Source organism: Patulibacter ginsengiterrae (assembly GCF_056269115.1).
Genome location: NZ_JBWDOG010000020.1, coordinates 1 through 56951 on the forward strand (window position 1 = coordinate 1; position 56951 = coordinate 56951).

A 56951-nucleotide genomic window follows, 5' to 3' on the forward strand; every position below is an offset into this window, starting at 1 on the left:
CGCAGCCGGTAGTAGAGGCTGCCGCGCGCGAGGAACAGCCGAGCGGCGGTCGCCTGGGCGTCGCCGCCGGTGTCGAGGTAGGCCTCGAGCGCAGCACCGGCTTCGCCCCCTCCGACGTCGACGAGCTGCTGCCGACGATCGCCGATCAGATGCCCGGCAACGCCGTGCGGGCCGCACTCGGCCAGGCCCGGACGGTCGAGATCACCGGCGGAACGCTCGTGCTCGGGCTGCCGGCCGGCAAGGGCTCGTCGGTCCGCCAGCTCAACCGCGAGGACGCCCTCGCGGCGATCTCGGCTGGGCTGGAGGAGCTGCTCGGGGTCCGCTATGTCGTCCGCGCCGAGGAGCGCGCCGATGTCGAGACGCCCGAAGAGGCCCTGCTGCCCGAGGACGAGCTGATCCGCCGGGTCGTCCAGGAGTTCGAGGCCGAGGAACTGATCGACGGCTCGGCCGCCAGCGACAGCGTCGGCGCCGGCCCCACCACCCCCGCGAACGGAGACACCTGATGCGTCAGCCCAACATGCAGCAGATGATGAAGCAGGTCCAGAAGATGCAGGCCGACATGGCTGCAGAGCAGGAGAAGCTCAAGACCGAGGAGCTCGAGGTCACGGCCGGCGGTGGGATGGTCAAGGTCACGATCACCGGCGCGCTGGAGATCCGCTCGGTCACGATCGACCCCGAGGCGATCGACCCCGAGGACGCCGAGCTGCTGCAGGACACCATCACCGTGGCGGTCAACCAGGCGATCCGCGAGTCGCAGGAGATGGCCGAGAAGCGGCTGGGCGGCCTCACCGGCGGCATGGACCTCGGCGCGCTCGGCCTGGGCGGCATGGGGCTCTAGTGACCGAGGCGGCGCGCGTACCGGCCCCGTCCGCCGGCCCGGCCGGCGCGGGGCGCTAGGGCCGTGCAGCCCGCCCCGATCGAGCGGCTGGCGGCGGCGTTCGCCCGCCTGCCCGGCGTCGGCCCGCGCACCGCGCAACGGCTGACCTACCACGTGCTCGCGCGTCCCGACGAGGAGGCGCGAGCGCTGGCGACCGCCCTGATCGAGGTCAAGGAGCTGATCGGCGAGTGCCGGATCTGCTTCAACCTCGCCGAGGGCGACCGCTGCGTGATCTGCCAGGACCCGCGCCGCGACCCGACCCTGCTCTGCGTGGTCGAGGGACCGGCCGACATCCTCCCGATCGAGCGGACGCTCGAGTACCGCGGGCGCTACCACGTGCTCGGCGGGTCGCTCTCGCCGGTCGACGGGATCGGCCCGCGCGATCTCCACCTCGAGGCGCTCTACCGCCGCGTGACCGACGGCGATCCGGACGTCTCCGCCGACCTCGGCCCGGCTCCGGTCTTCGCGAGCGGGGGGAGCACCGCCGAAGCTCCCGCCAGCGGCTCGGGGTCCGGCTCGGTCCGCGAGGTCGTCGTCGCGACCAACCCGACGACCTCGGGCGAGGCCACGGCCCTGCACGTCGCCGCCGAGCTGCGCGAGCGGGCCCCGGACGTGGTCGTCTCCCGGCTGGCCTCCGGCCTGCCGGTCGGGGCCGACCTCGAGCACGCCGACGAGGTCACGCTCGGGCGGGCGTTCGCCGGGCGCCGCGTGATCTGACCTCGGTCGAACGTCCGCCGCGATCCGCAACGGCGTCGCGTTGCGTAAAGTCCGCCCCCGGATGTTCTCGCCCAGCGACACCGTCGTCATGAAGTTCGGTGGCACGTCGGTCGCCGACGCCGAGCGGATCAAGCGCGCCGCGCGCCGGATCGTGAAGAAGCGCGAGGCCGGCCAACGCGTCGTCGTCGTGCTCTCCGCCCGCGGCAAGGAGACCGACCGGCTGATCGCCGACGCGCTGGAGATCTCCGAGCGCCCCGCCCCGCGCGAGATGGACATGCTGCTGTCGACCGGCGAGCGCGTCTCCTGCGCCCTCGCCGCGATGGCGATCAACGACCTCGGCCACCAGGCGATCTCGCTGACCGGCTCGCAGGCGGGGATCGTCACCGACACGTCGCACACCAAGGCCCGGATCCTCGACGTCCGCGCCGACCGGATCCTCGAGGCGCTCGACCAGGACCGGATCGTGCTCGTCGCCGGCTTCCAGGGCGTCTCGACCGCGAAGGACGTCACGACCCTCGGTCGCGGCGGCTCGGACACCACCGCCGTCGCGCTCGCGGCCGCGGTCGGGGCCGACGTCTGCGAGATCTACACCGACGTGCCGGGGGTCTTCACCGCCGACCCGCGCGTCGAGCCGCACGCCCGCAAGATCGACGTCGTCTCGTTCGAGGAGATGCTCGAGATGTCGTCGTCCGGCGCCGGTGTCCTCCAGCTGCGGAGCGTCGAGTACGCCCGCACCCACGGGGTGCGGATCCACTGCCGTTCGAGCTTCGAGGACGCCGAGGGCACGTGGGTCGTGTCCGAGGCCGAGGCCAAGATCGCGGCGAGCAAGAGCCAGGAGCAGCGCGTGGAGAACCCCCTGATCACCGCCGTCACCCACTCGACGGTCGAGGCCCGGATCACGCTCGTCGGCGTGCCGGACCACCCCGGTGCGGCCGGCCAGATCGCGACGTCGCTGGCCGACGCCGGCGTCAACGTCGACATGATCATCCAGAACGAGCCGTCGGGAGACGATCCCGCCCGCCCCCGCCGCGCGGACATGTCGTTCACCGTCCCGCGTGAGGATCTGACTGCGGCGCAGGACGCGCTCGAGCCGCTGATGGCGGAACTCGGGATCGTGAGCATTCGGACCGAGCCCGAGATGGGCAAGGTCTCGATCGTCGGTGCGGGGATGAAGACCCATCCCGGCGTCGCTGCCAAGGTCTTCACCGTGCTCGGCGAGCACGAGATCAACATCCAGATGATCTCGACCTCGCCGATCAAGATCAGCTGCGTCGTGCCGGGGAACCAGGTTCCGACGGCCGTCCAGGCGCTGCACGCGGCCTTCGGCCTCTCCGGGGAGGACACCATCCGCCCCGAGGAGCCGTTCGGCGCCTTCTCCTGAGGGGGAGCGGCCGTCTCGCGACCGAGTCGGCCTGCTCCTGAGCGTCGGCGCCCGCGCGTCGCCGCCGGCCGTCACCACCGCCGGCGGCCGGGAGGGCTAGGGTCCCGGCAGTGGATCATGAGCTGAGCGACGAGGACCGGGACCGGCTCGACACCCTCCTGCGGGCGATCGAGGAGCTGGACCCGGACGGCGAGCTGCCCCCGGGCGAGACCCAGGAGACGCTCGACGCGACCGAGCGCAAGCTCGGCCGGCCGCTGCCCCCGCAGCTGCGCGAGTGGTACCGCGCCGTCGGCGGCGGTGCTCGTCTGGTCGGCGGCAACCTGACCTTCTTCCCGCTGGTCCGGCGTCCGGGGATCAAGACCACCGGGCCGCTGGTCGCGACCGCCCGCAACGCGCTCCGCTCGCGCGAGTGGTTCGTCCCGGAGGAGGTCGTGCCGTTCGCTGCCGACGGGGCCGGCGACGTCTTCGGCGTCTGGTTCCCGCGGGGCCGGGCCGGTCGTCCGCTGGTCGTGCTCAGCGGCGCCGGTGACGGCGACGAGGACGTGCCCTCGATGGCCGTGGTCGGGGAGGACCCGTACGCCTTCCTCGCCGGCTGGCTCTCCCACTACGTCTATCCGGACGACGAGGAGATCGCCGAGGAGGTCCAGGACACGCTCGGGCTGCCGGTCGACCTCCAGGGCGACCCGGAGGAGATCAGCCGCAGCGTCGGCCAGCACCTGACGGCGGTCCTGCAGTGGGCGAGCCCGAGCCTGCCGGAGCTCTCCTACGACCCGGATCGCGGCTGGCCGCTGAGCGTCAGCGACGTCCGCGAGCTGGCCGAGGGCGGCTGGTAGACGCCGTCACGTCGCCGATTCGTCCGGGCGGCGAGCGGGTCGAGGGGGTCCTCTCGTACCCTGGAGAGATGACCAGCGACGGGTACCGCATTGCCGTTGTCGGCGCCACCGGCCAGGTTGGCGGCGTCCTCCTCGACGAGCTGGGCGTGCCGAACGACGGCACCCGGGTCGGCGCGGCGGCCCCGACCAAGGACGGCGCCGGGCCCGCCGGGACGGCGCTGCCGGTCCGCGAGATCGTGCCCTTCGCGTCGGCGCGCTCGGCCGGTTCGACGCTGCGCGGGATGACGGTCCAGCCGCTGAACGACGAGACGATCCAGGGCTTCGACATCGCCGTCTTCTCGGCCGGCGGCGCGACCAGCCGCGAGTGGGCGCCGAAGTTCGCCGCCGCCGGGGCGGTCGTGGTCGACAACAGCTCGGCCTGGCGGATGCACGACGACGTACCGCTGGTGGTCAGCGAGGTCAACCCGGAGGCGCTCGACGGCCACCGCGGGATCGTCGCCAACCCGAACTGCTCGACGATGCAGCTGATGGTCGCGCTGCGCCCGCTCCAGCAGGAGGCCGGGATCGAGCGGCTGGTCGTCTCGACCTACCAGGCGGTCTCCGGCACCGGCAAGGCCGCGGTCGACGAGCTGCTGGAGGAGTCGCGCGCGGTGCTCGAGGGGACGGCCGTGCCGGACGCCCGCTCGTACGCCCACCAGATCGCCTTCAACGTGCTGCCGCACGCCGGCAACTTCGTCGACGACCACACCGACGAGGAGCGGAAGCTGATCAACGAGACGCGCAAGATCCTCGGCGACCCGTCGATCCGCGTCTCGGCGACCTGCACCCGCGTGCCCGTGATCAACGGCCACAGCGAGACGGCCAACGTCGAGACCCGCGAGCCGCTCTCGCCCGAGCGGGCCCGCGAGCTGCTCGAGGCGGCCCCCGGGGTGCTCGTGCGCGACGACCCCGCCAACGCGATCTACCCGATGGCGATCGACGCCGACGGTCGTCCGGAGGTCCTGGTCGGGCGGATCCGCCGCGATCCCGGTCACCCGCAGGCGCTCGACCTGTTCGTGGTCGGCGACAACCTCCGCAAGGGCGCCGCGACCAACACGATCCAGCTGGCCGTCGTGCTCCACGAGCGGGGCCTGGTCCGGCCGACCGAGGCCTCCGCGGTACCGCAGCTCGGCTGATCCGGGCGAAGCGTCCGCGCGCCGTCGACGCCGACTCCCGCCCCCGGTAGGGTGGCTGCGTGGCTCAACAGCAAGAGATCAGTCCCGAGGTCCTGGAGCGCCGTCGCGCCGCTCTGACGCAGGTGCGTCAGTGGGGCGATCCGGCGCTGCGGGCCGTCGCCCGCCCGGTCGACGAGATCGACGACGACCTGGTCGGGGAGGCCCGCCGGCTGATCACGATCATGGACGCCGCGCTCGGTGCCGGCCTCGCGGCGACGCAGGTCGGGATCATGCGGCGCTACTTCGTCTACCGCGAGGGCGGCGAGTCGCTGGGGGCTGCGACCGCCCTGATCAATCCGGTCGTCGAGTGGTCGTCCGACGAGCTCGAGACCGGCCCCGAGGGCTGCCTGTCGCTGGCCGAGGTCTGGGTCGACGTCGAGCGCCCGCGCGCGGTCCGCGTCCGCGGGCTGGACCTCAGCGGCCACGAGATCGTGATCGACGCCGAGGGGGCGCTGGCCCGTCGCCTCCAGCACGAGATCGACCACCTCGACGGGGTCCTGATGATCGACCGGACGAGCAAGGAGCAGCGCAAGGCGGCGCTGCGTGAGCTCCGCGAGGGCGCCCCGCGCGACGCTGCGCAGGGGACGCCGGCCGCGGTCTGAGCCAGGCGGTCCAGGAGCCCGCCGAGTCTTCGACGGGCTCCTAGGGCTCGAGCACGATCTTGCCGAGCGCACGCCGCTCGTCGAGCGTGCGCAGCGCGTCCGCGGCCTGGGCGAGCGGGAACCGCGAGCCGATCGGCGGGTCGATCGCACCGGCGTCGATCAGCTTGCCGATCTCGGCGCCGATCTCCGGCCCGAGGCTGGGGACGCCGAACAACCACTCGCCCCAGGCGGCGCCGATCACCTCGGTGTTGCTCAGCAGCAGCCGGTTGGCCTTGATCGTCGGGATCTCCCCGGCGGTGAAGCCGACCACCGCGATCCGGCCGGCGCGCCGCAGCGACTTGAGGCTGTCGGTGAAGCGGTCGCCGCCGACCGGGTCGACGACCAGGTGGACGCCGCCGCCCGAGAGCTCACGGGCCTGCTCGCGCCAGTTGCCGTCGGAGCGGACGACCTCGTCGGCGCCGGCGGCCCGCGCGACCCGCTCCTTCTCGTCGCTGGAGACGACCGCGATCGTCTTCGCGCCGAGGCCCTTGGCGACCTGGAGCGTGGCGGTGCCGACCCCGCCGGCGGCGCCGTGGACCAGCACCCACTCGCCGGCCACCAGCCGCCCACGGGTCACGAGCGCGAACCAGGCCGTGTGGTAGTTGAGGACCAGGGCGGCACCCTGGGCGTCGTCGAGCCGGTCGGGGATCGGGAAGGTCAGGGCGGGGGAGGCGACGGCGACCTCGGCCCAGCCCCCGAGCACGCAGAACGCGGCGACCCGCTGACCGGGCTCGAAGCCCGAGCCCGCGGGAGCGCTGCGGACGACCCCGCCGACCTCGCTGCCGGGAACGAACGGCAGCTCCGGCTTCATCTGGTACATCCCGCGGGTCTGCAGGAGCTCGGGGAACGAGACCCCGGCCGCCCCGACCTCGACCACGACGCCCTCGCCCCCGAGCAGGTTGTCGCCGGGCCCGGGCTCGGGCAGCTCGACGAGCTGCAGAGCGCTGTCCGGGCCGGTCAGCTCGGTGATCTGCTGGGCCTTCATCGGGTCTCCCTCGCGGTGGTGTCGGTGGCGGCGCGGCGGACCGACCCGGACGGGACCGGTACCGCGTGGTACCGGAAGCTACCGCACGGCTGCGGCCTCGGGTCAGTCCGGGGCCGGCTCGGTCATCGCGACCACGGCGAACTGGGCGCCCTGGGGATCGGCGAGGAACGCCATCCGCCCGGGAGGCCCGTCGAACGCGGCGAGCACGACGGAGCCGCCGTGCTCGGTCGCCCTCGCGACCACGTCGTCGGCGTCGTCGACGGCGAGGTACGGGCCCCAGTGCGGCGGGACCCCGTCCCACGTCTCGCCGGTCGCCATGATCCCGCCGTTGTCGTGCTCGCCGACCCGGATCACGCGGTAGCCCTGGGGGCCGAGGTCGGCGAACGTCCAGCCGAAGAGCTCCCCGTAGTAGCGCTCGGCGGCGGGGACGTCACCGGTCCGCAGCTCGTTCCAGGCCAGCGTGCCCGGCTCGTTGACCAGCTCCGCCCCGCGGTGGGCGAGCGGCTGCCAGAGGCCGAAGACGGCCCCCTGGGGATCGGCGATGATCGCCAGCCGGCCCTGGTCCATGACCGTCATCGCCGGCATCAGGACGGTTCCGCCGAGCTCGCCCGCGCGCGCGGCGGTCGTCTCGGCGTCCTCGACGCTGACGTAGCTGGTCCAGCTCGGCGGCGCACCCGCCTCGCGTGCCTGCTGCGGCATCGGACCGAGCCCGGCGACCGCCTTGCCGTCGGTCAGGGCGGTGAAGTAGCTGACGCCCTGGCCGGGGATCGGGGTCTCGCGGAAGCGCCAGCCGAGGACCGCGCCGTAGAACGCCTGGGACTGGTCGACGTCGAGGCTCTGCAGGTCGATCCAGCTGAAGGTGCCGGGTACGTAGCCGTTGCGCTCGGGCATGATGAGCTCCTTGTGCGGGGAGGCAGTGCCCCGTGAGCATCCCGCTCGGCTGGGATCCCAACCAGCCTGCGGTGCCCGCTCCCGCGACCGCCGGAAAGCCGGGCGGGTGGGGTGGGGGAACCCCCACCGCGGCTCGCCAGCCCGCCTCATGGTCGTGGCGTGCGAGGATCGCCAGGATCGTCGTATGAGCTCCCCCGACACCGTCGAGCTGCCCGAGCCGCCGTCGTCCTCCCTGACGACGCAGCTGCTGGGCCGCCTTCCCGCCTTCGCCAGCCGCGCCTGGAGGGACTTCGCCTTCCTGATCACCGGCTTCGTGAGCGGGACGGCGATCTTCTGCATCGCGGTCACGCTGGTCTCGCTCTCGCTCAGCCTGCTGATCCTGATCATCGGGATCCCGCTGGCGATCCTCACCAGCCAGGTCCTCCGCTGGTGCGCCGACGTCGAGCGGCTGCGGGCGCTGATCGTCGACCCCGAGAAGCCGGTCAAGGCCGCCTACCGCGAGCTGCCCAAGGGGATCCTGCCGACGGCCCGCACGATGCTGATGGACCCCCGCCGCTGGCAGGACGTCGTCTACCACGTGATCCAGTTCCCGATCGCGATCGCCGGCTTCTGCGTCGCGACGGTCTCGTGGTCGTTCGTGCTGGCGGGGCTGAGCTACCCGTTCTACTTCTGGGCGCTGCCCCAGGGGCCGGAGCACGATGGCACCAACCTCAACGGCTTCTACTTCGACACCTTCCCGAAGGCGATGCTGCTGTTCCTCGTCGGGCTGCTGGCGATCCCGATCGCCTACGGCGTCTGCCGGGCGACGGCGGCGGTCGCGCTGACCGCGATCCGGGTCCTGCTCGGCGACGACCTCGAGCGGCTGCAGGCCCGGGTCTCGCACCTCGAGACGACCCGCGCCGGCGCCGTCGACGCGCAGTCGTCGGAGCTGCGCCGGATCGAGCGTGACCTCCACGACGGGGCCCAGGCGCGAATGGTCGCGGTCGCGATGGACCTCGGGATGGCCGAGGAGCGGATGGAGAACGACCCGGAGGGCGCCCGCGAGCTGATCCAGGGCGCCCGCGGCGAGGCCCGCCGGGCGCTGGCCGAGATGCGCGACCTGGTCCGCGGGATCGCGCCCTCGGTGCTCGCCGACCGCGGCCTCGATGCGGCGCTCAGCTCGCTGATCGCCCGCTCCCCGGTCCCGGTCCTGCTCGACATCGAGCTCGAGCAGCGCCCGCCCTCGTCGGCGGAGACCGCCGCCTACTTCGTCGTCAGCGAGGCGCTGGTCAACGTCGCCAAGCATGCGACCGCCAGCAGCTGCGAGGTCACCGTCCGCGGCGACGCCAGCGAGCTGCGGGTCTGGATCGAGGATGACGGTGCGGGAGCTGCGAAGATCCTTCCCGGCGGTGGCCTGGCCGGACTCCACGACCGCGTCGCCGCCGTCGACGGCGCCCTGACGGTCACCAGTCCTCCGGGCGGTCCCACGATCATCGAGGCACGGATCCCTTGCGCGTCCTGATAGCCGAGGACCACGCGCTGTTGCGCGACGGTCTCACCCGCCTGCTGCGGGACCACGGCCACGAGGTGGTCGCCGCCGTCGACGCGCCGGACGAGATCGTCCGGCGCGGTCGCGCGTTGCGACCAGACCTGGCCCTGCTCGACGTGCGGCTGCCGCCGACGTTCACCGACGAGGGGATCCGCGCCGCGCTCGAGCTGCGGGCGGCGATCCCGGGCCAGGCGGTCCTGGTGCTCTCGCAGTACGTCGAGCGGACCTACGCCGGCGAGCTGCTGGCCGACGGCGGTGGTGGGATCGGCTACCTGCTGAAGGACCGGATCGCCGAGCCGACCGAGTTCGTCCGGGCCTGCGAGCGGGTCGCCGCTGGCGGCACCGCGCTCGACCCGGAGGTGGTCGCGCAGCTGCTGGCCCGCGGCCGCGACGACGGCGGCCCGATCGCCGGCCTGACCCCGCGCGAGCACGAGGTCCTCGGGCTGATGGCCGAGGGCCGCTCGAACCGCGGGATCGCGGCCGAGCTGGTCGTGACCGAGGGTGCGGTCGAGAAGCACGTGACCAGCATCCTCGGCAAGCTCGACCTGCCGGCGGCCCCGGGCGACCACCGGCGGGTGCTGGCGGTCCTGGCGATGCTGCGGTCCTCGGAGCAGTGACCCGGGGCAGCGGACGCGCGCCCGACCCGGCATCCTCCTAGCCAGTGCTGCGCTCGTCGTCCCGTCCCGCCGCCCGTCTCGCGCTCCTGTTGCTGGTGGCGCTGCTCGGTTGCGCCGCGGTCCTGGTCGGCCTGCGGGCCGGATCCGGGGCGACCGCGGCGACCACCCCGGCACCGGCCAAGCGGTTCGCCGACGGCAGCTGCCGGACGACGGCGATCCGCTTCGGGATCGTGCTCGCGCCCGGCGACCGCGCGGGCCGTGCGGCGGCCGACGTGCTGACCCGCGACATCGCCCGGCAGCTCGGCTGCCCGACGATCACCGTCCCGCGGGCGAGCCAGTCCGAGCTGGTGTCGGCGCTGGCGCTGCACCAGGTCGACCTCGCCCAGCTCGATCCGGCCGCGGTGACCCCGGCCGACCGCCTGATCGCCGCGGTCCCGCTGGGGGCCTACACGACCGGTCGCGAGACCCCGGCCCGGACCCGGCCCTCGCGGCTGTGGGTGCGCGCGGACGGCCCGCGGGCGCTTGGTGACCTGCGGGCCGACGCGATCGAGCTCGGCCCGGGCCTCACCGCCGCCGGCGACGTGCTGCCGCGGACGGCCCTGCTGCGGGCTGGGGTCGCGGTCGGTCGGGCGACCGCGAAGGGCGCCCCGACGCCGGTCCGGCGCGCGGCCGACGACGCCAGCGGCCTGCACGACCTCCGCCGGGGACGGGTCGACGCGACCGTCACCGTCGGCCCCGTCTCGCGCTCGGCCGCCCGCGGGCTGCGCCAGCTGTGGTCCTCGGAGCCGGTGCTCGCGGACCTGGTCGTGATCCGCCCGGGGATCCCCAACGCCGTCCGGCGGCTGATCGTCGCCGCCGTCCGCGACCTGCCGAGCGACGCCCTCGCGCCGCTGGCGGCCCGTCAGGGGATCACGAACCCGATGCCGCTGATGACGGTCCCGCTCGACCTCTACGCCCAGCTCGGCTGGCAGCAGGACGCCCTGATCGCGGCGGGCCTGCACCCCTAGCGCCACCCAAAGTCCCCGCCACGGCGGGGGAAGGTGGGGCGGCCGCCTCGGGAACCGACGACCGCCTCCGGCCCGGGGCCGCCACCCGAACCAGCGTCAGAACGACGAAGGGCCGGCGCGACGCGCCGACCCTTCGATCCTGTCGTCTCGCTCGCCCACGAGCCGGTGGGCGGCGAGCGGTGCTGCTGGGGCTAGGCGGCGACGGCGCCGACCACCGAGGTCGACCAGTCGATCACGGCCGTCGGCTTGACGACGTGCTTGTTGAGGCCGAGCTCCTTCGGATCCAGGCCGAGCGCCAGGCCGACCATCTGCGGCAGGTGCAGGACCGGCATCTGGAGGTCGCGGCCGATCGTCTTGTTGATCACCGGCTGCTGCATGTCCAGGTTCAGGTGGCAGAGCGGGCACGGCGTGACGAGGCAGTCGGCGTGCGCGTTCTTGGCGTCGCCGAGGTGCTGCCCGGCCATCCGCATCGACGTCTCCTTCTGCATCAGGGAGATCGGGAACCCGCAGCACTTCTGGGCGCCGGCGTACTCGACGACGGTGCCGCCGAGCGCCTCGATCACCTGCTCGAGGTACGTGTCGCGCGGGTGCGCGTCGTCGATCCCGATCCGGTCGGCGGGGCGGACGATGTAGCAGCCGTAGAACGGCCCGACCCGCAGATCGGTCAGCGGACGCTTGACCTTGCTGGCGAGCGCGTCGAGTCCGATCTCCTCGACCAGGACCCAGAGGAAGTTCTTGTTGACCAGGCCCTTGGCGTAGGCGAGGCCCTCCGGGGTCAGGTGCTTGTTGACCTCGTCGCGGTACTCGGCGCTGGCGTCGAGCCGCTCCTGGCACTCGCCCTGCGCGCCCTGGCAGGTCGAGCAGATGTTCATCATCAGGTCCGCGCCCTGCTCGATCTCCTGCTGCGCCAGCGCGAACGTGCGGGCGTTGAGGGTGTCGGCCAGCTCCTGGCTGTGCTCGGCGATCACGCCGGCACCGCAGCAGTTGGCGCGGTTGAGCTCGACCAGCTCGATGTCGAGGTGCGGGGCGACCTTCGCCATCGCACCGTGCAGCTCGGGGGTGAAGCCACGGCTGACGCAGCCGGGCCAGTAGGCGACCTTCATGCTCCGGCCTCCGTATCGGTGGTGGTCCTCTTGTCCGCGGCGGCCGCCGCGGCGACGTGCGCGTCGTGCGCCGCGATCTCGGCCGGGTCCTCGTCCGGCTGCGTGATGTAGAGGTTCAGCTCCAGCCGCTGGTCGCGTCCGGCGATCTCCCCGTAGATCCGCTTGATCTGCGCCTGGTCCGGGTTCTTGTGGTGGAAGAGCGCCGTCTTCGGGGTGACCTTGCGGCGCAGCAGCGCCTTCGTGATCACCGGCAGCGAGGCGAACATCTCCTTGGCCGCGGCCGGCGCGAGCTTGCCGCCGTAGGAGTCCGGGACCATGTTCGTCTCGTTGAGCGTCCCGTACTTCTTGACGCTGTTGACGATCGCCATCTCGTGCCGCTCGCCGTTGTTGCGGTCGTTGATGTGGAAGTCCTGCGAGGCGATCCGCCGCAGCCGCATGATCTGGCTCATCGGCGCGACGCCCTTCGGGCACGCGTCGATGCACTTGAAGCAGTGGGTGCAGGCGTAGAGGCCGTGCGGGTCCTCGGCCAGGTTGCTGAGGCGCTCGGCGTGGCGGCTGTCGCGCGGGTCACCGACGAAGCGGTACGCCTTGGCGAGCGCGGCGGGGCCGACGAAGAGCGGATCGATCTCCATCGAGAGGCAGTCGGAGACGCAGGCTCCGCACTGGATGCAGGCCATCGACTGCGTCACGTCGACCATCGACTCACGCGGGACGACGTGCTCCCGCTCGGGCAACGGCTCCTGGGGGAGCAGCCACGGGGTGACCCGCGCCTGCTTCTTCCAGTGGACCGCGTCCATGTCGACGATCAGGTCCTTGATCACCGGCATGTTGCCGAGCGGCTCGACCGTGATCTTGCCGTCCTTGGAGCGTTTCAGCGCCTCGGACAGATGTGTGTTGCAAGCGAGGCCGGGCTTGTCGTTGATCCGGGTCCCGCACGATCCGCAGATCGCCGCGCGACACGAGCAGCGGATGCCGATCGAGCCGTCCTGCTCGCCGCGGGCCTGGAGGATCCCGTCGAGCACGGAGCGGTGCGGCTCCAACTCGATCTGGAACTCCTCGAAGTAGGCGGCGTCGCCGGACTCCGGGTCGTAGCGCCGCAGCCGCAGCGTGAACTCCTGCGGGCCGGCCTCCATGTCGTTGCTCGGGGTGGTGTTCTCGATGGTCGACATCAGTACGTCCGCTCCATGGGCTCCCACTGGGTGAACGTGACCGGCGACTTGCCGATCTTGCCGGGCGCATCGGCCCCTTCACCGTCCTGGGAGACGGTCAGGTGGAAGAGCCAGTTCTCGTCGTCGCGGTCGGGGAAGTCCGTCCGCGAGTGCGCTCCGCGCGATTCCTTGCGTTCCAGCGCGGCCAGGGTGATCGCCTCGGAGCAGTCGAGCATGAAGCCGAGCTCCAGCGCGCCCAGCACGTCCTGGTTGAAGACCGTGCCCTGGTCGTCGATGTAGGCCGTCTTGGCCTCCTCCTGGAGCCGCTGGACGATCTCGTGACCGGTCGTCATGCCCTCCTGGTCGCGGAAGACGGCGCAGTAGCGGTTCATCGACGTGCCGAGCTCCTCCTTGATCTCGGATATCCGGCGGCCCGTGCGGGGGCGGTCGATGATCGACTTGATGTGCCGGATGTCGTCGCGCAACTGCGCATCGGAGACCTTCGGCATCGGCATCGAGCCGGCGACCAGCGCCGCGTGCTCGCCCGCGCGACGGCCGAAGATCAGCGTGTCGAGCAGCGAGTTGGCGCCGAGCCGGTTGCCGCCGTGGACCGAGACGCAGGCGACCTCGCCGGCCGCGTAGAGCCCGGGGACGTCGGTCTCGCCGTTGACGTCGGTCTTGACGCCGCCCATCGTGTAGTGCTGCCCGGGGCGGACCGGGATCGGCTCCTTGGTGATGTCGATCCCGGCGAAGTCGCGGCCGAGGTTGACGATCTCGCGCAGCGACTCCAGCACGCGGTTCTTCGGGACCACGGTCACGTCGAGCAGGACCGAGTCCTTCAGCGGGCCGGTGCCGCGGCCCTCGTTGATCTCCTTCTGCTCCGCGCGGGAGACGACGTCGCGCGAGGCCAGCTCCATCTTGTTCGGCGCGTCGACGCTCATGAAGCGCTCGCCGTTGGCGTTGAGCAGGTGCGCGCCCTCGCCGCGGGCCCCCTCGGTGATGAGGAAGCCGTTGGCCGTCATCGTCGTCGGGTGGTACTGGACCATCTCCATGTCCATCAGCCGTGCGCCCGCGCGGTAGGCCAGCGACATGCCGTCGCCGGTGCAGATCAGGCCGTTGGTCGTCGGCTTGAAGGCCTGGCCGACGCCCCCGGTGGCGAGGATCACGGACTTGGCGACGAAGGTCTGCATCTCGCCGGAGCGGATGTTGCGGGCGACGCAGCCGACGCAGCGGCCGGAGGCGTCCTTCAGCAGCGAGGTGTTGAACCACTCCTCGAAGCGATCGACCGTGCCGCTGTGCTTCATCAGCTGCTCGTAGAGCACGTGCAGGATCGCCTGCCCGGTGATGTCCGCGACGTAGGCCGTGCGCTTCATCGAGGCGCCGCCGAACGCACGGAGATCGAGGTGCCCGGTCTCGTTGCGGTGGAACGTGACGCCGATGTGCTCGAGATGGAGGATCTCGTTCGGCGCCTCCGAGCACATGATCTCGATCGCGTCCTGGTCGCCCAGGTAGTCCGACCCCTTGACGGTGTCGAAGGCGTGCGAGCGCCAGTCGTCGGCCGGGTTCATGGCCGCGTTGATGCCGCCGGCGGCGGCGACGGAATGCGACCGAACAGGGTGAACCTTGCTCAGGATCGCGACGGATGCGCCGGCATTGGCTGCGGCCAACGCAGCGCGTTGTCCAGCCAATCCGGCCCCGATGATGAGGACGTCGTGTGCAGGCATGGGCCTCCTTCGACCAACGACAGGGAACCGCGTCGGATCCTACAGGCGTCACACCGCTTTGGCCTGAACCCTAACCCCGACGCAAACGGTCGGAATCCGGTGGGGCGGGCGATCGATCGACGGCGCGGAATAGCGGAAGCGCCGCCGCTCATTTCCGCCGGTTCTGGACCCCTTCCCACGGGTGATGGGCAGGCGTGGCGCGGCGGGATCGCGGTGGGCGCTCCGGGCGCCGGCATCCGCGCGGTCCCGGCGTCGGATGGACGCGGAGCCGGGGCGCAGCGGTCGATGCCCTACACGCGCGGGAACCGTGAGCTGTCCTCCGACGGCCGGTAGGCGGCGGCCGGCCGCGGGGTTGCGGTCCGGTCTGCCTGCGAGCCCAGCCGCTCGTCCCGGCGGCGGGCAGGGGCGGCGTGCGGTGGGTGGCGGCACGGGTGTGCGGGAAAACATGTGGTCGGCCGTCGTGGGTTTCGTGTCGTTGCGGTCCAAGGTGGTTCGTGGTTGGCGGTTGATTGTTGGGGCTGTCGTTGTCGGCGCTGCCGAGGTGAAGGGGTGCTCGCAAGATAAAGGCGTGGCGGGGCGTGGGCGGTGCTCATGGTGGTCATGGTGTGGTGGGTGGTTGTCGCGCTCTTGGCGGGTTCGGCCCGGCCCCCGCCGCGGCGGACGTCGGAGGTCCCGGCTCGTGTTGGCCGTGGCCGCCGGCGATCGCCGCGACGGGCCCGAACGGACGGTCGGCTCGTCGCTCCCGGCAATGGGAGCCCTAATACGGTCAGTCGTCGCCCGGCACGGCTCGCTCAGCTGTGCTTCACCGGGGCTTTATGTGACAGAGCGCACATAGCCACGGCCGGGAGCAGATCCTCAATCGAGGAGAGGTCGTAAGATCACCCGGCCGTGGCGACCCGAGATTCAGAACGCAGACGCTCGTGGTTGGGGGAGGCGTGGGACTCGACCATCGGCAAGAAGGTGGTGGTCGCGGTCACCGGCGCGCTGCTCGTCGGCTACGTGATCCTGCACATGGTCGGCAACCTGGCCGCGCTCTCCGGGGCCGACTCGGGGACCGGAGGCGAGGCGCAGATCGACCGCTACGGCGAGGCGCTGCGCAGCTTCGGTGAGCCGCTGCTGCCCCACGAGTTCGCGCTCTGGGCGGTCCGCCTGCTGCTGCTCGGCGCGCTGCTGGTGCACATCACCGGCGTCTTCCAGCTGCGGGCCCGGAACCGCTCGGCGCGACCCGCCGGTCACCCGGCCAAGCGCGTCGGCCGCTCGCTGGCCGCGCGGACGATGATGCTCAGCGGCCCGCTGCTGCTCGTCTTCATCATCTTCCACATCCTGCAGTTCACGACGCTGACGATCGACGTCACGCCGCTGCAGCAGGGCGCCATCTACGCGAACCTCTACGAGGCGTTCCAGCGCTGGTACTTCGTGCTGTTCTACGTGCTCGCGGTCGCGGCGCTCGCCTTCCACCTGCGCCACGGGGTCTGGAGCGCGCTGCAGACGCTCGGGCTCGACCGCCCGTCCCGCAACCGGCCCCTGCGGCTGGTCGCGACGGGGATCGCGGTCGTCGTCGCCGTCGGCTTCGCGGTCGTGCCGCTGGCGTTCTGGACCGGCGTGCTGGACGCCCCGCCGAGCGGCCCCACCGCCGCACTCGTCACCACGGAGGTCACCCGCTGATGCTCGACGCACGGATTCCCGAGGGCCCGATCGAGGGCAAGTGGCGCGCCTGGCTGGACGCCCACAAGCTGGTCGGCCCGCGCAACCGGCCGAAGCACACGGTGATCGTCGTCGGGACCGGCCTCGCCGGCTCGGCGGCGGCGGCGAGCATCGCCGCCCAGGGCTTCAAGGTCAAGAGCTTCTGCTTCCAGGACACCCCGCGGCGGGCGCACTCGATCGCCGCGCAGGGCGGCATCAACGCGGCCAAGGACTACGCCAACGAGGGCGACGCCACCCGCCGCCTGTTCGTCGACACGATCAAGGGCGGCGACTTCCGCTCGCGTGAGGCGAACGTCTGGCGGCTCGCGGACGTGTCGCAGAACATCATCGACCAGGCCGTCGCCCAGGGCGTGCCCTTCAACCGCGAGTACGGTGGCCAGCTGGCGACCCGCTCGTTCGGCGGCGTGCTCGTCCAGCGGACGTTCTACTCCCGTGGGCAGACCGGCCAGCAGCTGATGCTCGGCGCCTACAGCGCCCTCCAGCACCAGGTCGCCGAGGGCGGGGTCACGGTCTACAACCGCCACGAGATGCTCGACGTGGTGATCGTCGACGGCGAGGCCCGCGGCATCATCGCCCGCAACCTGATCACCGGCGAGATCGAGCGGCACGCCGCCGACGTCGTGGTGCTTGCCTCGGGCGGCTACTCGAACGCCTTCTACCTGTCGACCAACGCGATGGGCAGCAACGTCACGGCCGCGTGGAAGGCGACGAAGAAGGGCGCCTTCTTCGCGAACCCCTGTTACACGCAGATCCACCCGACCTGCATCCCGCAGACCGGCGAGTACCAGTCGAAGCTCACGCTGATGAGCGAGTCGCTGCGCAACGACGGGCGGATCTGGGTCCCCCGCGATCCGGACGAGCAGCGTCCCCCGGCCGAGATCCCGGAGGAGGAGCGCTACTACTTCCTCGAGGAGCGCTACCCGGCCTTCGGCAACCTCGCCCCGCGCGACATCGCCTCGCGGGCGGCCAAGGTCGCCTGCGACCAGGGGCTCGGCGTCGGCGGCACCAAGCGCGGCGTCTACCTCGACTTCCGCGACGAGATCGCGGCGCAGGGCGAGGACGCGATCCGCGGCAAGTACCAGAACCTGTTCGAGATGTACCAGCGGATCACCGGCGACGATCCGTTCGTCACGCCGATGATGATCTACCCGGCGCCGCATTACACGATGGGCGGGCTCTGGGTCGACTACGAACTGCAGACGACGGTCCCCGGGCTGTTCGCGATCGGTGAGGCGAACTTCTCCGACCACGGCGCCAACCGACTCGGCGCCAGCGCGCTGATGCAGGCGCTGGCGGACGGCTACTTCATCGCCCCGCACACGGTCATGCACTACATGGCCTCGCGGCCGCGCCGGACGGTCGTCGACGAGCAGCACGAGGCGTTCAGCGAGGCCGAGCAGGACGTTCGCGCTCAGCTCGACCGGCTGATGTCGATCCAGGGCACCAAGGCGCCCCAGGCGATCCACCGCGAGCTCGGCAACGTGATGCTCGACAAGTGCGGGATGCTCCGGACCCGCGAGGGCCTGATCGAGGCGATCGCCGAGATCCAGGAGATCCGGCGCAGCTTCTGGACCGACCTGCGCGTCGACGGCACGCTCGACGAGTTCAACCCGAGCCTCGAGTACGCGGGCCGGCTGGCCGACTTCATCGAGCTGTCCGAGCTGATCTGCGAGGACGCGCTGCGGCGCGAGGAATCGTGCGGCGGACACTTCCGCGGCGAGCACGAGACCGAGGACGGCGAGGCGCTCCGCGACGACGACGACTTCGCCGTCGTGACCGCCTGGCAGTACCCCGAGGACGGCATCGACAACGGCAGCTTCACCCCGCACGACGAGCAGTTGACGTTCAACGAGGTCCAGCTCGCGACGAGGAGCTACAAGTGAACTTCCGACTCGAGATCTGGCGTCAGGACACCCGGGACCAGCCCGGCCGGTTCGAGACGCAGCACGTGACCGACATCGACCCCGGGGCTTCGTTCCTCGAGATGCTGGACACGCTCAACGAGGACCTGATCTCCAACGGGGACCGCTCGTTCGCCTTCGACAGCGACTGTCGCGAGGGGATCTGCGGGATGTGCTCGCTGGTCATCAACGGCACGCCGCACGGCCCCAACCGGGTCACGACCTGTCAGACGTACATGCGCGACTTCGAGGACGGCGCGACGCTCTACGTCGAGCCGTTCCGCAACAACGCGTTCCCGGTCGTCCGCGACCTCGCCACCGACCGCTCGTCGCTCGACCGGATCATCCAGGGCGGTGGGTTCGTCTCGGTCACGACCGGCCCGCAGCCCGAGCCGAACGCGATGCCGGTCAACCCCGAGGTCCAGAACGAGGCGATGGACGCCGCGATCTGCATCGGCTGCGGTGCCTGCGTGGCGGCCTGCCCGAACGGGGCGGCGATGCTCTTCACCGGGGCCAAGGTCACCCACCTCAACCTCCTGCCCCAGGGGCAGCCGGAGCGCGGCGAGCGGACGCTGGGGATGGTCGAGGCGATGGACGCCGAGGGCTTCGGCGGCTGCACCAACTTCGGCGAGTGCGCGCGGGTCTGCCCGCAGGACATCGCGATCGACGTGATCGGGATGCTCAACCGCGAGTACCGCAACGCGCTGCGCAAGCGCAAGGACCCGCACGCGCCCAAGATGGTCGCGCAGTAGCGAGACGTCGCCGGCCTGCGGGTCGGCACCCGTCCCCGGGTCGGCGCCGGTGGCGCCGGCCCGGCGGGGCGGGATCGGAGCGGGTCGGCGAGCCCGGCCTAGGCCGGGCCGTCCGGTCTATGCCGGGGCGCCCGGCGTGCCCGGGAGCGCCTTGGCCAGGGCGTCGCGGACCTGGGCGAAGGTGACGAGGCCGCGCATCACGCCGCTCTCGTCGATCACCGGCAGCGCGCCCAGGCGGCGCAGGGGCTCGCTGGCCAGGAGGTCGTCGAGCGCGGCGTCGGGCGACACCCGCGGGGGCTCGCCGGACTCCAGGAGCTCGCGGGCACGGATCTCGGGACGGCCGGAGGCGAGCTCGGTGCGGACCCGCTCGGCGGTCACGATGCCGAGGTAGCGGCCGTGCTCGTCGAGCATCGCCGCCCACGGCACGCCGAACGGCGCGAACGTCTCGTGCTCGGCGTCGAGCACGGTCACGTCGGCGGGCAACCAGGCGGGCTGCTGATCCATGATCTCGCTGGCGATGACCTCGTGGAGCTGCTCGCTGATCTCGCTGGTGACGACGGCGGCCCGGGCGGCCCCCGCGATGAACCAGGCGAGGATCAGGAACCAGATCCCGTTGAAGGTGCCGCCCTGCAGCAGCAGGAAGACGCCGGCGGCGGCGAGCAGGATCGCGAACCCGCGACCGAGCTGACCGGCGGCGACGGTCGCGCTGCGGCGGTTGCCGGTCACGCGCCAGGCGATCGCCCGGGCGAGGCGGCCGCCGTCGAGCGGGAACGCCGGGACCATGTTGAAGACGAACAGGACGCCGTTGATCAGCGTCAGCCAGGCGACCAGCGCGACCGGTGCGGTGGTGTCGAGCGACGACAGCTTGACCGCGTCGACGAACTCGCTCCAACTGCTCATCAGGACGCCGGTGGCGGCGCCGATCAGGCAGATGATCAGCGTGACGAGCGGCCCCGCGGCCGCGACGACGAACTCCTCGCGCGGGGTCCGGGAGTCCCGGCTGAGGCGGGCCACGCCGCCGAGCAGCCAGAGGTCGATGCCCTCGGTCTGGATCCCGAAGCGGCGGGCGGCGAGCGCGTGCCCGAGCTCGTGCGCAACCAGCGAGACGAAGAAGAGGAACGTGGCGGCCACCGCGACGGCGTAGGCGGTGGTCGAGGTCGCGCTCGGGAGCGCGTCCTGGAACCGGCCGCCGAGCAGCCCGATCATGAGGAGCAACGCGATGAACCAGCCCGGGTTGGCCCCGATCCTGATGCCAAAGACGTGCGCGAGCTTCACGGAGCGCGGTGAGGGCATGCTGCTTCCTATCGTCGCAGGTCACCCGCACGGGCGGGACAGGGACGCCCCAGGCTGCCGTTCAGGCGGAAAGCGCGATCGTGAGCGTCCGCAGTCGGTCCGCCGCGCCGGCCGGCAGGTCGAGCACGAAGGCGAGATCCTCGATCGAGGAGAAGAGGCCGACGCCCTCACGGGTGGCGACGATCCGCTCGGCGGTCTCGGCATCGATCCCGGGCAGCGTGCGGAGGATCGCGATCGGCGCGTGGTTGACGTCGACGAGGTGCCCGTGGGATGCCCCGGGCAGGTCCGGCCGACCGACGCCGCGCTGGATCGCCGCGGCCGGATCGGCCAGCGCCTGCCGCCGGGCCTGCTCCCGGTGGAGCTGGCGGATGTCGATCGTGGTCGAGGAGGACTCCGTCTCGCGGAGCGCGGCGACCCGGATCCGGTAGCTGTCGCGGCAGGCGAACGGGAACGCGATCGCCGGCAGCCAGCCGGCGAGGACCAGGCCGACCCCGATGTCGGACACGACGCTCTCCTCGGGGAAGGTCGCCGCGAGCACGAAGCCGACGAACCAGATCAGCGAGAGGGCGGCGCCGATGATGGTCCACCACCGGTGACGCGCGCGAATGCCCGCGGCCATCGGGACCCACACGCAGAACCCCATCGGGACCACGCTCAGCCACATCCACGCGGTGGGGACCGGGGGCACGCTGGTGGGGGCTGCGGGGGGTGGCCAGGCCGGGGACGGCATGCTCGCATCGTACGAGTCCCGGCCGGTCGCGGTGGCAGGCGGCCGAGCGAACGTCCGAGGGATAGCATCGGCGTCGCACCAGCGAAGCTGACCCGGCGGCGCCTCGGCTCCGACTGCACCACTTCGCTCCCGTACGCCAGCAGGAGAACTCGATGACCCAGTCGCCCGTCAACGTCACCGTCACCGGCGCCGCCGGCCAGATCGGCTACGCGTTGCTGTTCCGCATCGCCAGTGGCCACCTGCTCGGTCCCGACGTGCCGGTGAAGCTCCGCCTGCTCGAGATCACCCCCGCGGTCAAGGCCGCCGAGGGCACCGCGATGGAGCTGGACGACTGCGCCTTCCCGCTGCTGCGCGGGATCGAGGTCACCGACGACGCCAAGCTGGCGTTCGACGGGGCCAACGTCGCACTGCTGGTCGGCGCCCGTCCGCGCGCCAAGGGCATGGAGCGGGGCGATCTGCTGGAGGCCAACGGCGGGATCTTCAAGCCGCAGGGCGAGGCGATCAACGCCGGTGCCGCGGACGACATCCGCGTGCTGGTCGTGGGCAACCCCGCCAACACCAACGCCCTGATCGCCCAGGCCCACGCGCCGGACGTTCCGGCCGAGCGGTTCACGGCGATGACCCGCCTCGACCACAACCGCGCGATCTCGCAGCTGGCCAACAAGCTCCAGGTGCCGGTCACCGAGATCAAGAAGATGACGATCTGGGGCAACCACTCGGCGACCCAGTACCCGGACCTCTTCCACGCCGAGGTCAACGGCGAGATCGCGGCCGGTGCCGTCGACGACGACGTCTGGCTCCGCGACAGCTTCATCCCGACCGTCGCCAAGCGCGGCGCGGCGATCATCGAGGCACGCGGTGCCTCGTCGGCCGCCTCCGCGGCCAACGCGGCGATCGACCACATCCACACCTGGGTCAACGGCACGCCCGAGGGCGACTGGACCTCGATGGCGATCCCGTCGGACGGCTCCTACGGCGTCCCCGAGGGCCTGATCTCCTCGTTCCCCGTGGTCTGCAAGGACGGCAAGTACGAGATCGTCCAGGGTCTCTCGATCGACGAGTTCTCCCGCGAGCGGATCGACGCCTCGGTCGCCGAGCTCAGCGAGGAGCGCGACGCGGTTCGGGGCCTCGGCCTCATCTAGGCGGTCACGCCTGAGGTGGCCGTGGACGCGGCGCATCTCGGGCCGGTTGGCGCTCGGCAGGACTGGCGTCCAGCTCTCGGGGTGGGCGGGCCGGTCTCACGACCTGCTTGGTCCACGACCACCTCAGACGCAACCGCGGCGGTTGGTCTGAGGCGGTCACGTCTGAGGCGGCCTTATGCCGTCGCATCTCGGCCCGCGTGGGCCTCGGCAGGCCTGGCGGCCAGCTCTCGGGGCGGGCGGGCCGGTCTCCCGACCTGCTTGGTCCACGACCACCTCAGACGCAACCGCGGCAGTTGGTCTGAGGCGGCCGTATGCCGTCGCATCTCGGTTCGCGTGGGCCTCGGCAGGCCTAGCGGCCAGCTCTCGGGCCCACGCGAGCCGACCTGCTCGGCCTACGACCACCTCAGACGCAACCGCGGCGGTCTCGGTTACGGCGGACCCCGGTTGGCGTCGAACGAGGCCGTCGTGGAGTCGTTTCGCGTCGGTTTGCGGACGTGGGATCATCTTGCGTCGCTATGCGGGGCAAGATGACCCCGCCTCGCGTGATCGACGCGAAACGACCCCAGCTCGTTTCCCCGCCCGCCCGCCCGTGCGCCGGGCGTGGGCGGCGCCTCTCAGCAGGACGCCGGAGCGCAGCGGGCTCGTTCCGTCGACCGCCCGTTCTTCCTGGGGGCATGCAGCCGCACGCATCAGCGATGCGATCGACCCCCTGCCAGGAGGAACCCCGTCCCGCGAATGGTGGGTCTACGACTACCTCGGTCGGGCGCAACGGCGGACCAACCGAACGCCGTGTGTTCGGTTGGTCCGGGGGTACCTGGCCCCGGGGTACGCGGGGGAGAACGACGAAGGGCCGGCGACTCGCCGGCCCTTCGTCGTACTGCGGGGGGGTGCTGCGAGGAGTGGCGGCCCGGGACGGGACACGGGCCATCCACTCACCGAGGACGCTGGCTCAGGCCGCGTCCTTCGGGTACCAGGCGCGGTCACGCTTCTCGACCAGGCCCTGCTCCTCGAGGCCGGGGAGGATCCGGTACGCGTAGTTGGGGTGCACGCCGATCCGGCGGGCGACCTCGGCGGCGCCGAGACCCGGCTCCTGACGGAGGAGGGCGAGAGCCTGGCGGGAGCGCTCACCGCTGCCGCGCGGGCGACCAGCGCTGCGGCCGGAGCGGCCGGGCGTGGCGTTGCTGCGGGTCGAGGAGCGGTCGACGCCGTCGAGGGCGTCGAGCGCGCGGCGCAGACGATCGTGCTCGGCGATCAGCGGGGCGAGCTCGTCCAGACGGGTCTGGATCTCGTCGCGCTTTTCGGTGAGGAAGTCTGACACGTGGTGCCTTCGGGTTGCGATTTGGGGGATCGGCCCGGTGAAGCCATGATCGAGCACGGCTTACCGGTACCTGTACCTACGACGAGCGCACCCTAACACAAACCCGGGAACCATCGGGGTGAAACGCTACCCCTGTCCGCACGGCTACTGAGAGACGAACAGGTCTTTCAGTCGCTCGAGAGATGCGTGCGCCTCGCGGTCGGGAACTCCACCCATCAACGCCTTCGAAGCCACGCGCCCCAGCGGCCCCATCGGGGCTTGGAACTCGTTGGTGTATTGAAAGCGCGTACCGCCGTCGATCGCCTCCAGCCGGTACTCGATCAGGGCTTTGGCGCGGGCGGGGCCGCGCCCTGTCCAGCGAGCGGAGTACGGGGGATCGAGGGCGTCGAGGACCCAGGAAACCGGTACTGGGGCGCCGCGGATCGAGTATTGCTGACGCATCTTGAACCCTACGCGGGGTGGGCCGTCATCGGCGGACATCAGGTGACGATGGATCGTGACCCAGCGCTCGAGCTGATAGGGATCCATGACGACCGTCCACACCTCGTCCGGGGAGGCGGGTAGGTCGACGCTGGCCGCGACGGCGCTCATAGCAACACCCTACCTTGGGGTGTCAGGAACGGCGGTTCGCACAGTCGCACCAGATCAGCGGGCGCGCAGCGGCTCGCTGCGCTCCCACTCCAACAGCGCGTGATCGACCGCACGGTCGAAGCCGTGGGGGCGAACGTGGAGCAGCGTCGTCCAGCGGTCGTCGCGGGCCAGCAGGTCGCCGGTGAGTCCGCCCATGAGGGGCAGGACCAACTCGGCCTCCTCGCCGGCGAGGACCGAGGCGACGCGCCCGAAGATCGGGGTCGAGCTGAGCGGCAGGTGGATCGAGGGGCGCGGCAGCATCATCAGGTCGCGGATCCGTTCGAGGATCTCGCCGTAGCTGAGGACGTCCGGGCCGGCGACGTCGAGGGACAGTCGCGGGTGCGCAGAGACGTCGGTGGTTGCCGCGGAGCGCAGGGCGGCGGCCAGGTCACGCTGGTCGATCGGCTGCGTGCGGAAGCGCCGCCACGGGGGCAGGGCCAGGACCGGCAGACGCTCGACCAGCCGGACGAGGAACCGGAACGACCGCGACTCGGGGCCGATCGCGATCGACGCGCGCAGGGCGATCGCCTCCGGGGCGGCGGAGAGCAGGGTCTGCTCGACCGCGAGTCGGCTGCGCAGGTGCGGGGACGGCGCTCGCTCGGGATCGACCATCACGCCGAGGTAGACGATCCGGCGGACCCCGGCTGCGGTGGCCGCCGCCGCGAACCGCTCGGCCGAGCGCTGTTCGCGGGCCTCGAACGAGTCGCCGGCGGGAGCGGGCTCCATCGAGTGCACCAGGTAGTAGGCGACGTCGACGCCAGCGAGGGCCTCGTCGAGCCCCGCGCCGGTGGTCATGTCGCCGCGGACGATCGGCACGTCGTGTCGGACGCGAGCGGGATCGCGCGCGAACGCGCGCACCGCGTGGCCGTCCTCGAGCAGCGGCGGCACGAGCGTTGACCCGGCGAAGCCCGAGGCCCCGGTGACGAGGATCTGCATCTCCGCGGATGATGACGGAGTCCGCGCGTACGACACGATCGAGCGTGCGACGTCGAGGCGTTCGGCGGGCTCGGTGCCGGTGTCGCGGAGCTCGATGCGTGGTTCGATGTCGAGAAGCTCCGACCGGCTCCGCTCACCAGGTGAAGGGCCACGACGGGCGCGGCCCACACGACCCCAGGAGATCACCATGCCGAAGTTCCTGCTCCTCAAGCACTACCGCGGCGGCCCGGAGCCGCACCACCCCTTCCCGCCGATGGACCAGTGGGCCCCCGAGGACGTGGAGGCGCACATCGCCTTCCAGGGGCACGTGATCGAGCTGCTCAAGGAGAACGGCGAGTACGTCGGCGCGGAAGCGCTGACGCCGGCCCGCACCTGGGTCCGCTACGGCGGCCCGGACGCCGCGCCGGTCACGACCGATGGTCCGCTGCCCGAGACCAGCGATCTCGTGGCGGGCTGGTTCATGATCGACGTCGAGTCGCACGAGCGCGCGCTCGAGGTCGCGGCCTACGCCTCCTCCGAGCCCGGCCCGGGCGGAGCGCCCCTGTACGAGTGGATCGACGTCCGGGAGATCATGTCCGGGGCGCCCACGGGCGACTGACCCGGCGTGGTCGACGAGTCGACAGGGCGGGGGGCTTGGCGCCCGCCCGACCCCTCGCCCGACCCCGCGCCCCCGCCCGAGCCCGCGCTGCGCGGGTTCGAGCGGGACCTCATCCCGCGAGTGCTCGCGGGCCTGGTCCGGCGGGGCGAGGACTTCGACGCCGCCGAGGACGCGCTGCAGGAGGCCCTGCTCGAGGCCCTGCGGGTCTGGCCCGAGCACCCGCCCCGTGACCCGCGCGCGTGGCTGACGACGGTCGCGACCCGGCGGCTCATCGACGCTCGCCGCAGCGAGGCCGCGCGTCAGCGTCGCGAGGAGGTGACGTACGCCGAGCCGCGGGCGGACGGGGCCGGTGGGCCGGGCGGGGCGGGCGGGCCGGTCTCCGTCGAGGAGGGCGACGACAGCCTCTTCCTGCTCTTCTGCTGCTGCCACCCCGACCTCGCGCCCGCCTCCCAGGTGGCGCTGACCCTGCGCGCCGTCGGCGGTCTCACCACCCGCGAGATCGCCGACGCGTTCTACGTGCCGGAGGCGACGATGGCGCAGCGGATCAGCCGCGCCAAGCGCACGCTTGCCGGCCCGCCCGCCCGCCGACTGGACCAGCCCGGCGACCTCGCCGTCGTGCTGCGCGTGCTCTACCTGATCTACGCGGCCGGCCACGCTGGCCGGGTGGACCTGGCCGCCGAGGCGATCCGGCTCGCCCGCCAGCTCACCCTCGCCACCGAGGAGCCGGAGGCGCGCGGGCTGCTCGCGCTGATGCTCCTCAACCACGCCCGGCGGGCGGCGCGCTTCGACGGCGAGGGCCGGATCGTCACGCTCGACCGGCAGGATCGCCGCTGCTGGGACACGCGCGAGATCGCCGAGGGCGTGCGCGTCCTGCAGTCGGCGCTGGCGATGCAGACCGAGCAGCGGCGGCCCGGCCGCTACCAGGTCGAAGCGGCGATCGCGGCTCTGCACGACGACGCGGCACACGCCGAGGAGACCGACTGGCCGCAGATCCTGGCCTGGTACGACGACCTCGTCGCCCTCGCCGACGACCCGGTGCGGGAGGACCCGGCCGCGGTGCTCGGCCGCGCCGTGGCGGTCGGCCACGTGCTCGGCGCCGCCGCCGGGTTGCGCGAGACCGACCGGCTGCGCGAGGTGCTCGGCGAGCGGCACCGGTGGCACGCCGTCCGCGGCCACCTGCACGAGCTCGGCGGGGACCTGCCTGCCGCCGCCGCGGCGTACGCGGACGCCGCCCGGCGGGCCACGGACGTCGCCGAGCGCGACCACCTGGTCCGTCGGGCCGCCCGGGCGCGAGCCGCCGGCCATGAGCGACGCTGGAGCTGAGGCCGTCGAGGCGCAGAACGGGGCTTCTGGCAAGGGCTGCAGGCAACCGTGCGACTTCTGCGCGATTTGCGGAGTTCCTGCGTTGCCGTGTGAACGAAAAGTGACCAAGTAGCGGGAACAAGCTTCACGGGCACCCCTCGGTTGTGGTTCTATGGCCACATGCCGTGACCCCGCGTCGCGGCGCCGCACTCCTCGGCGTTTCGTCGGTCCTGACTCCAGGACCGGAGGCGCCTCGCATTGCTACCCACGGACTCCCGTTTCGGGCGTCCGCGGCTTCCCCTGCAACACCACCGTCCCGGATCTCTCGTACGTGACTCCTGCCCCACACGCTCGCTCCCGTCCCCGAACCGCTGCCGTCGCCCCGACCTGCGGCGGCTGCTTCTTCCGGCAGCACATGCTCTGTGCCCTGGACCGCGACGATCCGTGTGCGACGTACCGGCCAGACCGCGAGGAGGGCCTGCAGCCCCCGCGCCAGATGGCGATCTCGTTCCGGCCGGAGCGTGTCACGGGGACGCCCTTCGCGTTCCCTACGGCTGAAGAGCAGGCGCGACGCTACGCCGCCTAGGCGGTTGGTCTGAGGCGGCCGTGGACGCTTCGCATCTCGGGCCGGCTGACGCTCGGCAGGCCTGACGGCCAGCTCTCGCATCATCCGGCCCGACCTGCTTGGTCCACGACCACCTCAGACGCAACCGCCGCAGTCTTCCTGCTTCCGCGAGCACCTGAGGCTCCGTGAGCACCTGAGGTGCCGAGGTGCGGCTAGGGTCTGCTTTCCTACGCTCGGTCGCATCGTGCTCGTTGCGCTGTCCCTCGGCTGGCCAGCCAGCTAACATTCGCTCCGCCACCGTCGGCACCCTGCCGACGGCCGCGACCCCGCCGCGGGCTACGGGCGTCCCTCTCGGGCACCGTGGGGCAGCATCGAGCACAGGAGTTCCACCATGGGCACCACAGAAGCGCTGGTCTTCGACGCGATCCGCACGCCTCGCGGCAAGGGCAAGAGCAACGGGTCGTTGCACGGCACCAAGCCCGTCGACCTCGTCGTCGGCCTGATCCACGAGACGCTCGGCCGCCACGGCCAGCTCGACCCCAACACGATCGACGACGTCGTCCTCGGCTGCGTCTCCCCGGTCGGTGACCAGGGCGCCGACATCGCCAAGACCGCGGCGATCAAGGCCGGCCTGCCGGACACCGTTGCGGGCGTCCAGCTCAACCGCTTCTGCGCCTCCGGGCTCGAGGCCGTCAACATCGCCGCCCAGAAGGTCGCGTCCGGCTGGGAGGACCTCGTCCTCGCCGGCGGCGTCGAGTCGATGTCGCGCGTGCCGATGGGCTCCGACGGCGGCGCCTGGGCGATGGACCCGGAGACGAACTACAACACCTCGTTCGTCCCGCAGGGCATCGGCGCCGACCTGATCGCGACGATCGAGGACTTCACGCGCGAGGACGTCGACGCCTTCGCCGCCGAGTCGCAGCGTCGCGCCGCGGCCGCCGAGGACGCGGGCTACTTCAAGAACTCCGTCGTCGCGGTCAAGGACCTCAACGACCAGGTCGTCCTCGACCGTGACGAGTTCATCCGCCGCGGCACGACCGTCGAGACCCTCGGTGGCCTCAAGCCGTCGTTCGCGATGATGGGCGACATGGGCGGCTTCGACGCCGTCGCGCTCCAGAAGTACCACTGGATCGAGAAGATCGACCACGTCCACACGCCGGGCAACTCCTCCGGCATCGTCGACGGCGCGTCGCTGGTCGCGATCGGCAGCGAGAAGGCCGGTGAGCGCAACGGCCTCAAGCCGCGTGCCCGGATCCTCGCGACCGCCGTCTCCGGGGCCGATCCGACGATCATGCTGACCGGCCCCGCGCCGGCGTCGAAGAAGGCGCTGGAGAAGGCCGGCCTGAAGGCCTCCGACCTCGACCTGGTCGAGATCAACGAGGCGTTCGCCGCCGTCGCCCTGCGCCTGATCCGCGATCTCGACATCGATCCGGAGATCACCAACGTCAACGGCGGCGCGATCGCGATGGGTCACCCGCTCGGCGCGACCGGCGGCATGATCCTCGGCACGATCATCGACGAGCTCGAGCGTCGCAACAAGCGCTACGGCCTCTGCACCCTCTGCATCGGTGGCGGCATGGGCATCGCCACGATCGTCGAGCGCGTCTAGCGCTCCGGTCCGACTCAGACGACTTCGAAGAGCAAGAGAACGCCATGACCGAGAGCACCACCATCCGCTGGGAACAGGACGGCGACGGGATCGTCAACCTGATCCTCGACGATCCGAACCAGTCCGCCAACACCATGAACGCCGCCTACAAGGCGTCCATGACGGCGACCGTCGACCGCCTCGAGGCTGAGCGGGACAGCATCAAGGGCGTCGTCATCACCTCGGCGAAGAAGACCTTCTTCGCCGGCGGCGACCTCAACGACCTCAAGAAGGCGCGTCCGGAGGACGCCGAGGCCGTCGCGACCAACCTGCGTGAGATCAAGGGCGACCTGCGCCGGCTCGAGAAGCTCGGCAAGCCGGTCGTCGCCGCGATCAACGGCGCCGCCCTCGGCGGTGGCCTCGAGATCGCGCTGGCCACGCACCACCGGATCGTCGTCGACGACCCGAAGATCCAGCTCGGCCTGCCCGAGGTCTCGCTCGGCCTGCTGCCGGGCGGCGGCGGCGTCACCCGCATCACGCGGATGCTCGGCATCGCCAACGGCCTGATGCAGGTCCTGCTCCAGGGCCAGCGGTTGCGCCCGGGCAAGGCGCTGGAGATCGGCGTCATCAGCGAGCTCGTCGCGACGCCGGAAGACCTCCTGCCCGCGGCCAAGAAGTGGATCGCCGAGAACCCCGAGGCCGTTCAGCCCTGGGACGTCAAGGGCTACAAGATCCCCGGTGGCACCCCGAGCAACCCGAAGCTGGCGGCGAACCTGCCGGCGTTCCCCTCGAATCTGCGCAAGCAGATCAAGGGCACCAACATGCCGGCGCCGGTCAACATCATGTCGGCCGCCGTCGAGGGCGCCCAGGTCGACTTCGACACCGCGATCGAGATCGAGGGCCGCTACTTCGTGGACCTCGTGACCGGCCAGGTCTCGAAGAACATGATCCAGGCGTTCTTCTTCGACCTCCAGACCGTGGGCGGCGCCCGCGGCCGGGCGAAGGACCGTGAGACCTGGAAGGCGACCAAGGCCGTCGTGCTCGGCGCCGGGATGATGGGCGCCGCGATCGCCTACGTCTGCGCCAAGGCCGGCATCGAGGTCGTCCTCAAGGACGTCTCGCAGGAAGCCGCCGACCGCGGCAAGGGCTACTCGAAGGCGCTGGTCGACAAGGCGATCGCCAAGGGCCGCTCGACCCAGGAGAAGGGCGACGCGCTGCTGGCGCTGATCACCCCGACCGCCGACGCCAAGGACGCCCAGGACGCCGACCTCGTGATCGAGGCCGTGTTCGAGGATCCGAAGGTCAAGGCCCAGGTCTTCGCCGAGATCGAGCCGTTCCTGAAGCCCGACGCGCTGCTGGGCTCCAACACCTCGACGCTGCCGATCACCGGCCTCGCCGAGGGCGTCTCGCGGCCGAAGGACTTCATCGGCCTGCACTTCTTCAGCCCGGTCGACAAGATGCCGCTGCTGGAGATCATCAAGGGCGCCGAGACGTCCGACGACAGCGTGTCGCGGGCGCTCGATCTGGCCAAGCAGATCAAGAAGACGCCGATCGTCGTCAACGACAGCCGTGGCTTCTACACCAGCCGCGTGATCGGGACGTTCATCAACGAGGGCCTCGCGTTCCTGCTCGAGGGCATCCCGGCCGCGACGATCGAGCAGGCCAGCTCGCAGGCCGGCTACCCGGCGCCGGTGCTGCAGCTCTCGGACGAGCTGAACCTCAACCTCATGCGGAAGATCCGCGACGCGTCGAAGAACGCGATCGAGGCCGAGGGCGGCACCTGGGTCGGGCACCCGGCGGAGCAGGTCGTCGACCGGATGCTCGAGGAGTTCGACCGCGGCGGCAAGCTGGCGGGCAAGGGCTTCTACGACTACGCGGACGGCAAGCGGACGGGCCTCTGGAAGGGCCTGAAGGACGCCTTCCCGCCGGTCGCGGATCCGAGCAAGATCTCGCTGGTCGACCTCGAGGAGCGGATGCTCTTCGCCGAGGCGCTCGAGACGGTCAAGTGCGCCGACGAGGGCGTGCTCGAGACGGCCTCCGACGCCAACATCGGCTCGATCTTCGGGATCGGGTTCCCCGCCTGGACCGGCGGTTCGCTGCAGTACATCAACGGCTACGTCGACCCGCGCGACCCCGCGAAGAAGACGACCGGCCCGGCCGGGTTCGTCGCCCGGGCGCGTGAGCTGGCCGAGGCCTACGGCGAGCGGTTCACCCCGCCGGCGTCGCTGGTCGAGAAGGCCGAGCGCGGCGAGACCTACACGGACGACCTCGCGGTCGCCGCCACGGCCTAGTCCCGAGGACAGCGGAGGGGGCGGACGGTCCGCCCCCTCCGCGGGGTCCACGCGCACCAGAGGCGGAACGGCCATTTCGCCGGCCTCCGTTCTGGAGCAGCGGCCCCTAGACTGTGCCGATCGTGCTGAAGGGACCCGTGTGCGGATAAGGATCCTGGGGAAGTCGCCCGCGTGGCAGGACGTCGACGGCGCCTGTAGCGGCTACCTGATCGAGGAAGGCGACTACCGACTGCTGCTGGACTGCGGCAACGGCGTCTTCGGCAAGCTTCGCGCGCAGATCGACTACGTCGATCTCGACGCGTGCCTGATCTCGCACTGCCACGCGGACCACACGCTCGATCTCGTTCCCTACAGCTACGCGCTGTTCTTCGCCCCGCGCCAGCAGCCGGTGCCGGTGCCGCCGTGGCCGGGCACCGAGACCCCGGCCCGCCCGCAGCTGCACCTGCCGCCCGGCGGCCTCGAGGTGATGCGGACGATCATGACCGCCTGGGGGATGCCGGACCTCGTCGAGCGGGCCTTCCGCGCCGGCGAGTACGCCCCCGAAGCGACCCTCGAGCTGGGGCCGCTGCGGATCCGCTTCCAGCCGGTCCCGCACTTCGTGCCGGCCTATGCGGTCGAGATCGTCTCGACGGTGACCGGCCAGCGGTTCGTCTACGGCGCGGACACCGCGCCGAGCGACGAGCTGGTCGAGTTCGCCCGCGGCGCCAACCTGCTCTTCATCGAGGCGACCCTGCCGCGGCCCGAGCGCTCGGGGCCACGCGGCCACCTGACCGCCGAGGAGGCCGGCGACCACGCCCGCCGGGCCGGTGTCGACCGCGCGGTGCTGACCCACATCTCCGACGAGGAGGACCGCGAGGTGGCCCTCCAACGGGCGACCGAGGCGGCGGGTGGGGTACCGATCGAGATCGCCCGGGCGGACGCGGTCTACCACCTCTAGTCGGCGGTTGGTCTGAGGCGGCCGTATGCCGTCGCATCTCGCCACCTGGTTCGCTCGGCAGGACTGGCGTCCAGCTCTCGCTTCCCGGTGGCGACCTGCTCGGCCTACGACCACCTCAGACGCAACCGCGCGGCTTCGCGGTTCGCGTGCACCGACCTGCTTGGTCCACGAACACCTCGAACGCATCGACGGGTGGTCAGCCCACGCTGACCGGCGCAGGGCTGCGGGCGGGCAGTCTCGCCGGACCTGCTCCTCAGACGCAAACCGCGCGTCGTCGTCGTACCTGGCCGGCATGTGCCGATCGCATCGTCGATGGGGTCCGCACATCTCGCGCCGCGGGGAATCCGTCTTGGGCGGGGGATCCGTCCTGCCGCTCTCGGCTGCCGAGGCCCGGCGGCGCGGGCTGCGCCGGCCGGTCGTTCCCGGCGCGGCTGGCGCGCGAAGGCTCACCGACGTCACGTCGCGTGTCCGATGTCATCGCCTCCCACCACCACACACGCGCTCGGTGGTGTGACCATCAGGACATCGGCGGGGCCAGCAGGGGTAGATTCCGTGCATGCGGTCACGCGAGGGCGACCTGTTCGCGAACTTCGAGCGGATGCGGCGCGAGATGGACGAGCTGTTCGGCGGCGTCCTCGATCGCAGCCTCGGTGGACGTCTGCATCGGGTCGGCTTCGAGCCGGCGGTCGACGTCTTCTACGAGACCCCCGACGGCGGCCCGGCACGGGCGGTCGTCCACGCGGACCTGGCCGGGATCGACATCGGGCGGGTCGGGATCGAGATCCGCGGCCGCGAGCTGGTGCTCGCCGGCAGCCGGGCGGCCGGCGAGGCCGAGGGCCGCGCCTACCAGCAGGTGGAGATCGGCACCGGCCCGTTCCGGCGGGTCGTCCAGCTCGGCGCCGAGGTCGTCGCCGACGAGGCGCGGGCCACCTACCGCGACGGGATCCTGCGCGTGGAGCTACCGCTGGAGCAGCCGAAGCCAGCGCGCCGGAACGTACCGATCGAGGTCAGCGACGACGGGGAGCGGTCGTGATCGAGATCATCGCCGATACAGGGGAAGCCCAGGAGGTCGAGGTCACGGGCTCGGGGGCGCCGAACGTCAGCGGCCCGCTGCCGGTGCTGCCGCTGCGCGACGTGGTGCCGGTCCCCGACACCATGATCCCGCTCGCGATCGGCCAGGAGCGGTCGGTCAAGCTCGTCGACGACGTGCTCGCCGGGGCGCGGCGGCTGGTGATGGTCGCCTCGCGCGATCCCGAGGTCGAGGCGCCGACGCCGGAGCAGGTCCACCTGGTCGGCGTGGTCGGCCAGGTCGTGCGGATGCTGAAGGTCCCCGACGGCACGCTCCGGCTGCTCGTCCAGGGCACCCACCGGGTCCGGATCGTCGACTTCGAGCAGACCGAGCCGTACCTCGTCGCCAACGTCGAGGAGGCCCCGGACATCATCGAGGGCGACGGTGGCGAGGGCGTCAGCAGCGCCGAGCTGACCGCGCTCCAGCGCAGCGTCCAGGAGACGTTCTCCAAGATCGTCGAGGCGGTTCCGTACCTGCCGGAGGAGCTGCAGCTGGCGGTCGCCAACATCGACGACCCGATCGCGCTCAGCCACCTGATCACCGGCTCGCTGCGGCTGCGGACGGAGGAGAAGCAGGCGCTGCTGGAGGAGCTCGACGTCAAGGCCCGGCTGCGGCAGCTGATGGCGATCCTCGCCCGTGAGCTCGAGGTCATCTCGATCGGGTCGGAGATCCAGTCGCAGGTCCAGTCGGAGCTCGACAAGGGCCAGCGGGAGTACGTCCTCCGCCAGCAGCTGAAGGCGATCCAGGAGGAGCTGGGGGAGAGCGATCCGCTCGAGGCCGAGCTCAACGACCTCCGCGAGCAGGTGTCCGCGCTCGATCTTCCGGAGACCGTCGCGACCCAGACCGACCGCGAGCTGCGGCGGCTCGAGTCGATCCCGCAGGCCTCGGCCGAGCACGGGATCATCCGCACCTACCTCGAGTGGATCGTCTCGCTGCCGTGGAACGAGCGGACCCACGACGACCTCGACCTCGTCCACGCGCGGTCGATCCTCGACGAGGACCACCACGGCCTCGACAAGGTCAAGGACCGGATCCTCGAGTTCCTCGCCGTCCGCCAGCTGAAGCCGGACGCCCGCGGCTCGATCCTCTGCTTCGTCGGCCCGCCGGGCGTCGGCAAGACCTCGCTCGGCCGCTCGATCGCCCGCGCGATGGGCCGCAACTTCGAGCGGATCTCGGCCGGCGGCGTCCGCGACGAGGCGGAGATCCGCGGGCACCGCCGGACCTACATCGGCGCGATGCCGGGGACGATCATCCGCTCGCTGCGCGACGCCGGGTCGAACAACCCGCTGTTGATGATCGACGAGATCGACAAGATGGGCTCCGACTACCGCGGCGACCCGTCGAGCGCGATGCTCGAGGTCCTCGACCCGGAGCAGAACAGCAGCTTCCGCGACCACTATCTCGACGTGCCGTTCGACCTCTCGCGGGTCATGTTCATCACGACGGCCAACACCCTCGACACCGTGCCCGGACCGCTGCGCGACCGGATGGAGGTCATCCAGCTGGCCGGCTACACGGCCCAGGAGAAGCTGGAGATCGCCAAGCGCTACCTGGTGCCGCGGCAGCTCGACCGCCACGGTCTGCGGCGCTCGTGGATCCGGTTCGGCGATCCGGCGCTGCGGAAGCTGATCGACGACTACACGCGCGAGGCCGGCGTCCGCAACCTCGAGCGCGAGATCGGCCGCGTGATCCGCAAGATCGCCCGCGAGATCGTCGAGGGCGAGCAGCAGCCGGAGACGAGCGCCAACGGCCGCCCGAAGCGGATCACGATCTCGAGCGAACGGGTCGGGGAGCTGCTCGGCCGCGGCCCCTGGGACGGCTCCTACCAGGAGCTGCGCAAGCGGACCCGTCGGCCGGGCGTCGCGACCGGGCTCGCCTGGACGCCCGTCGGCGGTGACGTGCTGTTCGTCGAGGCGGCGGCGATGGAGGCGTCCGGCAAGACGCCGACGCTGACCACGACCGGCCAGCTCGGCGACGTGATGACCGAATCCGTTCGTGCGGCGCTGACCTGGGTCCGCGGGCACCTCGACGTCGTGGCCCCGGACCTGCCCAGCGGGTGGTTCGCCGAGCACGACATCCACGTCCACGTGCCGGCCGGCGCGACGCCGAAGGACGGGCCCTCGGCCGGGATCACGATCGCGACCGCGCTGGCCTCGCTGCTGTCGGGCCGCGAGGTCCGCGACGACGTCGCGATGACGGGCGAGATCACCCTGACCGGCGACGTCCTGCCGATCGGCGGCCTCAAGGAGAAGGCGCTGGCGGCGCAGCGCTACGGCGTCACCACCGTGATCGCCCCGCGGGAGAACGAGCGCGACGTCGACGAGATCCCCGAGCCGCTCCGATCGCGGATGCATTTCGTCTGGGTCGACCGGGTAGAAGAGGTCCTGGCCGAGGCATTGGCGCCTTCACACTCCCGGAGTGGCGGTTCCACGCCCACGGGACGATAGGCTCGTACCGAGATCGGCCTCACGACCCCGAGACGGAGGACCATGGCGTTCACGACGCAGTCCAAGAAGCAGTTGCGCAAGCAGACGAAGCGCGCCAAGAAGCAGGCGAAGAAGGCGGGCGAGCAGATCGCCGCCCGCGAAGACGCCGTCCGCAACCTGTTCGACAACGAGGAGCTGCACGACGACCTGCGGCAGCTCGCGGAGGCCGCGAAGACGGCCTACGCGCGCGTCGCCGGGACCGGCCCGCAGGCCCTGTTGCAGGACAAGAAGGTGCACAGCGAGCTGCGCAACGCCTCCGGCGCGTTGCTCGACGCGAAGAAGTCGCTGTCCAAGCCGGCCAAGAAGAAGAAGAAGGGCGGGTTCTTCCGACTGCTGGTGCTCGGGACGATCGGCTCGGCCGTTGCCGTCGCGACCGTCCCGGCGCTGCGCGGCAAGGCGCTCGACCTCGTCTTCGGCCCCGAGGAGGAGCTCGACTACTCGGTTGGCACCCCGGCGCCCAGCGGTGCGGGTACCCAGAGCGCGAACGGCTCGGCCGCGTCGGCTGCCGCCGCCGCCTCCACCGCCAGCAACAACTGACGTTGACGCGACCCGGGGCGCGCCGTCAGCGGCGCGCCCCGGACCGCGGCACGGCAGTGGCCGGCTGGCCAGCCAGCCAGGTATCCTGAGCTGGTGGGTACGAACGACTCCGGTCGCCAGCTGGCGACCGACAAGGCGCTGCGGATCGTCGACGCCATGCGCTCCAGCGTGGCCCGGCGCGGAGTCGCCGGCTCGACCTTCGACCACGTCGCGCGAGAGGCAGGCGTCTCCCGCGGGCTCTTGCACTACTACTTCGGTTCGAAGGAGAAGCTGCTCGTCGAGGTCGCCCGTCGCGACTCGGAGGTGCGCTTCGCCGCGATGGCCGCGCATCTCGACCGCGCCACCAACTCGGAGCAGCTGGTGGCCCAGTGGGTCCGCTCGCTCCAGGCGACGGTTCGGCACGAGCCCGAGTTCGTGGTGATGCTGCTCGAGCTCTACACGCTCGCCCAGCGCAACCCCGAGATCGCCATCGAGCTGGCGAGCGTGATGCAGGGGATGACCGAGGCGATCGCCGCGCGAATGCGCCAGCTCGAGGCCGAGGGCGTGATCGAGCTGGTGGCCGGGGCCGAGACGATCGCCGACGTCTTCCTCGGGCTCGGGTACGGGATGTCGCTACGGCTGCTCGCCGATCCCTCGCGCGACCTCGACGGCGCGATCGAGGTCGCGGCGCTCGCCGCCAGCGGCCTGCTGCGCGACGTCGACCGCTCGGCCGCCAGCGGCTGACCGGGCTCCGGGTCAGGCCAGCGGACGCCGGACCACGCCCAGCGCCATCGGCGAGACCGGGACCGGGGCCCAGCGGGGAGCGGTCCGCAGGTCGCGGTGGCGGACCGGCTCGAAGCCCGCCCGCAGGATCGCGGGAACCGTCGCGCGGTGCGTGTGGCAGCCGCCGAACGCGCGCGGCCAGAAGGTCGCGTCGACGGTCCGCTGGAGGCCGCCGAGCCAGCCATCGGTGGCGACGTGCTCGTAGTAGCGCAGCTCACCACCGGGCCGGAGCGCGGCGAAGGCCGCGGCCAGCGACGCATCGACGTCGTGCACCGAGCAGAGCACCAGCGAGCAGACGACAGCGTCGAAGGCGGGGCCGTCGTTCGGCGGCAGCGCTTCGAACGTCCCGTCGAGCACGGTCACCCGCGGAGCGTGGGCGGGATCGCCGGCGAGGGCCGCCGCGGCGGCCACAGCCTCGGTGCGCAGCAGCGGGTCGGGCTCGACGGCAACGACCTCGGAGACCGTCGCCGGGTAGTGGGGGAAGTTCGACCCGGTCCCGGCGCCGACCTCCAGCACGCGCCCCTCGAGCCCTTCGAGCAGCTCCCGGCGGGCCCGGCCGACGTCGGCCGGCTCGTGCCGCATCATCCACGACCAGATGCGGGAGAAGTGGGGATGGTCGACCGTGCTCATCTGTCGACCCTACCGCCGGTCCGGCTACCGCCGGTCCGGCCCGCGGAGGGCCCGCGGGTGCGGGTGAGCCTCAATCAGCCTTGGGGGAGACCCAGGGCTGGGCCAGCCGCCCGGCGAACAGGGCCGGAAGCTCGTCGATCGCGACCCGGACCTGCTCGAGCGAGTCGCGGTCGCGGACGGTGACCGTCTGGTCCTCGAGCGACTGGTGGTCGACGGTCACGCACCACGGGGTGCCGATCTCGTCCTGACGGCGGTAGCGCTTGCCGATCGCACCGCTCTCGTCGTACTCGGTCTGGCCGACCCGGCGGAGGCTGTCGCGGATCTGCTTGGCGAGCTCCGGCTGGCCGTCCTTCTTGACCAGCGGGAAGACGGCGATCTTGACCGGGGCCAGGCGCGGGTGCAGGCGCAGGACGGTGCGGATGTCGTCGGCGCTGCCCTCGACGTGCTCCTCGTCGTAGGCGTCGACGAGGAAGGCGAGGGTCGCGCGGCCGACGCCGGCGGCCGGCTCGATCACGTGCGGGACGTAGCGCTCCTTGGTCGCCTCGTCGTAGACCTCGATCTTGGTCTTCGCGCCCTTGGCGTGGGCGGAGAGGTCGAAGTCGCCCCGGTCGGCGACGCCCTCCAGCTCCGACCAGCCGATCGGGAACAGGTACTCGACGTCGGCGGTGCGCGAGCTGTAGTGGCTCAGCTCATCCTCGTCGTGCGGCCGCAGGCGCAAGTGCGACTCGCGCACGCCGAGCTCGGTGTACCAGCCGAAGCGGGTCGCCTTCCAGTGCTCGTACCACTCGGTCGACTCGGCCGGCGGGACGAAGAACTCCATCTCCATCTGCTCGAACTCGAGCGTGCGGAAGATGAAGTTGCCGGGGGTGATCTCGTTCCGGAACGACTTGCCGATCTGGGCGATGCCGAACGGCGGCTTCTTGCGCGAGATCGCGAGGACCTGCTTGAAGTCGACGAAGATGCCCTGGGCGGTCTCGGGCCGCAGGTAGACCGTCGAGCTGGTGTCCTCGACGGTGCCGATCTGGGTCTTGAACATCAGGTTGAACTCGCGCGGCTCGGAGAGCTCGCCGCCGCAGTTCGGGCAGATGACCGCGGTGGGGTCCTCGCCGGCCTCGACCGCGGCCTCCTGGAGGTGGTCGAGGCGGAAGCGCTTCTTGCACTTGCCCATGCACTGGACCAGCGGATCGCTGAAGCCGTCGAGGTGCCCCGAGGACTGCCAGACGCTTGGATGCTGGATGATCGCCGAGTCCAGGGCGACGATGTCGTCGCGGTCCTGGAGCATCGCCTTCCACCACTCGGCCTTGACGTTCTGGACGAGCAGGACGCCGTAGTGTCCGTAGTCGTAGGTGTTGGCGATGCCGCCGTAGATCTCCGAAGCGGGGAACACGAATCCGCGCCGCTTGCAGAGGGCGACGATCTTGTCCATGGTCACGACGTCGGAGGCCATAGGTCGGAGCGTACGCAATCGCCCCGCTCCACCTCGGTCAGGTCGACGATCGTTCCGGTTGGTATGGCAGCGCGACGATCGCCGCCGCGCGTTCGGTCGCTGCTGCCGACGCGGGGCCAGCGGCTTCCGCACATCGGGGGTCGGATCCGGCCCTGCTCGCGCAGGATCGCCTCGACGACGGTGGGCTCGGCGACGAGTGGATGCACGAGGGGGCGGCGAGGAGGCGAGCCGACCTGCCCTAGCTCGGTCGGAGTTTCTGATTCCGGGGCCAGCGGGTCGTCCACTCGTGTCGACGGCCAATGCAACCGTCGGTAGGGTTCGGCCATGCCCGGACGCCGTTCGTCCCACCCCGCGCCTCCGCCGCGGCTCGACCCGCGGGGGAGGGTGGAACGCCGCGCGCTCGCCGCGCTGGGCGCGACCGGAGGCCCGGAGAGCCGGGTCCGGGTCGGACGCCGGATCCGCCGCGAGGACCAGATCCTCGATGCGCCCACGCAGGCGATGCTCGAGCTGCGCAGGCGGATGCACTACCCGGCCTGGCACGAGCAGGCGGTGCCGCAGGCGCGCGAGACGCTGCGGCACGAGGCGCTGGTGGCCGCGGGGCGGACGATCCCCGTCGCCTCGGTCGAGGACTTCGAGGTCGACGGCGCGGTCGGTCCGCTGCCTGCCCGCCTCTACCGGCCCGGGGGCGTCGCGAATCCGGCCCTGACCTGGCAGCCGACGGCCGCCGCGCTGCCGATGCTGATCTTCTTCCACGGCGGCGGCTTCGTCCTCGGTGACCGCGACTCGCACGACGCGCTCTGCCGGATGCTCTGCCGCAGCGCCGGGATCCTGGTCCTGTCGGTCGAGTACCGCCTCGCGCCCGAGCACCCGTGGCCGGCCGCGCCGGACGACGCCGACGCCGCCTGGCGGTGGGCTGCGGCCAACGCTGCCGCACTCGGTGCGGATCCGGAGCGGCTGGCGGTCGGCGGCGACAGCGCCGGCGGCAACCTCTCGGCGATCGTCGCCCAGACCGCTGCCCGCGAGGAGGCCGACGGCGGCCCGTCGCTGGCGATGCAGCTGCTGCTCTACCCGGCGACCGACTGGTCGACGGAATACGCCTCGCGCACGAGCTTCGGGAGCGGCTTCTACCTCGAGAAGGCCTCGATGGACTGGTGCGAGCGTCACTACCTCGGGGATCCGAACCGCCCGGACATGCCGGATCCTGCCGACCCGCGGGTCTCGCCGCTGCGGGCCGACGATCTCTCCGGGCTCGCGCCGGCGCTGCTAGTGACCGCCGGCTTCGATCCGCTCCGCGACGAGGGTGAGGCCTACGCCGCTGCCCTGGCGGCCGCTGGGACCCCGGTCCTGGCCCGGCGGATGCCCGACCTGATCCACGGCTTCGCCAACACGCTCGGCGTCGGGCGCCGGCCGCGGGCGGCGATGCTCGAGATCACCGCCTTGATGCGGGGGATGCTGGAGATCGCCCCGGCGACCCGGGCTGCGGCCCGCGGTGCGGCCGGCGGCGCGACGAAGGCGGCTCGGCCCGTGGAGGCGGCGCCCGTCGCAGCGCCGGAGGTGGCGGCCGCCGCCGACTGACCCGGACCGGTCCCGCGCAGGACGGGCCTGGATCCGACGCCGTCGGCAGGGCGGGCGGCCGCGGTCGTTCGAGGGCCCGCGGCGTCATCGGCCGGGCCCTCCGCCGGCCGCCTCCGGCGTCCCGTTGGCACTCATCGTGTGAGAGTGCCAACAGTGGGGGGTCTGTCTGGCGACGAGCGTCCTATACTGGACAGGCCATGCCCCTCTACGAGTACCGCCGCCCCGACGGAACGACCTTCGACGTTCTGCAGAAGTTCGCCGACGATGCGCTCACGCACGACCCCGACAGCGGCGTGCCGGTCCAGCGCGTCCTGAGTGCGCCGGCGATCCACTTCAAGGGCAAGGGCTTCCACAACACCGACTACGGGACCAAGAAGCGCCCGGTCGGCGGCGCGGCCTCGGGCTCGAGCGAGAGCAACGGCGGCTCGTCCGGAAGCGGTTCGGGGGACTCGTCCTCCTCGTCGTCGTCGGACTCCGCGGCTTCGTCGTCCTCGTCGTCGTCCGACAGCGGCTCGTCGTCCTCGAGCTCGTCCGACGGCGGCAGCAAGAAGCCTGCGGCCAGCACCGGCAGCAGCGACTGACGCCCGACCGGCGGTCCCGGCGAACGTGCCGATCTACGAGTACCGACGGCCGGACGGGAGCACCTTCGAGGTGCTCCAGAAGTTCGCCGACGAGCCGCTGACCGTCGACCCCGAGTCCGGTGAGCCGGTCCGGCGCGTGCTGCACGCGCCGGCGATCCACTTCAAGGGCAGCGGCTTCTACACCAACGACGTCGGCACCGCGAGGGGCAACCGCGAGCTCGAGCGGGCGGCCGAGGCCGGCGCCGACGCGCACGACGACAAGATGCGCCAGCAGCGCGAGGCGCGGGCGAAGGCCGTCGCCGCGCCGCCGAAGCGGCCGAAGCCGCCGCGGGCGTCCTAGCGGGCCGCAGAGGCCCGCGGGCGACCGCTACTCGTCGACGGGCCGCCGAGGTCCGCGAGCGACCGCTACTTGTCGAACTTCCGGCGGGCCCGCGCGATCTCGCTGGGGGAGATGACCAGGCCCTGACCGCCGTCGGCCGCCTGGCCGTAGCCCGAGGGCTTGAGGACCGCCGAGGACCCGCCGCCGGGCAGGAACTGGCTGATCGCCACGCCGAGCAGCGAGAAGCCGGACATGTCGGTCTGGACCGCCTGCGGGGCCTTCCAGGCGATCAACGGCATCCGCAGGAATCCGACCGGGGACAGCACCCGGCTCTTCATGCCGCTGAGGATCTGCTGCTGGCGCTGGGCGCGGTTGAGGTCGTTCTGGCCGGCGTCGCAGCTGTTCTTGCGGACGCGGGCGAGGGCGAGCGCCGCCGTCCCGTTGAGCCGGTAGGTCTCGCCCTTCTTCAGCCGGAAGGAGGTGCCGCCGGTGTGCTTGGCCTTGCCGACCGTGACGCCGGCGCGGGGCTTCGCGGCGCCGCCGCTGACGTCCGAGGTCAGGCAGGTCTTGGCCTTGTAGTTGATCCCGCCCATCGCGTCGACGAGCTCCGGGAAGTTCTCGAAGTCGATCGTGACGACGTGGTTGACCTCGATCCCGGTCAGCGACTCGACGGCGTTGACCGCGCCGCGGGCCCCGTCGAAGGCGTAGGCGGCATTGATCTTCTGGAGGCCGTGCCCGGGGAGCGAGACCAGGGTGTCGCGCGGGATCGAGAGCTTCGCGTTGGAGAAGCCGCCGGTCCGGAGCAACATGATCGTGTCGGTCCGCGAGGCGCCGCTGCTGCCCTCGGCGCCGGGCTCCTTCGAGCCCGGCGGGCGCGCGTCGGTGCCGAGCACGAGCACGTTGGTCGGCGTGAACGGGGCGCCGCCGCCACCGAGCACGGCGTCGACGGATCCGGTCTGCTGGTGGATCGTCGCCGAGACGACGAACAGCACCAGCGAGAGGGCGACCCAGCCGACGACGAAGGTCAGGCCGTAGCGGAGCAGCCGCTTCGGCAGGCTCCGCTGGGAGCGTCGACGGCGGCGCCGCTCGCGGCGGTCGCCGGGCGGCGGCTCGCCGTGGTCGGGCGCGTCCTGCCCGGCGCCGGCCGCGCGGCCACGACCGATCCGGCGCTGGGCGCGATAGACCGTGTAAGGCGGATCGCCCTGTCGGCCGCTGCCCGACGGGGTGTCGTCCCGCTCCGGTCCGCTCCGGGCGTCGTCGTCCCGCGCCGCGCGCCGGGGCGCGCGACGGCCTCCGCCATAGACGGTGTAGGGCGCGTCGTCGTCCGGGGACGAGCCGGACGGCGCGTCGTCGTCGGGGCCTTGCATCAACGGGATATGGTGGCGCGCGTGCCGGCGCGCTGCGTCATCGGGGTCGATCTGGGCGGAACCAAGCTGCTTGCTGGGCTCGTCGACGAGCGGCTGCACGTGCTCCGCCGGGCCTTTCGCCTGGCCCCTCGATCGGACGATCCGGAGGACCTGCTGCGGCTGGTCGTCGACGAGGTTCGCGAGCTCGTCGCCAGCAACGAAGCGGCCGGGCGCCCGATCACCGGGGTCGGCGTCGGGATCCCCTCGCTGATCGATCGGGCCCGCGGCGTGGCGGTCTCGACGGTCCACCAGCCGCTCGACGGCGTGCCGGTTCGGGACCTGTTGCAGGATCGCCTGCAGCTCCCGGTCACGCTCGACAACGACGCCAACTGCGCGATGCTCGCCGAGTGGCGGGGAGGGGCGGCCCAGGGCTGCTCGGACGCCGTGCTGCTGACGATCGGCACCGGCATCGGGAGCGGTGTCGTGGCCGCGGGGCAGCTGCTGCGGGGTGCGACCGGCGCGGCCACCGAGCTCGGCCACATGGTCGTCGACTTCGACGGTCCGACCTGCCAGGGCGCGTGCACCAACCGCGGCTGCCTCGAGGCGCTGGCCTCCGGGACGGCACTCGGTCGCGAGGGCGAGCGGCTCGCGGCCGACCACCCGGAATCGGCGCTGGCGCGGTTGCGGGCGGAGGGGCGGCCGATCAGCGGTCAGGCGGTGGTGGAAGCGGCCCGCGACGGCGACCGGACTGCCGGAGCGGCGGTCGAACGGGTCGGGACCCTGCTGGGCGTCGGGATCGCCAACGCGATGAACATCTTCAATCCCGAGGTCGTCCTGATCGGTGGCGGGGCCTCGGCGGCGGGCGAGCTGCTGCTCGCGCCGGCACGAGCGGAGGCGCGACGGCGGGCGCGGCCACCGTCGAACCTGGCGCGGGTCGAGATCGCCCGCTTCGGGGCCGAGTCCGGGATGGTCGGCGGCGCGGTGCTGGCCCTCGAGGAGCTGGAGCAGGCCGGCACCCGCTGATGGCTCTCGGGCTGCGACGGTACACGGCATGAGCGAGACGGCGACCGAGGTTCCCGGGCGGCTGGTGGTCTGTGCGACCCCGATCGGGAACATGGACGACATCACCGCCCGGGTGCTCGACGCGCTGCGCAGCGCGGACGTCGTCGCCTGCGAGGACACCCGCCACACCCGGGGCCTGCTCGACCGCCACGGCATCCGCACCCATACGGTCAGCCTCCACGAGCACAACGAGCTGGCCCGGTCGGCGGAGCTGCTCGACCGGATCCGCGCCGGCGAGCGGATCGCGCTCGTCTCCGACGCTGGGATGCCGGTGGTCAGCGATCCCGGGGGACGACTCGTCGCCGCCGCCCGCGACGCCGGTCTCCCGGTCGAGGCGCTGCCCGGCCCGAGCGCGCCGGTGACCGCGATCGCGACCGCGGGGATCCCGGCCGACCGCTGGCGGTTCGTCGGCTTCCTGCCGCGTCGCGCCGACGATCTGGTCGCGCTGCTGCGCGACCCCGACGTGACCGTGGCCTTCGAATCGCCGAAGCGGCTGGTGGCCGCGCTGCGCGCGATCGCGGCCGAGGACCCGGACCGGATCGTGGCCGTCTGTCGCGAGTTGACCAAGCTCCACGAGGAGGTCGTGCGAGGCCCGGTGGCCGAGGTCGCCGAGCAGTTCGCGGCGAGCCAGGTCCGCGGGGAGGTGACCCTGGTCGTGGCCGGGGTGGTCGAGCAGGTCGTCGCCGACGTCGGCCTCCGACGGGCGGTCGACGCGGCCCGGCGCCTGGTCGACGACGGTGCCCGCGCCCGGACGGCGTCACGGGTCGTCGCCGAGCTGACCGGGGTCGGGGCCAACGACGTCTACCGGGCGCTCCACACCGAGCAGGAGTGACCGCCGGCCCGTCCCGATCGCGGTGACGGCGGTCGGGCGATGGCACCGGCTCGCCCGGCGACCGTGGGCGAGCACAGACCGCTGCGCCCGGTCGCTTGGCCCCGGGGCGCGATCGTCCGGCCCAGGCTCAGGCGTGCGCCGGCTCGGGGCCGGACTCGGCCGCGAGCGCCTCGCCCGCCGGGCGCCGCGGCACCCGAAGGACGAAGACGGCGATCACGAGGCCGACGACTGCGAACAGTGCCGCGACGCCGAACGCGTTGGTCATCCCCTCGGTCAGGGCGTGCAGCGCCTGGTCGTGGGCGGAGCCTCCGGCGACCGGATCGGTGCTCGCGGCGCGGCGTCCGCTGGCGAAGACGTTGACCAGGATCGCCACGCCGAGCGCTCCGCCGGTCTGCTGCATCGTCTGGAGGACGCCGGAGGCCGCGCCCGAGTCCTGGGGCGCGACCGAGCTGAGGATCATCACGGTCAGCGGCATGAAGCACATCCCGCCGCCGATCCCGAACAGCGTCATCGGGCCGAGCAGGCCGCCGAGGTAGCTGGAGTCCGGGGTCAGCTGGGTCAGCCAGAGCAGCCCGGAGGTCACGAACAGGAGCCCGATGATCAGCGGGGTCCGCGGCCCCGTCCGCGGCAGCACCCGCGGCATGATCCGCGAGAGCGTGAAGATCCCCAGGGTCAGCGGCAGGAACGCGATCCCGGCGACGAGCGGGGTCAGGCCGAGCACGTCCTGCAGGTACTGGCTGAGGAAGAAGAACATCGAGAACATCGCGCCGGCCAGCAGCAGCATGGTCAGGATCGCCCCGGCTCGATTGCGCGAGGCCAGCAGTCGCAGCGGCAGGATCGGCTGCGAGGCGCGGGTCTCCTGGAGGATGAACAGCGCGATCAGCGCGACCGCGGCGGTGAAGCTGACGACCGCGGTGCTGTCGCCCCAGCTGGTCGACGCCACGCGGATGAACCCGTAGACCAGGATCCCGATCCCGAGCGTGCCGGTGATCGCCCCGCCGAGGTCGAAGCGGCCGCGGTGGCGCTCGGACTCGGCGATGAAGCGCGGGGCGAGCAGGACCAGCGCGATCCCGAACGGCACGTTGATGAACATGACCCAGCGCCAGGAGACGGTGTCGGTGAGGATGCCGCCGAGGATCAGGCCGATCGAGGCGCCGACGGCCGAGACCGAGGCGAACACGCCGAGGGCGCGGTTGCGGGCGGGGCCCTCCGCGAAGGTGGTGGTCAGCAGCGAGAGCGCGCTCGGGGCGGCGAAGGCGGCTCCGGCGCCCTGGACCGCCCGGGCGGCCAGCAGCCACCAGCTGGTCGTGGCCAGGCCCCCGACGAGCGACGCGAGCGTGAAGACGCTGAGGCCGACGATCAGGACCCGACGGCGGCCGATGATGTCGCCGGCGCGGCCGCCGAGCAGGAGCAGCCCGCCGAAGGCGAGCGTGTAGGCGTTGACGACCCACGACAGGTCGGTGGCGGAGAAGCCGAGGTCACGCTGGATGTTGGGCAGCGCGATGTTGACCACGCTGGCGTCGAGAACGACCATCAGCTGGCAGATGACGATCACCGCGAGGGCGACCCCGAGGTGACGCGGAGGGCTGGGGGCGGCGGACTGGGCGCCGCCGGATGTCGGTACGGAACGGGTCGACATGACAGATTCGGGCTCCGTGGTGGAGAATGGGGTGGCCGCGGGACCAGCCGCGACCGACGAACAGCTATAAGTGGAGGGTGCCTCCGCTTACTCGGCGCAGAAGCTTACGGAGGGATCCTCCGTTTTGCAACCCAACGTTCGACGCCGTACGTCCTGACGCCCATGACCGCCACCAGCTCCGCCGACGAACGCCCGCTCCGCGCCGACGCGCAGCGCAACCGCGACCGGCTGCTGGAGGCCGCCGTCGAGACGTTCGCCGAGCACGGGGTCGACGGCTCGCTCGAGGCGGTCGCCCGGCGCGCCGGGGTCGGGATCGGGACGCTCTACCGCCACTTCCCGACCCGCGAGGCGCTCGTCGAGGCGATCCTGCGCCAGCGGTTCGAGCGGCTGGCGCTGCACGCCAGCGAGCTGCGGTCCGCGTCCGATCCGTTCGACGCGCTGCGGGAGTGGCTCCGCGACCTGCTCGTCCACGCGGCGACCTTCAAGGGCATCGCCGGGTCGGTCAAGGAGACGATGCACGACGAGCAGTCGCCGCTCGGAGCGGCCTGCAAGGCGTCCCACGACGGCTGGCGCGACCTCCTGGCCCGGGCCCAGGAGTGCGGTCTCGTGCGCCGGGACGTCGAGCCGATGGACGTGCTGCGGCTGGCCTACGGGATCGCCTGGATGGCGGAGCAGGCGCGCGACGAGCCGCGGGTCGAGGAGATGCTCGGGCTCGTCCTCGACGGGCTCCGGCCCGTCTCCGCCTGACCCGCCGGCGCGGTCCGGCCCGTCTGGCCGGGTCTCCGTCTGGCCCGTCTTCGCCTGGTCCGCGCGGCCGGCGCTCGCCGGGCTCGCGCCGCTCGTTCATCATCCGTCGGCGGACCGGTGCCGCGATCCGGTCGCTCAGAGCGCGTCGGTCAGCTCGCCCAGCCGCTCGGTCAGGCGCAGGTTCTCGCGGTAGTCGACCGGACAGGCGATCACGGTCACCCCGTCGCTGGCGAGTCCTTCGCGGAGCGCGGGCAGGAGCTGGTCGGCGGCGGTGATCCGGACCCCGTGCCCGCCGAAGCTCTCGGTGAACGCGACCACGTCGGGGTTGCCGAACTTGACCGACGTCGCTCGGCCCAGCTCCAGCTTCATCTTCCACTCGATCAGGCCGTAGCCGTCGTCCTCCCAGACCAGCACGCAGAGCGGGATCTGCTCACGGACGGCGGTCTCCAGCTCCTGGGCGTGCATCAGGAAGGCCCCGTCACCGGTTGCGGCGAGGACCTTCGCCTGCGGCCGTGCGAGCTTGGCCCCGAGTGCGCCCGGCAGCGCGAAGCCCATCGTCGAGAGCCCGTTGGAGAGCAGGCAGGTGTTGGCGGCGTAGGTCGGGTAGAGCCGGGCCATCCACATCTTGACCGCACCCGTGTCGGCCAGGACGATGTCGTCGCGGCCGAGCGCGGCGCGCGTGTCGGCGACGATGCGCTGGGGAGAGAGCGGCACGCGGTCGTCGCCCTCGCCGCGGCGCAGCTCCTCGGCGAGCAGCTCCGAGGCGTGGCAGCGGGCTTCGATCGGGGCCTCGTCGTGGCCGGCCATCGGGCTGTCCTCGAGGCTCTCCGTCAGCAGCGTCAGCGAGCGGGCGATCGAGCCGTGGAGGCCGACGGTGACCGGGTAGTGGCGGTCGACCTCGGCCGGGAACCGGTGGATGTGGACGATCGTCGCGTCGCCGTCGGGGTTGATCTTCTTCGGGTCGAACTCCTGCAGCTCGTAGCCGACCGCGAGGATCGTGTCGGCGCTGTCGAAGCCGAAGTTGACGTAGTCGTGGCGCATGAAGCCGACCGCGCCGAGCGCCAGCGGATGGTCGTCGGGGAAGACGCCCTTGCCGTGGAAGGTCGTCGCGACGGGGATGCCGCTCTGCTCGGCGAAGGCCACGAGCGCCCCGGTCGCGCCCTCGCGCGCTGCGCCGTGGCCGGCGACGATGATCGGCTTGCGGGCGGCGTGGAGCACCTCCAGTGCCCGGGCGATCTGGGCGTCGTTGGGCTCGTTCGGGCGGACGCGGTCGATCCGCAGCGGCGTCAGGTCGTCGGGAACCTGGGCGCTCTCGATGTCCTCGGGGATCGCCAGGTAGACCGCTCCGGGGCGCTCGGTCTGGGCCGTCTTGAACGCCTTGCGGACGATCTCCGGCAGCGACTCCGGGGTCGGGACGAGCGCCGACCACTTGGTGATCGGGGCGAACATCGAGACGAGGTCGACGCTCTGGTGGGACTCCTTGTAGGAGCGGTCGCGGCCGACCTGGGCCGAGAGCGCGATCAGCGGGGTGCTGTTGGTCGTCGCGTCGGCCACCCCGAGCTGGAGGTTGATCGCGCCCGGCCCGAGCGTGGCGGAGCAGACGGCGGCCCGCTGCGTCAGCCGACCGTAGATCTCGGCCATGAACGACGCCGCCTGCTCGTGGCGGACGAGCACGTACCGGATCGGGGAGTCCCGGAGCGCATCGACGAAGTGGATGTTCTCCTCGCCCGGGATCCCGAAGACGTACGCGACCCCCTCCTGCTCGAGGCAGCGGACGAGAAGCTGGGCGGCGGTCACGCTCATGGGGACACTCCGGTCGGGACGATCTGGCGAGTCTAGCCCCGGTGCAGGATGGGCTTGGCGGGTGACGCGGGGCTCGTCGTCGGAGCTTCTCGCTCGTGGTTCGCCGTCGGCCGTGGACCGGTGACGAACCGCCGTCATCCGCGTCGAGGGCGTGCCGATCTGGTGCCGATCCAGTGCGTTCGGCCACGGACCCGACGGCGCGTCCTACGGTCGCCTGGTGGTCGATCTCCCGCTGCTCCTCGTCCCCTCGTCCGGCCCGGTCGCCGCGCACTTCTCCTACGGTCGCGGGCATCCGTTCCGCGCGGGTCAGCGGCGCACGCTCGGGTTCGCGGCCGCTCCCGGCTCGCGGGTCGTCGCCGCGTGTGGGGGACCGGTCAGCTTCGCCGGGCGGGTTCCCGGTGGCGGGGCCGTGGCGGTGCGTTGCGGTCGCTGGTCGGTGAGCGTCGGCGGCCTCGACCGGGTCGGGGTACGGGCGGGGAACGCGGTCGCACCGGGGCGGCCGCTCGGGACCGCGGCGGGTGGGGGCATCACGTTGAGCGTGCGGCGGGCGGGCGACCGGATCGGGTACGTCGACCCCGAGCCGCTGCTGCGGGCGGCACCGCCCGCGCGGCGGTTCGTGCCCGTCGGCCCGGCTCCCCGCCCGCGTCCGCTCGTCCGCGACCCGGTTCGGGTGGTCGGTCCTCGACGGCGGCCGGCGCCCGCTCCGCCGGCCGTGCCGGTCGTCGAGCCGGTCGGCGCACCGTTGCCGACGCCGGTCCGCCGGCCGGTCGAGGAAGCTCCGCCGACGCCGTCGCTGGTCTGGCTCGGCCTGGTGCTCGCCGCGCTCGGGCTGCCGGCCGCCCGGCGCGGTGGTCGGGACCGCACCGCGAGGCCCGGGTTCGGCCGTGGCGTCGCTGGCGGGATCGGTGCCGTGGGCGCCGCGCGGCCGCGGCTGGGGGACCGGTGAGGAACGCCGGCCGTCGGACCCCGGACGCCACCGCTCCGGTCGAGCCCGGAGCGCGCTCGCGTCCGGCGCTCCGCCGCCCGAAGAGCGGTCGGGCCCTCGTCATCTGCCCGCGATGGGACGACGACCCGCAGCCGGCCTGGCTGCCGGAGTGGGCGGCAGCAACAGGCCCGTGGCGGCTCGCCGGTACCCTCCAGTCCGGCATGGGCTATTCCGTCACGACCCCGATCTTCTACGTCAACGCGGCCCCGCACCTCGGCCACGCCTACTCGACGATCGTGGCCGACGTGCTGGCACGTCATCACCGCCAGCGGGGGGAGGACGTCTTCTTCCTGACCGGCACCGACGAGCACGGCGAGCCGGTCGCCAACGTGGCCGCCGAGCAGGAGATCACGCCGCAGGAGCTGGTCGACCGCAACGCTCCGCGGTTCGAGGCGATGGGGCCCGTGCTGGAGTCGTCCAACGACTTCTTCATCCGGACCTCGGACGAGCGCCACAAGGCCGCCGTCCAGGAGATCCTGACCCGGGTCAAGGACAACGGCTACGTCTACGAGGGCGAGTACGAGGGCTGGTACTGCCCGAAGTGCGCGGACTTCAAGACCGAGTCGGAGATCGCCGAGGGCAACACCTGCCCGATCCACGGGATCGCCCTGATCCGCGAGAAGGAGACCAACTGGTTCTTCCGGCTCTCCGCGTTCCAGGAGCCGCTCGAGCAGCTGTTCGTGGAGCGGCCCGACTGGGTCGTGCCGGCGGTGCGCCGGAACGAGGCGGTCGCGTTCATCAAGAACGGCCTCCAGGACGTGTCGCTGAGCCGCAACGGGATCACCTGGGGCGTGCCCGTCCCGTGGGATCCGGAGCACGTCTTCTACGTCTGGTGGGACGCGCTCCTCAACTACGTGACGGCCCTGCGCTTCGGCCGCCCGGGCGAGGACCTGTCCGAGAGTCACTGGCCGCCGGTCCACGTGATCGGCAAGGACATCCTCAAGTTCCACAGCATCTACTGGCCGGCGCTGCTGATGGCCGCCGGACTCGAGGTCCCGCGGAAGCTCCTCGTCGGCGGCTTCCTGCTCGTCGACGGCGCCAAGATGAGCAAGTCGAAGGGCAACGTGCTCGACCCGTTCGACGCGATCGAGCAGTACGGCGCCGACGCGGTCCGCTTCTACCTGCTGCGCGAGGTCTCGTTCGGGCAGGACGGGTCGGTCTCGCTCGACGGGCTCAAGCTGCGCTACGAGACCGAGCTGGCCAACGACCTCGGCAACCTCGCCTCCCGGAGCATCGCGATGGTCCGTCGCTACCGCGACGGCGTGACCCCGGCCTGTGAGGTCGACGCGGAGATCGCGGCCTCGTTCGCCGGGCTCGAGGCCGAGATCGCGACGCAGCTCGACGACGGGCAGATCAGCCAGGCGCTCGAGACGATCTGGGAGCGGGTGCGGCGGCTCAACCGCTACGTCGAGGAGCAGGCGCCGTGGAAGCTCGCCAAGCTCGAGACCGCCGAGGACGCCGACCCCGCGGATCTCGACCGCGTCCTGCGGACCCTGATCGAGGGTGTCCGGGTGCTGGGCGTGCTGCTCCACCCGTGGCTGCCGGAGAGCACCGCGACGCTGCTGGAGGCGCTTGGCGCCCCGGACCTCGCGTGGGACGGGGCTCGCCTCGGCGCGGGAACGATCGGCATGATCGCCGAGCTGCCGCCGCTGTTCCCGAAGGACCGGGCGGCGGCTGCGTGAGTCCGGTCGCCGAGGACCGCCGCGGCGGAATCCGATGATCGACAGCCATACCCACCTCGACTCCTGCGAGCCGAGCAACGACGAGCTGGTCGGGAACGCGCGTGCGGCCGGCGTGCGACGGATCCTGACCGTCGGCATGGACGCCGAGAGCTGCCGCACGGCGTTGGCCGCGGCCGACCGGTTCGACGAGGTCTGGGCCGCGATCGGGCGCCATCCCAACGCCGCCAACGGCTACGACGAGACGGTCGCCGCGGACCTCCGGACGCTGGCTGCCCACCCGCGCTGCGCGGCGATCGGCGAGACCGGCCTCGACTTCTTCCGCGACCACACGCCGCCGGACGATCAGCGGGCCGCGTTCCGCGACCAGATCGAGATCGCCCGCGAGACCGGCAAGCCGTTGATCATCCACACCCGTGCCGCCGACGACGAGTCGATCGCGACCCTCCGCGACCACGCCGCCGACGTGACCGTGGTCCTGCACTGCTTCTCGATGCCGGACCGCCTGCACGAGTGCCTGGCCGAGGGCTGGTACGTGTCGTTCGCCGGCAACGTCACCTACCCCAAGAACGCCGACCTGGCCCTCGCGGCCGCGGCCGTCCCGGACGACCGGATCCTGGTCGAGACGGACGCCCCGTACCTGACGCCCCAGTCCCGGCGCCGGGAGCGCAACCAGCCGGCGAACGTGACCGAGACCGCGCGCTTCGTCGCCGAGCAGCGTGGCCAGTCCTACGAGCAGCTCGACGCCGCGGTCACGGCCAACGCCGCGCGGGTCTTCGGGTGGGGCGCGTGAGCGCCGAGGAGCGGCCGGAGGCCGCCCCGTCCGAGCCGCGCAGCCAGCCGAGCATCCGGCGGATGCGGGAGCACGGGATCCGCCCGCGCCACGACCTCGGACAGAACTTCCTGGTCGACGACAACATCCTCGGCGTGATCGCCCGGCTCGCCGAGCTGCGCGACGACGACGTCGCGCTCGAGGTCGGCGGCGGGCTCGGGGTCCTCAGCGAAGACCTCGCCGCTCGGGTCGCGGCCGTCCACGTCGTCGAGCTCGATCGCAACCTCGAGCAGCCGCTGCGGGAGGCACTCGAGCCCTACCCGCACGCCCAGCTGCACTTCGCCGACGCGGTCAAGCTCGATCTCTCCACGCTCGATCCCGCGCCGACGGTGGTGGTCTCGAACCTGCCGTACGCGGTCGGGGCGACGGTGATCCTGCGGACGGTCGCCGGCCTGCCGACGGTCGACCGCTGGGTGGCGATGATCCAGCGCGAGGTCGGCGAGCGGTTCGCCGCCCAGCCGGGCACGAAGGCCTATGGCGCACCGTCGGCGCTGGCCCAGCTCTCGTGCGACGTCCGCGTCCTGCGCGCGATCTCGCGCAAGGTCTTCTCGCCGGTGCCGAACGTCGACAGCGTCCTGCTCGGCCTGAAGCGGGTCCGGCCGCCGGCCCCGAAGCCGGTCCGCGACCTCGTCAACGGGGCGTTCCTGCACCGCCGCAAGGCGCTGGCGCGCTCGGTCTCGCTTGCGCCGGGGGCGCCGAAGGACCGTCGTGATGCCGCCCGGATCGGCTTGGAGGCGGTCGGACTGCCGCTCGACGTCCGCGCCGAGCGGGTCTCCGCGCTGGCCTTCGGCGACCTCGCCCGGGCGATCGCGGTCGCCGAGGGCAACGACCGGCTGGTCGCCGAGATCGACGCCTGGCGGGCCGCGGGGTGAGCGCGGCCGGCTTCGCGGGCTGCCGGACCGTCGCCCCGGCGAAGGTCAACGCGACCCTCGTCGTCGGCCCGACCCGTGCGGTCGACGGCCGGCACGAGCTGGTCTCGGTGATGCAGTCGCTGTCGCTGGTCGACGATGTCGTCCTGCGGCCCCGTGCGGCGGACGAGCTCCGGCCCGAGGGCGTCGAGCCCGGAGCGGACGACGTCCGCTGCCCCGGGGTCAGCGGCGACAACCTCGCCCTCCGGGCGCTGACCGACTTCCGGGCGGCGACCGGCTGGGACGGACCGCCCGCGACCATCGAGATCACCAAGCGGATCCCGGTCGCCGCCGGGATGGCCGGCGGCTCGGCCGACGCGGGGGCGGTGCTGCGGTTGGCGGCCCACGCCAGCGGCCTCGGCGACGGCGTGCTGCTCCAGCGGCTGGCGGCCGGGCTCGGGGCCGACGTTCCGCACCAGCTGGAGCCTGGTCTGGCGGTGGCCGTGGGCGCGGGCGAGCAGCTCGTCCGCTGCGCCGGCGTGCTGCCCGGGGCCGTCGTCGTCGTCCGGGCCCAGGCCGGGCTCTCGACCCCCGCGGTCTACCGCCGGGCCGACGAGCTCGGGTCCCCTCGTGACGGGGCGGCGCTGTCCGGCTGGCGGGAGCGGATCGAGCAGGCTCTGACCGGTCCCGCCGGGCCGGCGCTGCCCGAGTCGCTCTGCGTCAACGACCTCCAGCCCGCCGCGGTCGACCTCGCGCCCGTGGTCGGCGAGCACCTCGAGCGGCTCCTCGGCACCGGTGCCGCACGGGTGATGGTCTGTGGATCGGGACCGACGACCGTCGGCTGGTTCGACGGGGCCGAGCAGGCGGAGGCCGCGGCCGCAGGGCTGCGTGCCGACGGCCTCGACGCCCTGGTGGCGACCCCGACGGCGGGCGCTCCCGTCGTCCCGATCGGGCCGTCCGCCACGTGAGTGCGGTCGCCGCCCTGCTGCCGGTCGTGAGTCCGCCGCTGGCGCAGGTCCATCCGCTCTGGATCGGGCTGCTGATCCTCGCGCCGATCGCGTTCTGGTTCGCGCGGCGGCGCGGCGCGCTTCCCTCGTGGGGGCTGCCGGCGGTCATCGTCGCGATCGCGGCCGGGATCGTCTTCGGCTTCGGGTTCGTCGAGATCCCCACGATCGAGGACCTGCCCCTGCAGGAGTGGGTCGGCAAGGTCGGGAGTGCGGTCGGCGCATGGGCCTACCTGATCGTCGGGGTGCTCGCCTTCGCCGAGACCGGGGCCTTCGTCGGCCTGGTCGCCCCGGGCGAGACCTTCGTGCTCTTCGGCGGCGTGCTCGCCGGGGAAGGCACCCTGGACTACGTGACCCTGCTGGGGATCGTCTGGCTGATGGCGTTCCTCGGCGACCTGGCCAGCTTCTACCTCGGGCGCCACCTGGGACGGTCGTTCATCGAGCGGCACGGCCCCCGGATCAAGATCACCCCCGACCGCCTGGTCCAGGTCGAGGGCTTCTTCGACAAGCACGGCGGCAAGGCCGTGATCATCGGCCGTTTCATCGGCTTCGTCCGGGCGATCGCTCCGTTCCTGCTCGGCTCCGGGGGCGTCACCGCCCGCCGCTTCATCCCCTATTCGATCGTCGGCAGCGGCCTCTGGGCGGCGCTGTTCGTGACCCTCGGCTACGTCTTCTGGCAGAGCCTCGATCAGGTGCTGGCCTGGGCCAAGCAGGGCGCGTTCGCGTTCGGCACGCTGATCGCGCTGGTCGTCGCCGCCTTCGTGATCGCCCACTGGCTCGGCGAGGCCGAGAATCGCGAGCGGGCGCGCGGCTGGCTCCAACGGGCCGCGACCACCCGCGCCGGACGCCTGGTGCTCGCCGTCTGGCGACCGCTCTCCGGTCCGGCGCACTTCGTGTGGGGCCGGCTCACCCCCGGCGGACTCGGCCTCGAGGTGACGACGCTGGTCGCCGTGGTGGCGGTCGGAGGCTTCGCCTACGTCGGGCTCGACGGCGTCATCGACGACCATTCGCCGACGCACACCGACCGCCGGCTGTTCAGCTGGACGGGCCACATCCGGATCGCTCCGGTCGAGGACGCCGCGCAGGTCGGGCTGATCCTCGGGTCGCCGCTGGTGGTCGGGCTCGCGAGCATCGTCGCGGCGCTGTTCCTGGCCCGCCGCCGGCACATCGGCACCGGGATCACGCTGGTGATCGCGGCCGCGCTCGTCCTGCTCGGCAACGCGTTGGCGCACGCGGACGCCAGCCGCCTGGACCCGAGTGGCGGGCTCGATCTCCTGACCGGCTCGCCGCCGCCGTCGACGGTCGCCGGCGCCGCGGTGGTCTGGGTCGCGATCGCGGTCGCGCTGACGCCCTCGGTGCGACGGGTCCCGGGGCGGATCGGCCTGACCGGCCTGGCCGTGATCCTCGCCGCCCTGATCTGTTGCGCGCCGCTCGTACTGCGGGAGACGTACCTCTCCGACGTGCTCGCGAGCGCCGGTCTCGCGGCCGCGATCGCGGCGCTCGTTGCCCTCGTGGCGCTCTTCGTCTCCCACCTGCGCCAGAATCCCCAGGGATGAGTGGCGGATTCGTGACGTACTTGGTCGGCGGTGTCGGCGCGCTGATCGCGGTGGTCGCGGTCGTGGCGCTCGTCTTCGTGCCCGTGGTGCGGATCTACGCGACCTGGTGGCAGCGGATGGCAGCGGTCGTGCTGGCCGCCGTCGTCGTCGGTGCGTTCGCGATCGGCGGCGTCTACGGCGGCCTCGCGTTCGTCGACCGCTTCCTCAGCTGAGCCCGAGCGACCCTCGGGTCGCCTCGCCGCGGATGGCCGTCGTGTCGATCGATCCGACACGATCGAAGGGGAGCAACCCGTCCTCAGGCGTCGGGTCGACCCACGCTCGGTCCTCCACGCGGACGCTCAACCGACCATCGGTGGATCCAGGCGGCGGCGCGTCGTGGTGGTTTCCGGGGATGGCGTTCGGGGCGGGAGTCTGCCGCCCGGGAGGCCTTCCTGGCGTCCCGCGGGGGAGGGGCCGCGCGCCGGTCGCCGGGAGGGGGCCGAGGGAAGACGATCACCGGGCAGTACGATTCGCCTGTGCAGCAGCCCGACCCGCAGGTCGCCAGTGACGCCGGGCCACTCGCCGCGATCGCGGAGGCCGTTGCGTCGGGCGCCGGGCTCCCGGCACTCGCTCGCTCCGTGGCCCGCGCCCTCGACGCCGGTCTGGTCGTCACCGATCGCGGTGGTGCGGTGCTCGCCGTCGCCGCCCGATCCCGCGACGAGGAGCGCCGCCTGCTCGCCGCCCGCGGCGACCTCGAGAACCTGCCCCTGACCGTCGCGGGGGAGACCGCCGGTGGCGCCGTCCTCCAGCACCGCGGTGAGCCCGACCCCGGGATCCTGGCGCTGGTCCTGACGGTGCTCGCGCTCGAGGTCGAACGGGT

The 56951-nt window shown here is 72.2% G+C and carries 52 protein-coding genes (1 of these 52 running past the window's edge); 36 read left to right on the plus strand and 16 right to left on the minus strand.

Features of this window, described 5'->3' with window-relative positions:
- Positions 1-569, minus strand: a 569-nt coding sequence (locus ACVUH9_RS19425; RefSeq protein WP_475760087.1) for a helix-turn-helix domain-containing protein, incomplete at its 3' end; no start/stop codon positions are given.
- On the opposite strand from ACVUH9_RS19425, the gene ACVUH9_RS19430 reads away from it, so the two are divergent.
- From ACVUH9_RS19430 to def, 6 genes are all read left to right on the plus strand, one after another.
- On the plus strand, positions 503-838 hold the full coding sequence (locus tag ACVUH9_RS19430) for a YbaB/EbfC family nucleoid-associated protein (protein ID WP_475759949.1): 336 nt from the start codon (positions 503-505) through the stop codon (positions 836-838). The two genes, ACVUH9_RS19425 and ACVUH9_RS19430, sit on opposite strands and share 67 nt — an antisense overlap.
- A gap of 63 nt (positions 839-901) precedes the next feature.
- The gene (locus tag ACVUH9_RS19435) at positions 902-1594 is read left to right on the plus strand and encodes a recombination mediator RecR (protein WP_475759951.1); all 693 of its coding nucleotides are present in this window, start codon (positions 902-904) and stop codon (positions 1592-1594) included.
- Positions 1595-1655: 61 nt separating this feature from the next.
- A complete protein-coding gene (locus ACVUH9_RS19440) occupies positions 1656-2975 on the plus strand; it encodes an aspartate kinase (RefSeq protein ID WP_475759953.1) in 1320 nt (439 codons plus the stop codon).
- Positions 2976-3085: 110 nt separating this feature from the next.
- Positions 3086-3808, plus strand: a complete 723-nt coding sequence (locus tag ACVUH9_RS19445) for an SMI1/KNR4 family protein (protein ID WP_475759955.1) — start codon at positions 3086-3088, stop codon at positions 3806-3808.
- 68 nt (positions 3809-3876) lie between these two features.
- Positions 3877-4983 carry an aspartate-semialdehyde dehydrogenase gene (locus ACVUH9_RS19450; RefSeq protein ID WP_475759957.1) on the plus strand — a complete coding sequence of 369 codons (1107 nt, stop codon included), beginning with the start codon at positions 3877-3879 and terminating at the stop codon, positions 4981-4983.
- Positions 4984-5042: 59 nt separating this feature from the next.
- Positions 5043-5624: a peptide deformylase gene (gene def / locus ACVUH9_RS19455; RefSeq protein ID WP_475759959.1), complete on the plus strand. Its 582-nt coding sequence runs from the start codon at positions 5043-5045 to the stop codon at positions 5622-5624.
- Between the two features lie 40 nt (positions 5625-5664).
- On the opposite strand, the gene ACVUH9_RS19460 is transcribed toward def, so the two are convergent.
- Both ACVUH9_RS19460 and ACVUH9_RS19465 read right to left on the minus strand, forming a co-directional pair.
- Positions 5665-6648: an NADPH:quinone oxidoreductase family protein gene (locus tag ACVUH9_RS19460; protein WP_475759961.1), complete on the minus strand. Its 984-nt coding sequence runs from the start codon at positions 6646-6648 to the stop codon at positions 5665-5667.
- Between the two features lie 102 nt (positions 6649-6750).
- Complete coding sequence (locus ACVUH9_RS19465; protein WP_475759963.1) at positions 6751-7539, minus strand: VOC family protein; 789 nt, start codon at positions 7537-7539, stop codon at positions 6751-6753.
- Positions 7540-7723: 184 nt separating this feature from the next.
- Here ACVUH9_RS19465 and ACVUH9_RS19470 point away from each other — a divergent pair, with 184 nt between their 5' ends.
- From ACVUH9_RS19470 to ACVUH9_RS19480, 3 genes are read left to right on the plus strand one after another with little or no spacing between them, the layout of a single operon-like run.
- The gene (locus ACVUH9_RS19470; protein WP_475759965.1) at positions 7724-9040 is read left to right on the plus strand and encodes a sensor histidine kinase; all 1317 of its coding nucleotides are present in this window, start codon (positions 7724-7726) and stop codon (positions 9038-9040) included.
- Entirely contained in the window at positions 9028-9684 is a 657-nt protein-coding gene (locus tag ACVUH9_RS19475) for a response regulator (RefSeq protein ID WP_475759967.1), read from the plus strand. Before ACVUH9_RS19470 ends, ACVUH9_RS19475 begins: the two co-directional genes overlap by 13 nt.
- Positions 9685-9728: 44 nt before the next feature.
- Entirely contained in the window at positions 9729-10691 is a 963-nt protein-coding gene (locus tag ACVUH9_RS19480; protein ID WP_475759968.1) for a PhnD/SsuA/transferrin family substrate-binding protein, read from the plus strand.
- A gap of 191 nt (positions 10692-10882) precedes the next feature.
- On the opposite strand, the gene ACVUH9_RS19485 is transcribed toward ACVUH9_RS19480, so the two are convergent.
- From ACVUH9_RS19485 to ACVUH9_RS19495, 3 genes are read right to left on the minus strand one after another with little or no spacing between them, the layout of a single operon-like run.
- Complete coding sequence (locus ACVUH9_RS19485) at positions 10883-11794, minus strand: CoB--CoM heterodisulfide reductase iron-sulfur subunit B family protein (RefSeq protein WP_475759970.1); 912 nt, start codon at positions 11792-11794, stop codon at positions 10883-10885.
- On the minus strand, positions 11791-12963 hold the full coding sequence (locus tag ACVUH9_RS19490) for a succinate dehydrogenase/fumarate reductase iron-sulfur subunit (RefSeq protein WP_475759972.1): 1173 nt from the start codon (positions 12961-12963) through the stop codon (positions 11791-11793). Before ACVUH9_RS19490 ends, ACVUH9_RS19485 begins: the two co-directional genes overlap by 4 nt.
- Positions 12963-14666: an FAD-binding protein gene (locus tag ACVUH9_RS19495; RefSeq protein ID WP_475759974.1), complete on the minus strand. Its 1704-nt coding sequence runs from the start codon at positions 14664-14666 to the stop codon at positions 12963-12965. The genes ACVUH9_RS19490 and ACVUH9_RS19495 overlap by 1 nt, the downstream gene beginning before the upstream one ends.
- Before the next feature lie 888 nt (positions 14667-15554).
- Here ACVUH9_RS19495 and ACVUH9_RS19500 point away from each other — a divergent pair.
- Genes ACVUH9_RS19500 through ACVUH9_RS19510 form a run of 3 tightly spaced genes read left to right on the plus strand, consistent with a single transcriptional unit; the run spans position 15555 to position 19023 of the window.
- Entirely contained in the window at positions 15555-16331 is a 777-nt protein-coding gene (locus tag ACVUH9_RS19500) for a succinate dehydrogenase cytochrome b subunit (protein ID WP_475759976.1), read from the plus strand.
- Entirely contained in the window at positions 16331-18253 is a 1923-nt protein-coding gene (locus ACVUH9_RS19505) for a fumarate reductase/succinate dehydrogenase flavoprotein subunit (RefSeq protein ID WP_475759978.1), read from the plus strand. The genes ACVUH9_RS19500 and ACVUH9_RS19505 overlap by 1 nt, the downstream gene beginning before the upstream one ends.
- Complete coding sequence (locus ACVUH9_RS19510) at positions 18250-19023, plus strand: succinate dehydrogenase/fumarate reductase iron-sulfur subunit (protein WP_475759979.1); 774 nt, start codon at positions 18250-18252, stop codon at positions 19021-19023. The genes ACVUH9_RS19505 and ACVUH9_RS19510 overlap by 4 nt, the downstream gene beginning before the upstream one ends.
- Before the next feature lie 117 nt (positions 19024-19140).
- Here the strand turns inward: ACVUH9_RS19510 and ACVUH9_RS19515 are convergent, their stop codons facing one another.
- Positions 19141-20316 carry a site-2 protease family protein gene (locus tag ACVUH9_RS19515; RefSeq protein WP_475759981.1) on the minus strand — a complete coding sequence of 392 codons (1176 nt, stop codon included), beginning with the start codon at positions 20314-20316 and terminating at the stop codon, positions 19141-19143.
- Between the two features lie 61 nt (positions 20317-20377).
- Entirely contained in the window at positions 20378-21046 is a 669-nt protein-coding gene (locus tag ACVUH9_RS19520) for a ComEA family DNA-binding protein (RefSeq protein WP_475759982.1), read from the minus strand.
- Between the two features lie 152 nt (positions 21047-21198).
- On the opposite strand from ACVUH9_RS19520, the gene ACVUH9_RS19525 reads away from it, so the two are divergent.
- Positions 21199-22188 (plus strand): malate dehydrogenase, encoded by a 990-nt coding sequence (locus ACVUH9_RS19525; protein ID WP_475759984.1) that lies wholly within the window; start codon positions 21199-21201, stop codon positions 22186-22188.
- A gap of 949 nt (positions 22189-23137) precedes the next feature.
- Here ACVUH9_RS19525 and ACVUH9_RS19530 read toward each other — a convergent pair.
- From ACVUH9_RS19530 to ACVUH9_RS19540, 3 genes are all read right to left on the minus strand, one after another.
- The gene (locus ACVUH9_RS19530) at positions 23138-23506 is read right to left on the minus strand and encodes a helix-turn-helix domain-containing protein (protein ID WP_475759986.1); all 369 of its coding nucleotides are present in this window, start codon (positions 23504-23506) and stop codon (positions 23138-23140) included.
- Positions 23507-23650: 144 nt separating this feature from the next.
- Positions 23651-24097: an SRPBCC family protein gene (locus tag ACVUH9_RS19535; protein WP_475759988.1), complete on the minus strand. Its 447-nt coding sequence runs from the start codon at positions 24095-24097 to the stop codon at positions 23651-23653.
- A gap of 54 nt (positions 24098-24151) precedes the next feature.
- Positions 24152-25072, minus strand: a complete 921-nt coding sequence (locus ACVUH9_RS19540) for an NAD(P)H-binding protein (RefSeq protein WP_475759989.1) — start codon at positions 25070-25072, stop codon at positions 24152-24154.
- Positions 25073-25259: 187 nt separating this feature from the next.
- Here ACVUH9_RS19540 and ACVUH9_RS19545 point away from each other — a divergent pair, with 187 nt between their 5' ends.
- The 9 genes from ACVUH9_RS19545 to ACVUH9_RS19585 all read left to right on the plus strand — a co-directional run bounded on the left by ACVUH9_RS19545 (position 25260) and on the right by ACVUH9_RS19585 (position 37168).
- Positions 25260-25670: a YciI family protein gene (locus ACVUH9_RS19545; RefSeq protein ID WP_475759991.1), complete on the plus strand. Its 411-nt coding sequence runs from the start codon at positions 25260-25262 to the stop codon at positions 25668-25670.
- A 111-nt stretch (positions 25671-25781) separates the two neighbouring features.
- Positions 25782-26993 (plus strand): RNA polymerase sigma factor, encoded by a 1212-nt coding sequence (locus ACVUH9_RS19550; RefSeq protein WP_475760089.1) that lies wholly within the window; start codon positions 25782-25784, stop codon positions 26991-26993.
- A 935-nt stretch (positions 26994-27928) separates the two neighbouring features.
- Positions 27929-29146 carry an acetyl-CoA C-acetyltransferase gene (locus ACVUH9_RS19555; RefSeq protein ID WP_475759993.1) on the plus strand — a complete coding sequence of 406 codons (1218 nt, stop codon included), beginning with the start codon at positions 27929-27931 and terminating at the stop codon, positions 29144-29146.
- 44 nt (positions 29147-29190) lie between these two features.
- On the plus strand, positions 29191-31416 hold the full coding sequence (locus tag ACVUH9_RS19560; protein ID WP_475759995.1) for a 3-hydroxyacyl-CoA dehydrogenase NAD-binding domain-containing protein: 2226 nt from the start codon (positions 29191-29193) through the stop codon (positions 31414-31416).
- A 139-nt stretch (positions 31417-31555) separates the two neighbouring features.
- Positions 31556-32353, plus strand: a complete 798-nt coding sequence (locus tag ACVUH9_RS19565) for an MBL fold metallo-hydrolase (protein WP_475759997.1) — start codon at positions 31556-31558, stop codon at positions 32351-32353.
- 556 nt (positions 32354-32909) lie between these two features.
- The gene (locus ACVUH9_RS19570) at positions 32910-33386 is read left to right on the plus strand and encodes an Hsp20/alpha crystallin family protein (protein ID WP_475759999.1); all 477 of its coding nucleotides are present in this window, start codon (positions 32910-32912) and stop codon (positions 33384-33386) included.
- The gene (gene lon / locus ACVUH9_RS19575) at positions 33383-35869 is read left to right on the plus strand and encodes an endopeptidase La (RefSeq protein ID WP_475760001.1); all 2487 of its coding nucleotides are present in this window, start codon (positions 33383-33385) and stop codon (positions 35867-35869) included. The genes ACVUH9_RS19570 and lon overlap by 4 nt, the downstream gene beginning before the upstream one ends.
- Before the next feature lie 42 nt (positions 35870-35911).
- Entirely contained in the window at positions 35912-36445 is a 534-nt protein-coding gene (locus tag ACVUH9_RS19580; protein WP_475760003.1) for a hypothetical protein, read from the plus strand.
- Positions 36446-36538: 93 nt separating this feature from the next.
- Positions 36539-37168 (plus strand): TetR/AcrR family transcriptional regulator, encoded by a 630-nt coding sequence (locus ACVUH9_RS19585; RefSeq protein WP_475760005.1) that lies wholly within the window; start codon positions 36539-36541, stop codon positions 37166-37168.
- A 12-nt stretch (positions 37169-37180) separates the two neighbouring features.
- Here ACVUH9_RS19585 and ACVUH9_RS19590 read toward each other — a convergent pair whose 3' ends face one another.
- On the minus strand, positions 37181-37837 hold the full coding sequence (locus ACVUH9_RS19590; RefSeq protein WP_475760007.1) for a class I SAM-dependent methyltransferase: 657 nt from the start codon (positions 37835-37837) through the stop codon (positions 37181-37183).
- A 70-nt stretch (positions 37838-37907) separates the two neighbouring features.
- Complete coding sequence (locus ACVUH9_RS19595; RefSeq protein ID WP_475760009.1) at positions 37908-39284, minus strand: glycine--tRNA ligase; 1377 nt, start codon at positions 39282-39284, stop codon at positions 37908-37910.
- Positions 39285-39608: 324 nt separating this feature from the next.
- On the opposite strand from ACVUH9_RS19595, the gene ACVUH9_RS19600 reads away from it, so the two are divergent.
- The 3 genes from ACVUH9_RS19600 to ACVUH9_RS19610 all read left to right on the plus strand — a co-directional run bounded on the left by ACVUH9_RS19600 (position 39609) and on the right by ACVUH9_RS19610 (position 41780).
- Positions 39609-40859, plus strand: coding sequence for an alpha/beta hydrolase (locus tag ACVUH9_RS19600; RefSeq protein WP_475760011.1), 1251 nt, complete (start codon positions 39609-39611; stop codon positions 40857-40859).
- Between the two features lie 197 nt (positions 40860-41056).
- Positions 41057-41440, plus strand: a complete 384-nt coding sequence (locus ACVUH9_RS19605; RefSeq protein ID WP_475760013.1) for an FmdB family zinc ribbon protein — start codon at positions 41057-41059, stop codon at positions 41438-41440.
- Positions 41441-41465: 25 nt separating this feature from the next.
- Positions 41466-41780: an FmdB family zinc ribbon protein gene (locus tag ACVUH9_RS19610; RefSeq protein ID WP_475760015.1), complete on the plus strand. Its 315-nt coding sequence runs from the start codon at positions 41466-41468 to the stop codon at positions 41778-41780.
- Positions 41781-41845: 65 nt separating this feature from the next.
- Here ACVUH9_RS19610 and ACVUH9_RS19615 read toward each other — a convergent pair whose 3' ends face one another.
- Positions 41846-43126, minus strand: coding sequence for an LCP family protein (locus ACVUH9_RS19615; RefSeq protein ID WP_475760017.1), 1281 nt, complete (start codon positions 43124-43126; stop codon positions 41846-41848).
- A gap of 21 nt (positions 43127-43147) precedes the next feature.
- Between ACVUH9_RS19615 and ACVUH9_RS19620 the strand changes: the two genes are divergently transcribed.
- Both ACVUH9_RS19620 and rsmI read left to right on the plus strand, forming a co-directional pair.
- The gene (locus ACVUH9_RS19620; protein WP_475760019.1) at positions 43148-44128 is read left to right on the plus strand and encodes an ROK family protein; all 981 of its coding nucleotides are present in this window, start codon (positions 43148-43150) and stop codon (positions 44126-44128) included.
- A 28-nt stretch (positions 44129-44156) separates the two neighbouring features.
- Positions 44157-44999 carry a 16S rRNA (cytidine(1402)-2'-O)-methyltransferase gene (gene rsmI, locus ACVUH9_RS19625; protein WP_475760021.1) on the plus strand — a complete coding sequence of 281 codons (843 nt, stop codon included), beginning with the start codon at positions 44157-44159 and terminating at the stop codon, positions 44997-44999.
- A 127-nt stretch (positions 45000-45126) separates the two neighbouring features.
- On the opposite strand, the gene ACVUH9_RS19630 is transcribed toward rsmI, so the two are convergent.
- A complete protein-coding gene (locus ACVUH9_RS19630; protein ID WP_475760023.1) occupies positions 45127-46638 on the minus strand; it encodes an MFS transporter in 1512 nt (503 codons plus the stop codon).
- Positions 46639-46800: 162 nt separating this feature from the next.
- Between ACVUH9_RS19630 and ACVUH9_RS19635 the strand changes: the two genes are divergently transcribed.
- Positions 46801-47385: a TetR/AcrR family transcriptional regulator gene (locus ACVUH9_RS19635; RefSeq protein ID WP_475760025.1), complete on the plus strand. Its 585-nt coding sequence runs from the start codon at positions 46801-46803 to the stop codon at positions 47383-47385.
- 135 nt (positions 47386-47520) lie between these two features.
- On the opposite strand, the gene ACVUH9_RS19640 is transcribed toward ACVUH9_RS19635, so the two are convergent.
- Positions 47521-49188: an acetolactate synthase large subunit gene (locus ACVUH9_RS19640; RefSeq protein WP_475760027.1), complete on the minus strand. Its 1668-nt coding sequence runs from the start codon at positions 49186-49188 to the stop codon at positions 47521-47523.
- A 217-nt stretch (positions 49189-49405) separates the two neighbouring features.
- Between ACVUH9_RS19640 and ACVUH9_RS19645 the strand changes: the two genes are divergently transcribed.
- The 8 genes from ACVUH9_RS19645 to ACVUH9_RS19680 all read left to right on the plus strand — a co-directional run.
- Positions 49406-50134, plus strand: coding sequence for a hypothetical protein (locus ACVUH9_RS19645; RefSeq protein WP_475760029.1), 729 nt, complete (start codon positions 49406-49408; stop codon positions 50132-50134).
- Positions 50135-50334: 200 nt separating this feature from the next.
- A complete protein-coding gene (gene metG, locus ACVUH9_RS19650) occupies positions 50335-51855 on the plus strand; it encodes a methionine--tRNA ligase (protein WP_475760031.1) in 1521 nt (506 codons plus the stop codon).
- A gap of 34 nt (positions 51856-51889) precedes the next feature.
- Positions 51890-52645, plus strand: a complete 756-nt coding sequence (locus ACVUH9_RS19655) for a TatD family hydrolase (RefSeq protein ID WP_475760033.1) — start codon at positions 51890-51892, stop codon at positions 52643-52645.
- The gene (rsmA, locus tag ACVUH9_RS19660) at positions 52642-53556 is read left to right on the plus strand and encodes a 16S rRNA (adenine(1518)-N(6)/adenine(1519)-N(6))-dimethyltransferase RsmA (RefSeq protein ID WP_475760035.1); all 915 of its coding nucleotides are present in this window, start codon (positions 52642-52644) and stop codon (positions 53554-53556) included. Before ACVUH9_RS19655 ends, rsmA begins: the two co-directional genes overlap by 4 nt.
- Positions 53553-54500 (plus strand): 4-(cytidine 5'-diphospho)-2-C-methyl-D-erythritol kinase, encoded by a 948-nt coding sequence (locus ACVUH9_RS19665; protein WP_475760037.1) that lies wholly within the window; start codon positions 53553-53555, stop codon positions 54498-54500. Before rsmA ends, ACVUH9_RS19665 begins: the two co-directional genes overlap by 4 nt.
- A complete protein-coding gene (locus ACVUH9_RS19670; protein ID WP_475760039.1) occupies positions 54497-56092 on the plus strand; it encodes a DedA family protein in 1596 nt (531 codons plus the stop codon). The genes ACVUH9_RS19665 and ACVUH9_RS19670 overlap by 4 nt, the downstream gene beginning before the upstream one ends.
- Positions 56089-56304 carry a hypothetical protein gene (locus ACVUH9_RS19675; protein WP_475760041.1) on the plus strand — a complete coding sequence of 72 codons (216 nt, stop codon included), beginning with the start codon at positions 56089-56091 and terminating at the stop codon, positions 56302-56304. The genes ACVUH9_RS19670 and ACVUH9_RS19675 overlap by 4 nt, the downstream gene beginning before the upstream one ends.
- 303 nt (positions 56305-56607) lie before the next feature.
- Positions 56608-56951, plus strand: partial view of a PucR family transcriptional regulator gene (locus ACVUH9_RS19680; protein WP_475760043.1) — the 5' end (the start) only. 898 nt of this gene lie beyond the right edge of the window; the window shows 344 of its 1242 coding nt (coding positions 1-344); it begins with the start codon at positions 56608-56610; its stop codon lies off the right edge, out of view.

Bases quoted from the DNA above. Each gene is read 5' to 3' on its own strand.
- ACVUH9_RS19675 (WP_475760041.1), top strand. From the start codon at position 56,089: ATGAGTGGCGGATTCGTGACGTACTTGGTCGGCGGTGTCGGCGCGCTG.
- ACVUH9_RS19450 (WP_475759957.1), top strand. From the start codon at position 3,877: ATGACCAGCGACGGGTACCGCATTGCCGTTGTCGGCGCCACCGGCCAG.
- ACVUH9_RS19505 (WP_475759978.1), top strand. From the start codon at position 16,331: ATGCTCGACGCACGGATTCCCGAGGGCCCGATCGAGGGCAAGTGGCGC.
- ACVUH9_RS19440 (WP_475759953.1), top strand. From the start codon at position 1,656: ATGTTCTCGCCCAGCGACACCGTCGTCATGAAGTTCGGTGGCACGTCG.
- ACVUH9_RS19590 (WP_475760007.1), bottom strand. From the start codon at position 37,837: ATGAGCACGGTCGACCATCCCCACTTCTCCCGCATCTGGTCGTGGATG.
- ACVUH9_RS19490 (WP_475759972.1), bottom strand. From the start codon at position 12,963: ATGTCGACCATCGAGAACACCACCCCGAGCAACGACATGGAGGCCGGC.
- ACVUH9_RS19460 (WP_475759961.1), bottom strand. From the start codon at position 6,648: ATGAAGGCCCAGCAGATCACCGAGCTGACCGGCCCGGACAGCGCTCTG.
- ACVUH9_RS19580 (WP_475760003.1), top strand. From the start codon at position 35,912: ATGGCGTTCACGACGCAGTCCAAGAAGCAGTTGCGCAAGCAGACGAAG.
- metG (WP_475760031.1), top strand. From the start codon at position 50,335: ATGGGCTATTCCGTCACGACCCCGATCTTCTACGTCAACGCGGCCCCG.
- ACVUH9_RS19525 (WP_475759984.1), top strand. From the start codon at position 21,199: ATGACCCAGTCGCCCGTCAACGTCACCGTCACCGGCGCCGCCGGCCAG.
- ACVUH9_RS19470 (WP_475759965.1), top strand. From the start codon at position 7,724: ATGAGCTCCCCCGACACCGTCGAGCTGCCCGAGCCGCCGTCGTCCTCC.
- ACVUH9_RS19535 (WP_475759988.1), bottom strand. From the start codon at position 24,097: ATGAGCGCCGTCGCGGCCAGCGTCGACCTACCCGCCTCCCCGGACGAG.
- ACVUH9_RS19520 (WP_475759982.1), bottom strand. From the start codon at position 21,046: ATGCCGTCCCCGGCCTGGCCACCCCCCGCAGCCCCCACCAGCGTGCCC.
- ACVUH9_RS19430 (WP_475759949.1), top strand. From the start codon at position 503: ATGCGTCAGCCCAACATGCAGCAGATGATGAAGCAGGTCCAGAAGATG.
- ACVUH9_RS19545 (WP_475759991.1), top strand. From the start codon at position 25,260: ATGCCGAAGTTCCTGCTCCTCAAGCACTACCGCGGCGGCCCGGAGCCG.
- ACVUH9_RS19600 (WP_475760011.1), top strand. From the start codon at position 39,609: ATGCCCGGACGCCGTTCGTCCCACCCCGCGCCTCCGCCGCGGCTCGAC.
- ACVUH9_RS19655 (WP_475760033.1), top strand. From the start codon at position 51,890: ATGATCGACAGCCATACCCACCTCGACTCCTGCGAGCCGAGCAACGAC.
- ACVUH9_RS19595 (WP_475760009.1), bottom strand. From the start codon at position 39,284: ATGGCCTCCGACGTCGTGACCATGGACAAGATCGTCGCCCTCTGCAAG.
- ACVUH9_RS19570 (WP_475759999.1), top strand. From the start codon at position 32,910: ATGCGGTCACGCGAGGGCGACCTGTTCGCGAACTTCGAGCGGATGCGG.
- ACVUH9_RS19515 (WP_475759981.1), bottom strand. From the start codon at position 20,316: ATGCCCTCACCGCGCTCCGTGAAGCTCGCGCACGTCTTTGGCATCAGG.
- ACVUH9_RS19560 (WP_475759995.1), top strand. From the start codon at position 29,191: ATGACCGAGAGCACCACCATCCGCTGGGAACAGGACGGCGACGGGATC.
- ACVUH9_RS19540 (WP_475759989.1), bottom strand. From the start codon at position 25,072: ATGCAGATCCTCGTCACCGGGGCCTCGGGCTTCGCCGGGTCAACGCTC.
- ACVUH9_RS19555 (WP_475759993.1), top strand. From the start codon at position 27,929: ATGGGCACCACAGAAGCGCTGGTCTTCGACGCGATCCGCACGCCTCGC.
- ACVUH9_RS19465 (WP_475759963.1), bottom strand. From the start codon at position 7,539: ATGCCCGAGCGCAACGGCTACGTACCCGGCACCTTCAGCTGGATCGAC.
- ACVUH9_RS19605 (WP_475760013.1), top strand. From the start codon at position 41,057: ATGCCCCTCTACGAGTACCGCCGCCCCGACGGAACGACCTTCGACGTT.
- ACVUH9_RS19495 (WP_475759974.1), bottom strand. From the start codon at position 14,666: ATGCCTGCACACGACGTCCTCATCATCGGGGCCGGATTGGCTGGACAA.
- rsmI (WP_475760021.1), top strand. From the start codon at position 44,157: ATGAGCGAGACGGCGACCGAGGTTCCCGGGCGGCTGGTGGTCTGTGCG.
- ACVUH9_RS19635 (WP_475760025.1), top strand. From the start codon at position 46,801: ATGACCGCCACCAGCTCCGCCGACGAACGCCCGCTCCGCGCCGACGCG.
- ACVUH9_RS19485 (WP_475759970.1), bottom strand. From the start codon at position 11,794: ATGAAGGTCGCCTACTGGCCCGGCTGCGTCAGCCGTGGCTTCACCCCC.
- ACVUH9_RS19630 (WP_475760023.1), bottom strand. From the start codon at position 46,638: ATGTCGACCCGTTCCGTACCGACATCCGGCGGCGCCCAGTCCGCCGCC.
- ACVUH9_RS19615 (WP_475760017.1), bottom strand. From the start codon at position 43,126: ATGCAAGGCCCCGACGACGACGCGCCGTCCGGCTCGTCCCCGGACGAC.
- ACVUH9_RS19640 (WP_475760027.1), bottom strand. From the start codon at position 49,188: ATGAGCGTGACCGCCGCCCAGCTTCTCGTCCGCTGCCTCGAGCAGGAG.